This window comes from Bifidobacterium mizhiense (genome assembly GCF_020884755.1).
In the GTDB taxonomy this organism is placed as follows: Bacteria; Actinomycetota; Actinomycetes; order Actinomycetales; family Bifidobacteriaceae; genus Bombiscardovia; species Bombiscardovia mizhiensis.
Genome location: NZ_BPWE01000001.1, coordinates 57672 through 114941, shown reverse-complemented (window position 1 = coordinate 114941; position 57270 = coordinate 57672). Strand labels below are relative to the sequence as shown.

The following is a 57270-nucleotide window of genomic DNA, read 5'->3' as shown; positions in this document are numbered from 1 at the left end:
TGCGGCCGAGGGCGGGGCCCGCACCGAGTTGATCGACCTTTGTGCCGAGGGGTTCAATCCCGTCTTCGGCATGGAGGACAGGACCCATTACCTGGGCCAGGGACCCATGCCCGAGGATGTCCAGGCCATGCAGGAGCGCATCAAGGATGCGGACGTGCTGGCCCTGGTCTTCCCCATATATTGGTACAGCATGCCGGCCATCATGAAGGGCTTCATCGACCGGGTCATCTGCAGGGGCTTCGCCTATAACTCTGATGGAACACCTGGAGCCCTGGCCGGGCGCCGGGTGGAGCTGATCATGCTGACCGGCGGAGACAAGGAATGGTACCGGTCCAGTGGCATCGGTGAGGCCTTGGACAACCAGCTGGGCAGGCAGACCTTCCTCAAGTACTGCCAGGTCGCCCAGGTGGAGACCATCTATGTGGACAATCTGGATTCGGGCAACGATGAGCAGGAGGCGCGGGAGGCCGCCGACCGGCACCTGGTGGCCCTGGCCCTCAAGGGTCGTCGGCTGGCCGCAGGCACCGAGCCCGGTGCAGGCCAGGACGCTCAGTGACGCTCAGCATCGGGTTCGTCTTCGATGACACCCTGGATGTGTTTGACGGGGTCCAGCAGCACATTCTGACCCTGGGACGGGAGCTGGGCAGGCGGGGCCACAGGGTTCAGTATTTGGTCGGGCAGACCGCTCATCCGCCGGTTGACGGGGTTCACTCCCTGTCCCGCAACGTCATGGTCTCCTTCAACGGCAACAGGATGCGAATACCCCTGCCAGCGCCCAAGGCGCCCATCCGTCGGGTTCTGGAGGCCGGGCACTTCGACCTGCTGCACGTCCAGGCCCCCTACAGCCCCTTCCTGGCTGGACGGGTCATCCGCGCCGCGAACCCTTCAACGGCCCTGGTGGCCACCTATCACATCGCCCCCACGGGAAACCTGCAGCTGCTGGGCGGTCGGCTGCTGGGGATGATCAACCGCAGGACCCATAGGCGCATCGACAGGGTCATCGCGGTCTCGCCTGTGGCGGCCAGCTATGCCCGGCAGACTGCCGGTGTGCCCAGCAGGGTGGTGGCCAATCCTGTGGATGTGGATGCTCTGCGCCGGGCCCGTCAGGCCGCTGGCGACCAGGAGGTGGCGCGCCTGCACGGCCAGGGGCCGCATCTGGTCTTTCTGGGACGGTTCGTGGCCCGCAAGGGGGCGGGGATCCTGCTTTCAGCCCTCCAGGCAGGGGAGCGGGCCGGCATCCTGCCTGAAGACCTGCATGTGACCATGGCCGGCAAGGGCCCGCTGCTGGAGGACTGCCGTCGAAAGGCTGCAGCCCTGCGCACTCCGGTGGCTTTCCCCGGCTTCGTGGACGAGAAGGACAAGCCCGCCCTGCTGGCCTCATCCGATCTGACCGTCTTTCCCTCCACCGGGGGCGAGTCCTTCGGCATTGTCCTGCTGGAGGCCATCGCCTCGGGCACGGCTCCGGTGCTGGCCGGGGACAATCCCGGCTACCGGTCTACCCTGATGGGCGATGAGCGGGCTCTGGTGACCGTCGACTCGCCCAACACCCCCGAACTGCTGGCCCGGCGAATCGTCCAGGCTCTGGGGGACCCCTCCTGGAGGCGGAATGTGCGCCATGACCAGCTGGCGCTCTTGGACCGCTACGACGTGACCACGGTGGCTGATCAGGTGGAGGAGGTCTACCGGCAAGCCATTCAAGACCGCCGTCTCATGTAGGCTGGGTACATGTCATTCTTTGATTTCTTCGGTTCCATGTTCGACCCTGAGGGCGGTCCAGGCGGACCAGGCCGGCGTCGCAATGACGACGACCCGGTCATCCTGCATGTGCAGACCGATGGGGAGGGTCCCGGCCAAGGGGGCGGCAGCACGCCCCGTTTCCGCTTCGCCGGACCAGGTGACCCCCGGCTGACCTCCCGCAAGAAGGACAGTAACGGACCTTCCCGGGGCATGCGGATTCTGGCCGTGGTTGTCGCTGTCGTCCTGGTCGTCCTCCTGCTCCTGTTCGGGCTCAGCCGCTTCATCACCGATGTCATGTGGTTCTCTCAACTGGGAGCGGCACGGATTGTCTGGACCCAGCTGGGCATCAAGGTGGGCCTGTGGCTGGCCTACGCCCTGCTGCTGGCCGCGGTGACCCTGCTCTCGGCTTTCCTGGCCATCCGCAGCCGTCCCGATTCGCCCGACGGGTCCACCATCAGGGTCAGGGGCGATCTGATCGAGGTCGGCAAGGGGGTCTCTTCACGCAAGGCGCTCAAGGTGGCTGCGGTGGTCTCCCTGGTCGTCGGTGTTTTCTTCGGCTTCCAGTTCAACGCCGATTGGAAGCAGGTGCTCCTGCTCTTCAACGCCCAGTCCTTCGGGGTGCGCGATCCCCAGTTCGGCTTGGATAACGGATTCTATGTCTTCATTCTGCCCGGGCTGCGGCTGCTGGTCTCCTCCCTGCTGATGATGCTGCTGGCGGCCACGGTCTTCAGCCTGGTCACCAACTTCCTCATGGGCGGCATTCGCTTGACCATGCCCGTACAGGGCCGCGGCATTCTGGAGATGACCCGTGCCGCGCGCAGGCAGGTAGCCGTCTGGCTGGTCCTGTTCATGCTGGTCTGGGCCGGCGATACGGCCTTGGGCGTCTTCGGCAGGCTGACTGAGGAGGGCGATCGGATCACCGGCGCCTCCTACACCTCGGTCAAGGCGGCCATTCCCGTCACGCTGATTATGGCCGTGGTCATGGCCCTGCTGGGCATCATTCTGGCTGTCTGGATTCTGAGGTCGCCCACCCTGGAACCCGGCCGTGTCCATGCAGGATCGCTGGGGTCGGCCGTCAAGCAGTGGCGGGTTCCCGTCCTGGCTGTGGCCGTCACTATTGTGCTGTCCCTGCTGCTGACCGTCTTCTGGCCGGCGCTGGTCCAGCGCTTCCGGGTCAACCCCAACGCCCAGGAGATGGAGTCCGCCTACATCCAGCGCAACATCACCGCCACAGCGCAGGCCTATGGGCTGGACAGGCTGAAGACCGAGGCCTATGACGCCACCACCGAGGTCCAGTCGGGTGCCCTTTCCCGGGATGCGGAGACCACCGCGCAGATTCGTCTGCTGGATCCCCAGGTGGTTTCGCCCACCTTCCGGCAGCTGCAGCAGTCCAAGCAGTACTACACCTTCGAGGACACCCTGGCCGTCGACAAGTACGACATCGACGGGGTCAGCCAGGATACGGTCATCGGCGCTCGCGAGCTGGACCTGGAGGGCAACGACAACCGCAACTGGGTCAACGACCACACGGTCTTCACCCACGGCTACGGCATCGTGGCCGCCTACGGCAACAAGGTCACCCCTGACGGGCAGCCCGAATTCTTCGAGCAGGACATCCCCACCAAGGGCAAGCTGACCGACAGCCAGCACTACGAGCCGCGAATCTACTTCTCGCCCAACGCGCCCGAGTACTCCATCGTCGGCGCGCCCCAGGGCTCCTCAGGCTGGGAATTCGACTATCCCACCGGCTCCAAGGGAGCCACCAACACCTTCAAGGGCAACGGCGGCCCCTCGGTGGGCAACTTCCTGGCCCGGGTCCTCTACGCCATCCGATTTGGATCCGACCAGATCCTCTTCTCGGACCGCGTCACCCCCGACTCGCAGATCCTCTACAACCGCTCGCCCAAGGAGCGCGTGGCCCAGATCGCCCCCTATCTGACCCTGGACGGACGCGTCTATCCGGCTGTGGTTGATGGACGGGTCAAGTGGATCGTCGACGGCTACACCACCTCCGACGCCTACCCCTACTCCCAGAAGGTGGACCTGGGTCCCATCACCCAGGACACGACCACCCTGAGCTCGGAGGCCGTCAAGGGCCTGGGCTCCCAGAAGGCCAACTACATCCGCAATTCCGTCAAGGCCACGGTCGATGCCTATGACGGCTCGGTGGACCTGTATGCCTGGGATGCCAAGGATCCGGTGCTCAAGGCCTGGCAGAAGGTCTTCCCCGGCCAGTTCAAGCCGCTCTCGTCCATCTCGGGCGACCTGATGAGCCACATGCGCTACCCGGAGAGCCTGTTCAAGGTGCAGCGCCAGCTCCTGTCCCAGTACCACGTCAACTCGGCCAGCCAGTTCTTCTCCGGCGAGGACTTCTGGCAGACCCCCGTGGATCCGACCGGCACCAGCAAGGAGCAGAAGGCCGGGGTCAAGCAGCCTCCCTACTATCTGACCCTGCAGACGCCGGGGACCGACAAGCCCGCCTTCTCGCTCACCTCCACCTTCATCCCCGCAGGCACCTCCACCAGGGAGATCCTGACCGGGTTCCTGTCCGTGGATTCCGACGCCGGGTCGACCAAGGGGGTGATAGGCCCGGACTACGGGACAATCCGGCTGATGGAGCTGCCCAAGAATTCCAATGTGCCCGGCCCTGGGCAGGCCCAGAACAACTTCAACTCGGATGCTGCGGTCTCCACTGAGCTGAACCTGCTCCAGTCCGGGTCCACCAAGGTCAAACGTGGCAACCTGCTGACCCTGCCCATAGGCGGCGGTCTGATCTACATCCAGCCGGTCTACGTCCAGTCCAGCGGCGCCACTAGCTTCCCCCTGCTCAAGCGGGTTTTGGTGGCCTTTGGAGACAAGGTGTCGTCGTCGGCCACACTGGATGCGGCCCTTGACAAGACCTTCCAGGGCAATTCGGGCGCATCGGCCGGCGATGCCGACAACACCGGACGCACCAAATCTGATGCTGATCAGAGCGACCAATCCGGTAAGGCCCCGGACAAGACCGCCGGCTCCGGCGGGGCGTCGGCCACAGCAGGACAGGCCCTGAAACAGGCCTTGGACAAGGCCAACCAGGCCATGAGCGACGGCGATGCCGCCCTGAAGAAGGGCGACTTCAGCGCCTACGGCGAAGCGCAGAACCGTCTGCGCGAAGCCCTCAAGGAGGCCTCCGACCAGGAGGGCGGTAACAAGTGAGCGCCGCCCCGCGCATTCGGCTCTGCCGCCGCGGGGACCTGGAGGCGGTCACCGCCATCTACAACCAGGCCGTCATGGATGGCGGTTCCACTGCGGATACGGCCCCGGTCAGCCTGGACCAGCGCCTGGAATGGTTACTGGCCCATGATCCGGACCAGGGCCATCCGGTCCTGGTTCTGGAGCAGGAGGGCAAGGTGCTGGCTTTCGGCTCCCTGTCGGCCTACTACGACCGGCCCGGCTATCAGGAGACCTGCGAGCTGAGCTACTACGTGGATCGCGGCAGCCGTGGACGCGGCCTGGGCGCCCTGATGGTCCATTCCCTCCTGGAGCGCGCCCGGCAGGAGGGCATGCGTCTGGCCGTGGCCACCGTCTTCGATGACAATACGGCCTCCAAGGCCCTGCTGCATCGCTTCGGATTCAGCCGCTTCGGCCTCCTGCCCCAGGCCGCCTGGGACCGGTTCGTCCTGCATGACGTCTCCTACTGGAGCCTGTCCCTTGAGCGAAACGGGGTCGGGGAGCCTGTGTAGAATCTCACCGTCCCGTTTGAGAGCAGGAGGTATCACCTACATGGCATCCGATTTCTGGCTGATAGCCGGACTGGGCAACCCGGGTGACGAGTACAAGGGCACCAGGCACAACATGGGCTTCATGTGCGCCGATCTGCTGGCCGAACGCTGGTCGGTCAACCTGCGCGACCACAAGGGTCTGGCCCAGCTGGGCCGTGGCACCCTGGATCTTGACGGACGCCGCACACCCTTCTTCCTGGCCAAGCCGTTGACCTTCATGAACGACTCCGGCGATGCCCTGGCCTCCATCTGCTCTTACTACCACATACCGGTTGGCCGGGTCGTGGTCATCCATGACGACATGGATCTGGAATTCGGCCGGATCAAGGTCAAGGCCGGCGGGTCCTCGGGCGGGCACAACGGCATCCGTTCCATCGACCGCTCCCTGGGCAGCAACGCCTACGCCCGGGTCCGCATGGGCGTGGGGCATGCCCGGAGAGGTCCTGACGCCCACCGCCGCACTGTGGACTGGGTTCTGGGCACCTTTGTCGGCGATCAGCGCAAGCGTCTGCCCGAGTTTCTTGCCGACGGCGCGGATGCCGCAGAAACCGTGATCATCAAGGGCCTCAACCAGGCTCAGGAGCAGTTCAATGGTCGATGAGCAAACCCAGAAGACAGAGCCCCAGGAATCGCTGAACGGGTCCCTGCGTCCTCTTCTGGACGATCTGCAGGCGGATGTTGCCTTCAAGAGGTTGGTCCAAGGAGACTCCGAGCCTGCTGCCGACACCGACACCTCCCTCATGGTGCAGGCTCCCCAGGGGATTAGGCCAGCCCTGGCCGCAGCAGCAGCCGGACGTGCCCCAGTCGTTCTGGTGGTCCCCTCCGAGCGTGACGCCCAGGAGATGACCGGTGCCATCCGCTCTTGGTACGAGGGTGATCCTGGCGATGTGGCCCTGTTGCGCTCCTGGGAGACCCTGCCTCACGAGCGGCTCTCGCCCCGGGCAGACACCGTGGCCTCCCGGATGGCTGTCTTCAGGCGGCTGGCCCATCCGGTCCAGGACGACCCTGACTTCGGACCCATCCGCATCCTGGTCATGCCCGTGCGCTCCCTCTTGCAGCCGGTGGTCAAGGGTCTGCAGGATGTGGAGCCCCTGGTCTTTCTGCGCGGCCAGGAGCTGCCATTGGATCAGGCCGTCGAGGCTCTGGTCCGCAACGCCTACACCCGGGTGGACCTGGTTATGGAACGCGGGCAGTTCGCCGTCCGAGGCGGCATCCTGGATGTCTTCGTCCCTACCATGGCCCATCCGGTGCGCATCGAGTTCTTCGGCGACGAGGTGGATACCATCCGCAGCTTCCACGCCTCCGACCAGCGCACCTACGGCCCCGACCTGGATCGGATCTGGGCGCCGCCCTGCCGTGAGCTGCAGCTGACCGACCAGGTCCGTGCCCGTGCCCGCTCCCTGATCGGGAGCATCCCCAACGCTGACGACATGCTGGAGTCCATCGCCCAGGCCATTCCTGTGGAGGGCATGGAGTCCCTTCTGCCTGCTCTGGTCGACGACCTGGTGCCGGTGGGGTCCATGCTGCCCGAGGGCGCTCTTATTCTGCTGTCGGAGCCGCAGCTGCTGGCCCGCTCCGCCCAGGATCTGGTCAAGACCGCCAATGAGTTCCTAGCCGCCAGCTGGCATGTGGCCGCCTCCGGGCAGGGCTCGGGCGCACCCATCAGCTTCGACAGGGCCAGCTTCCTGGACTACGACGAGGTCATCTCATCCCTGGAGTACCGCAAGGGGGAGGTCTGGAAGCTGACCGATCTGTCGGTGGATCCGGACCGGGAGGGGGCCGAGCGTCTGGATGCCCTGGCCCCGGACCAGTACCGCGGCGACGAGGATCGGGCCGCCTCGGGCATCGCCTCCCTGCTGGAGCGCGGCGACCGGGTTGTGGTGACCGCTCCAGCCCAAGGCACGCTGAGCCGCCTGCGTCGGGCTGTGCAGACCACAGGAATCACCGGATTGGAGTACCACCGCTCCCTGGCTGTGGACGGCTTCGTGGACCAGTCCGCCCATCTGGCCCTGCTGACCGAGCGGGATCTGACCGGACGCACCAGCGTGGCCGCCGGAAGCAAGACCTCCAACCGTCGGCGTAAGGCCATCGACCTGGATGAGCTCAAGCCCGGCGACTACGTGGTCCACGATCAGCACGGCATCGGCCGCTTCCTGGGCATGCGCCAGCGCAGCGTGGGCGTAGGCCCCAGCAAGGGCAGCCGGGAGTATCTGGTCCTGGAGTATGCACCCTCCAAGCGCAACGCCCCGCCCGATAAGCTCTTCGTGCCGGCCGACCAGCTGGACCAGGTCAGCCGCTACATCGGCGCCGAGATCCCCAGACTCAACAAGCTGGGCGGATCCGACTGGTCGGCCACCAAGGCCAAGGCCCGCAAACACGTCCACAAGATCGCCCAGGGCCTGGTCAAGCTTTACTCGGCCCGGCAGCGGACCAAGGGCTTCGCCTTCAGCCCGGACACCCCCTGGCAGAAGGAGCTGGAGGATGCCTTCCCCTACCAGGAGACCCCCGACCAGCTGACCGCCATAGACGAGGTCAAGGCCGACATGGAGAAGCCGGTGCCCATGGACCGCCTAATCTGCGGGGATGTGGGCTTCGGCAAGACCGAAATAGCCATCCGTGCCGCCTTCAAGGCCGTTCAGGACGGTAAGCAGGTGGTGGTCCTGGTGCCCACAACCCTGCTGGTCCAGCAGCACTACCAGACTTTCACCGAGCGCTTCGAGGGCTTCCCGGTGGATGTGGCCGCCATGAGCCGCTTCCAGACTGCCAAGGAGAACCAAGCCACCATGGAGGGCCTGGCCAGCGGGGCTGTGGACGTGGTCATCGGCACCCACAAGCTGCTCAACCCGCGCATCCGCTTCAAGGATCTGGGTCTGATGATCGTGGACGAGGAGCAGCGCTTCGGCGTGGAGGCCAAGGAGACCCTCAAGGCCATGCGGACCAATGTGGACGTCCTGTCCCTGTCGGCCACACCCATTCCGCGCACCCTGGAGATGGCGGTGACCGGCATCCGGGAGATGTCCACTCTGGCCACGCCCCCCGAGGACCGGCTGCCGGTGCTGACCTATGTGGGCGCCTATGAGGATGCCCAGGTGACTGCGGCCATCCGCCGCGAGCTCCTGCGTGGGGGCCAGATCTTCTACATCCACAACCGGGTTGAGGACATCGGCAAGATCTCGGCCAAGGTGCAGACCCTGGTCCCCGAGGCCAAGGTGGGCGTGGCCCACGGCAAGATGGGGGAGAAGCAGCTGGACGGGGTCATCCGCGACTTCTGGCATCGGGACATCGATGTGCTGGTCTGCACGACCATTGTCGAGACCGGCCTGGATATACCCAACGCCAACACACTGATCGTGGACCGGGCCGACCGCTTCGGACTCTCCCAGCTCCACCAGCTGCGTGGCCGGGTGGGACGCGGTCGGGAGCGCGCCTATGCCTACTTCCTCTACGACCCCAGCAAGCCCATGACCCAGACCGCCCACGACCGGCTGGCCACCATCGCCCAGAACACGGCCCTGGGGTCCGGCTACGACGTGGCCATGAAGGACCTGGAGCTGCGCGGCACCGGCAATCTGCTGGGTGACGAGCAGTCCGGCCATATCGAGGGCGTCGGTTTCGATCTCTACGTGCGCATGGTCTCCGAGGCGGTGGAGGAGTACAAGGAGCCTGGACGGACCGAGCCGGTCACCGTCAGCATCGACCTGCCCCTGGAAGCCTCCATTCCAGTGGACTACATCGATTCGGACAAGCTGCGTCTGGAGGCCTACCGCAAGCTGGCCTCGGCCCGCAACGAGCAGGATCTGCGCGATCTGCACGAGGAGCTGACCGACCGCTACGGTCGTCCGCCGGCCCAGTTCGATACCCTCTTTGCTGTAGCCAGGCTGCGGGCCAAGGCTCGCTCCCTGGGCATTGCGGAGATCGCCTCCCAGGGCTCCAGGGTGCGGATCAGGCCCGTGACCATGCCCGACTCCCTGCAGGCCAGGATCGCAAGAATATACAAGGGCAGCCAGTACCGCCCGGTGACGCAGACCCTGCTGATTCCGGCACCCTTCGCCGGCTCCCTGGGCTCTGGTCCCATGGATTCGGCGGCCATGACCGCCTGGGTGGACACCCTGCTGGACGACCTGGCCTGGGGGCTGCCCAAGTCCTCCGACGATGGCACGCCAACGGGTACCGCGCCCGTCCAACAAAACTAGTATCCTGTAAGAGACATCACAACAACTTATTGAAGGAGCAGTTGTGGCAGCAATTGAAAGCGTGTTCGCGCGCGAAATTCTTGATTCCCGTGGCAACCCGACCGTCGAGGTCGTTCTGCAGACCGAGGACGGCGCCGAGGGGCGTGGTCTGGTTCCCTCCGGTGCCTCCACCGGCGAGGCCGAGGCCTGGGAACGTAGGGATGGCGACAAGAAGCGCTATCAGGGCAAGGGTGTGCTGGATGCCGTCAAGGCGGTCAATGAGACCATCGCTCCCAACGTCATCGGTATGGACGCCACCGATCAGCGCGCTCTGGACGAGACCATGATTGATCTGGACGGCACCCCCAACAAGGGCAAGCTGGGCGCCAACGCCATTCTGGGTGTCTCCCTGGCCGCGCTCTATGCGGCTGCTGAGTCCGCCGAACTGCCTCTCTACCGTTACCTGGGTGGCACCAACGGCCACATTCTGCCTGTGCCCAACATGAACATCATGAACGGCGGCGCCCACGCTGACTTCGCCACCGACATCCAGGAGTACATGATCTCCCCCTACGGCTTCGACTCCTACCGGGAGGCCCTGCGCGCCGGCGTCGAGGTCTACCACACCCTCAAGGGCATCCTGAAGAAGGACGGCCACGAGACCGGCTTGGGCGACGAGGGCGGCTTTGCCCCCAAGATGAAGTCCAATGAGGACTCCCTGAAGTACATCGTCGACGCCATTGAAGCTGCCGGCTACGAGCCCGGCAAGCAGATCGGCCTCTGCCTGGACGTGGCCTCCTCGGAGTTCTACAACAAGGACACCGACAAGTACCACTTCGACGGCGAGGACCGTGACGCCGACTACATGCTGGACTACTACCAGGGTCTGGTCGAGCGCTACCCGCTGGTCTCCATCGAGGATCCCTTCGCTGAGGAAGACTGGGGCGCCTGGCAGAAGATCACCGCCGCCATGGGCGACCGCCTGCAGTTCGTGGGCGACGACCTGCTGGTGACCAACCCCAAGAGGCTGCAGAAGGGCATCGACCTGAAGGCTGCCAACTCCCTGCTGGTCAAGCTCAACCAGATCGGCACCGTGACCGAGACCCTGGACGCCATCGAGCTGGCCACCGCCAACGGGTTCACCTCCATGGTTTCCCACCGTTCCGGCGAGACCTCCGACACCACCATCGCCGACCTGGCCGTGGCCAAGAACACTCGCCAGATCAAGACCGGTGCCCCGGCCCGTGGCGAGCGCATCGCCAAGTACAACCGGCTGCTGGAGATCGAGGAGGAGCTGGGCTCCACCGCTGAGTACGCCGGCTACAGCGCCTTCAAGGCCTGCAAGAAGTACACCAAGTAAGGCCTTGCCAGTCAGGTCTTGGCCTCTGCAGGTTTTGACCCGACTGTGAAGTCTTTCACCCGTGGCGGTCCGCGTCGGCTGCCGCGGGTATTTTTATGGGTATGGCCAAGAACAAACGTGACGGCGGCGACCGGCGGACAAGCAGGCGGTCGTCGGGACCCATCACCTTCTTTGTGGCGGTCATCATCGTGGCCCTGGGGCTGATCCAGCTGGTCTCCACCTTCCACGCCTATGCCATCAATCTTTCCGAGCTCAACGGCCTGCGCAACCAGCAGGCACAGTTGGTCGAGCACAAGCGTGACCTGGAGAACCAGATCCGACGCTGGGACGACAAGGCCTATGTGACCGCGCAGGCCCGGGATCGGCTGGGATTCGTCTTCCCCGATGAGGAGGCCATCCGGGTTCTGCATCCGGAGGCGGTCACGGGCAACAAGGACAAGGATCAGGCCGGCAGCAAGGGGGTTCGGGCTCCCAGGAAGAACTCCCTGCCCTGGTATCAGGAGATGGCCTACTCCTTTGCCAAGGCCGACCAGGATCCGGCTGCCAATGGGAGCAAGGGAGCGTCCGGTCCGACCGGCTCTGCCAGTCCGTCCGGTTCAAGTAGTCCAGGTGGCTCTGATAGCCCCTCCCCATCCGAGGGCGGGGGAGCGCAGTGAACTTCGAAGGCACGATTTCGTCGCGCCAATGGTTAATGAACTTAGCAGCAGGGAACAATTAGGAAAGATGAGGACAGCGTGATCAAGGCCCAGGGAAGGCCCCAGGCAGCAGTGGAATCTCAAGCCGCAGACAAGACCCGGGTCGAGTCTACAGTCTCCAGCCTGGTTACTGACCGGGACCTGGCGGCGATAAGAGATCGAGTCCAGGAGCTTCTGGCAACTCCGGCCACACCGGATCAGGTAGCCGTCGTGAACAGGCAGCTGGGCCGGTATCCACGGGGCATGGTGGCTGTGGGCGCCCGTTGTGTCTGCGGCAATCCGCTGGCTGTGGTCACTCGGCCCCAGCTGGAGGATGGCACGCCCTTTCCGACCACCTGCTATCTGACCAGTCCCGAGGCCGTCAAGGCTGTCTCGCGGCTGGAGGCCGACGGCATCATGGCCGATTGGAATACCGAGCTCGGTGCCGATCCGGACCTGGCCAACGCCTATTGCAGGGCCCACGAGCTCTATCTGGCCTTCCGCTCTGCCCTGGCCCAGCGGCTGGGCGACGACGAGGGTCACATTGCCGGAATCTCGGCCGGCGGCATGCCCAGGCGGGTCAAGTGTCTGCATGCTCTGACCGCCCAGTCCCTGGTGATGGGACCCGGGGTCAATCCTCTGGGTGACCGGGTCCTGGATCTGGTAGGCCAGGTATTCGACCCACAGGTCTGCAGGTGCGCCCAGCCTTGGACTGAGACATCAGGGCAAGCGAACCAGCAGGAAAACCAATGAAGGGGGCTTCCATGGATCAGGTAACGGTGGCGGGCGTGGACTGCGGCACCAACTCCATACGTCTGCTGATAGCCCAAGTGGACCAGCAGGGGTTGCATCCGGTGGCTCCCAGGTTGATGCGGGTCATCCGGTTGGGGGAGGGCGTGGACCGCAACCACCGCTTTTCCGACCAAGCTCTGGAGCGCGCCTTTGAGGCCTGCCGGCTCTTCTCCCAGCAGCTGCAGGAGCACCCGGTGGATGGCCTGCGCTTTGTGGCCACTTCGGCCACCAGGGATGCCGACAACCGCGAAAGCTTTGAGGAGGGGGTGCGCTCCATCCTGGGGGTCACGCCTGAGGTCATCAGCGGCTCCCAGGAGGCCTCGCTGAGTTTTCTGGGCGCGGTCAGCGTGCTGGAGCAGCGGGGCAGCGACGATATGCCTCCCGCACCCTACCTGGTGGTCGACCTGGGTGGCGGCTCCACCGAGCTGGTCCTGGGCGGGGACGGAAAGAGCCTGCCTGTGGACCAGGTCAGGGCTTCTTACTCCATGAACATCGGCTCTGTGCGGATGACCGAGCGCCATCTGCTGGATGATCCGCCCACCCAGGAACAGGTTGACCAGGCGCTTGAGGATGTTGACGGCTGGATCGACCGGGCCTTCGATCAGGTGCCTGTAGCAGGGGTAGGCAGTCTGATCGGAGTCTCCGGCACGGTCACCACCATGAGCGCCCTGGCCCTGGGATGCCAGGTCTACGATCGCCAAGCCGTCGATGGCCAGTCCATATCTGTTGAAGCGGCCCGTCGGGTTGACGACCGGGTGCTGCACATGAGCCGGCAGGAACGTCGGGAGCTCAAGGCCATCCATCCCGGGCGCGTGGATGTGATCGGCGGTGGCGCCTTGATTTGGAGCCGTCTGCTTGAGCGACTGGGCCAGGCCAGCCCGAGTGCCTTGGCTTCGGGAACCTATGTGGCCAGCGAGCACGGCCTCCTGGATGGCCTGGTCCTGGACTACGGCAGGACCCTCCTGCGCGAATGATATACTAAGGCGTTATGGGTTAAGGCCCCGGTGGCGAAATGGTATACGCATCGGACTTAAAATCCGCCGCCTTCACCGGCTTGTGGGTTCGATTCCCACCCGGGGCACCACGGCCTCATCGGCTTGGACGGCAGTGTCGCAACTTGTCACCCGGCCGACGAACCGATACTCTGGTACGCAAGAAAACCAAAGGAGTTGTCATGAGTGACCAATCCATGCCCGAGGTGAACGCCGAATTCGGCGCCACGCCGACCATAACCTTCCATGGTCCGGCACCCACCGGGCTGCGCGCCGTGGAGCTGGTCGAGGGGGACGGGCCTGTCGTCCGCAAGGGCGATACTGTCACCGTCAACTATCACGGTGTCGTCTGGGGTTCGGATCAGGTCTTCGACTCCAGCTTCCAGCGCCATCAGCCGGCCAGCTTCGGCATTGGCGTGGGGCAGGTCATTCGCGGCTGGGACCAGACGGTGCCCGGCCACAACGTGGGGTCCAGGTTGGTGGTCTCCATCCCGCCGGAGTATGGATATGGTCGTCAGGGGATGCCCCAGGCGGGCATCGGCGGCGACGATACCCTGGTCTTCGTGATCGACATCATTTCGACACGGTAGACAAGGGTCTCCAGGCGCCGGTGAGGGCCGGCGCCTTTTTCATACCCTTGACTTTGCAGTTCAGGTCGGGCCACGAGACAAGCGCATCAAACAAGGAGGAATCACATGGCTGAGGAAAAGACGATTCTGCTGACACAGGCCGCTTACGACAAGCTGAAGGAGGAGCTTGACCACCGTCAGGGCGAGTACCGCGACGAGATTACCGAACGCATCGCGGCGGCTCGGGCCGAGGGTGATCTGAGCGAGAACGGCGGCTATCAGGCCGCCCGCGAGGAGCAGGGCAAGAACGAGGGGCGGATCAATGAGCTGATCGTCAAGCTTCGCAACGCCAAGATCCTCAAGGCCCCCAAGGCGGGCACGGTGGGCAACGGCTCCCTGGTGACCCTGACCATGGCAGGCAACGAAATGGTCTATGTGCTGGGCTCCAGGGATCTGACCGTGGCCACCGACTACGACGTCATCAGCCCCGAGTCGCCCATCGGTGCGGCTCTCATGGGTGCCAAGAAGGGCCAGACCGTGACCTACAAGGCCCCCAATGGCAAGGACATCTCGGTCACCGTCAAGGATGCCCAGCCCCTCAAGTAGCGGGACGACCCCTCACCGTCCCAGTCCGGCCTGAATGAAGCCGCTCCCCGCCATAGTCGGCAGGGGGCGGCTTCGTCTATGAGCGACCGCCCTGTGAATGACTTCCTGACTCTTAAGGCAGGCCGAATGTTTTTATTGAAAAGGCGATGAGACCAGCGAGCTGCTCAGCGTAGGTTGCAGACCACCAGGTAGATGGCCACGATGTGGCAGGCGTAGCCGATGACCGTGCCGCAGTGGAAGATTTCATGGAAGCCGAAGACGCGTGGCCAGGGGTCCGGCCGGCGCAGGCCGTAGACAATCGCCCCTAGGATGTAGGCCAGGCCGCCGGCCACGATCAGCCAAACTACCGGTGGGCCGGCCATGGGGGAGTCCCAGAAGAGCTTCAGGAAGCCCACACCTGAGACACCGAAGACTACGTAGACCAGGGTGTAGAGCCAGCGGGGGGCCTCGATCCAGAAGACGTGGACGATCATGGCCACCAGGCTGGCCCCCCACATGCCCAGGATGATGATCCGCCGCCAGAAGGGGTCCAGTGCGAAGGAAATGGGTGTGTAGGTGCCGGCGATGAGCAGGAAGATGTTGACGTGGTCCAGGCGGCGCAGCACGTCAGTGGTCCCCGGGGTCCAGTCGCCCAGATGATAGAGGGCGGAGTTGCCGAAGAGGGCCAGCGAGGCCACCATGAAGACCGCACAGGCCAGCTTGAGCCCAGTGCCGTGGGCCAGGCAGATCAGCACAATGCCGGCGGCCAGGGCCAGGGGGGCGGCCACGGCGTGGATCCAGCCGCGCAGGAGGGGCTTGGGACGGCCGTGGACATCCAGTCGGACCTTGCGCTCGATCTCCATGTCGGGGATGCCCTCGATCCGCGAGGCCTTGATCTCGGCCTTGGTGATGATCCGGGCCGCCTTGGCCTTGGCCTTGGCACGCACCGCGTCAGCCTTGGCCTGCAGATGGGCCTCATGGGCCACCTCGGCATCCCGGCGCAGGTAGGTCAGCTCCTGACGGCGTTGCTGACGGCGGCGTTCGAGATCGGGATCGACCTCCTGATCCTCGGACGGTCTGACGTCCTCGCTGGTCCTGGTTGCCATGACCCTCCCTTGGCCCCTTGACTGGTCCGGACCTGTCGGGTTCGGTCGCCGGGGTAAAACATCCGTGAACCACCCTACCCTAGACCTGTGTATGGGACGTGCTGCCATCATCGCCCTTGGCATGACCTGCCTGTCTGCTTGCGCAGGCCCTTTGTATGATGGAGGGCATGGCTGATTTTTCCGAGATTCTGGCATCCTGCGACGACTGCAACGAGGAGGACCGCGAGTGGCTCCACCACCTGGTGGCCGACTGGCAGGTCATCGCCGATCTGAGCTTTGCGGACCTGCTGCTCTTGCTGCGCACCGGCGAGGGGGAGTTCACCGTGGCCGAGCAGTGCCGGCCCTCCACGGTCATGTCCCTGCGCACCGAAGACGTGGTGGGGGAGCACTTCCCGGCTGATCGCCGCGAAGAGCTGGAGGCGGCCATGCAGTCCAAGGGGGTGCTGCGATCCAACAAGCTGCGCACCATCGGCCGCGCCACGGTCTGCGACGTCTATGCTCCTATCAGGCACCAGGGCAGGACCCTGGGTCTGGTGGTTCGCGAAACCAACATGGCCACCCGCGAGTCCAACGGTCGGTACGAGAGCGAGAGCATCAACGCGGGCAAGGAGCTCTTCGAGATGATCACCCGCGGAGAGTTCCCCTACGCGGATTCGGTGCTCAACCAGCGGCACAACGCCAGGGTGGCCGACGGTTTCTTTGTGCTGACGTCAAGTGGCGTGGTGCGTTACGCCTCGCCCAACGCCATCAGCTGCTTCCGCAGGCTGGGCTCAGTCGAGACCATGATCGGCCAGTACCTGAGCGAGATCGGCACCTCCCTGCTCAAGGAGAACGATCCGGTGCCCGACTCCCTGCCGCTGGTCCTGACAGGCAAGGCGGCCGTGGACTCTGAGCTGGACGCCAACGGGTCGGCTGTCTCCATGCGCTCCCTGCCCCTCTATGGCAAGCAGGGCAGGATTGGCGCCATCGTGCTCTGTCGGGATGTGACCGAACTGCGCCGCCGGGAGAAGGAGCTGCAGACCAAGGATGCCACCATCTCCGAGATCCACCACCGGGTCAAGAACAACCTCCAGGCCGTGTCGGCTCTGCTGAGGCTGCAGGCCAGGCGCACCAAGTCCGACGAGGTCCGTAAGGAGCTGGAGGAGGCCCAGCGACGCGTCCAGACCATCGCAGTGGTTCATGAGGGTCTCAGCCAGACCGCCGACGAGATTGTGGACTTCGACAAGGTGATCGCCAACCTGCTGAAGATGAGCGTGGATCTGGCCACCACCAGCGACCAGCACATCACCATCTCCTACGTGGGCAAGTTCGGGATGATGCCCGCCCAGGATGCCACACCCCTGTCCCTGGTGCTGACTGAACTGGTCAACAACGCGGTCGAGCACGGCTTCGAGGGCCGTGACGAGGGGCATATCACCATATCGGTGGGCCGGGGCGGCAACAATCTCAATGTGGTGGTCGAGGATGACGGTAACGGCTACAGCACCGAGTCGGATCAGGGCCAGGCTCGTTCCACCGGATCCGGTCTGGGCACGCAGATCATCAACACCTTCGTCACCAACGACTTCGGCGGTACGGTCAAGTGGGAGCCCCGCCGGGATGGCGGCACCCGGGTGGTCATCAACATCAAGCTGCGCGTGGCCCAGGACGTGTGACGCCAGGTACCTTTGAGAAAAAGAGAGGGGCGACGGCATCAAGCCGTCGTCCCTCTTCTGTTTTGCGCAATCGGGAAGGTGTCAGGACTGCATCTGCATGGCCTGGGACCTACGCGCACGCATGGCCCTGCGCTTCAGAGCCCTGCGTTCGTCCTCGCTCAGTCCGCCCCAGACACCGTAATCCTGGTTGGTGTCCAGCGCGCACTTCAGACAGGCGTCAATGACCTTGCAGGTCCTGCAGACAGCCTTGGCCTCCTCGATCTGCTGATAGGCTGCACCGGTGTTGCCGACGGGGAAGAACAGCTCAGGATCCTTGTCACGGCAAGCAGCCTTGGCGCGCCAATCAAACGCATTACTCATCTACCTAAGCCTCCAAGAAGTTTTTATCGATGCTTTTATCACTACCCTATGCAAGATAAGCACGATGAGTGACTTTTTTCAAGGGTTCATTTGTTTTACGGCTAAAGAGAACACCTGTAGCGGAATGGCGAGACCCGCTTCCAGAACCAGACACCGTCCGGGAATGGCGCTGGCCCGGGTGGGGAGGGTGGCCAGCTGATCGGCGGGGATGCCAGCTGCCAGATCGGCCCCCCGTTCGCCGCAGGGGAACACCAGACGACGGCTGAAACGCTCTGGTCTGCGCAGGGCGCTGGCCGTCTCCACGGCCAGGATCACGGTGGTTCCCTCCTGGCCTAGAGCCTCCTGCAGAAGAGGGGCCAGGGGATCCCGACAAAGCGGATCCAGCAGATCCTGGGCATCGTCAAGAATCCAGACCAATGCATGGCTGCCATCCCGACGGCCTTGAGGCGGTGACGGCACTGGGCCGGGAAAGTCCCGGCTGCTGTAACCATGACCTGTTCGACGCGTGATGCGCAGGTCGAAGCTGGGCTCAGGTCGGGCCCCTGGCTTCATCAGGGTGAGCAGGGAACGAGCCAGCAGCGCCAGCAGGGTGCTTTTGCCCCGTCCTCGAGGTCCGATCAGGGCCGTATGACTGTTGAGCGGCAGGCGATAGAGATGCAGCAGAACCCCGTCGTCCATGTGTCCCAGAGGTATCTGAGGCCATCCCGATTGCCAGAGGACCTGTCCGCAAGCAGGATCATGCTCTGGCAGGGGAGGGGAGAAAAGGGGTGCCGGCGGTCGGCTGCCGCAAAAGCGGCTGGCCTTGACGATCTGTCCCACCAGGGCCTGCGGATCAGCTGCTGGGCAGGTGCGGAAGGCCTGGGGACCCCGGCCCTGCTCCAGGAAGCCCAGACCTGGGCAGGCAGGGTCGATCGCCGTAGCACAGGAGGATCCCAGCAGCTCTCTGGACTGCAGGGGATCCCGCACCCGCAGACAGATGCCCAGGTTCATGTTGGCACGCATCTGGGCGCTGACCTGCCCCATGGTCTGCTGGGTGCAGGCCACCAGGTTCATACCCAGGGATCTGCCCTGAGAGGCCAGAGAGGTCAGCCTGTCCAGGTAGTCAGGCAGAAGTTGGCGCAGGGCCTGGAACTCGTCAATGATCACCACCAGCCGTGCCGGTGGATCGGCCATACGGGCAGTGTCCTCAACCCCCGCTCTGGCGACCAGGCGCTGGCGGCGCTCCAATTCCCGTTGAAGGCCGTTCAGCGCGCGTACAGCCCGGTCCAGATCCAGATTGGTCACGCAGCCCACGGTGTGCGGCAGTCGGGCCAACAGGCCAAAGCCGGCACCACCCTTGAAGTCCAGCAGGACCAGATTGAGCCGGTCTGGCGGCTGACTGGCGGCCAGGGCCAGACACCAGGTCTGCAGAAAGACTGATTTGCCCGAACCTGTGGTGCCTGCCACCAGGGCGTGGGGTCCGTCGTGGGGCAGATCGATGACCAGCGGACCATGATCAGGCCGGATACCGATGAACGCCGGTGCCGACCTTCCTGATGCGGCAAGCCATGCGTGGACGATGCCCTGCCAGGGCAGGCCTTGTGATCCCGAACGCCCTGACCCCAAGAGCCGGGACTCTAGCTGAGGGCCGGGGTTAGAGGCCAGTTGAGCCAGGTCCTGCAAGGTCTCGTTCTCTGTAGTCGTCGAGAGGGATGCACGGTCCGATACTGTGCCGTACTTCAATTGTGCGCCTGCCGGTGGAGTGGACGATGATCGGCGTTGCATTCGCAGCAGGCTCAGAAGCACCATGGCCAGGGTGCCAGTCAAGCTGGGCAGCAAGAGGAGGAGCAACATCCAGCGGCCCTGGCCTACTACGTACCAGATCATGCCCGCCTGGGCCAGGGCCGGAGCCGTCTGTGCAACCAGGGTCAGAATGACCTGGGCGCTTCCCCTTTTGGCCTTCTTCTCTTTGGAGTCGGCAGAGCGCCAATCGCCGTCTGCACCCCCGCTCGGGTCTGTCGACATGGTTGCTGATGAATTGGCCTTGGTCATGCCCTCAGCATGAGCTGCCCGAGGCAGGAGCGCTAGAGCAGGCCTGGCATGTGGTCGAATGTGGACGGGATTGGTGGTGTGTGCAAAGCGGGCGCTACATTCCGCCGACCGTTCCAGCGGCATGGCTGCCCTGGGCCAGTTGGTTGAACAGGTCGGTGTTGCGGGCTTGATCCAGCAGAACGGTGGAACCGATGCCTCCGCCCGGATAGTAGTCGGGATCTGTCCAGTAGACGCTTCCGGTGACCCCATTGCTGCTGCTGGCACTGCGGAAGGCCAAGACCATGCGCACGAGGTCTATGGGGTTGGCCCGCTCATCCACCACCAGGGCATCCAGACCTGCAGAAAGGACCTTGCCGGCCCTCGACGGGTTGAGTATGACCGAGGGCTGCAGGGCCTTGGCGCTGATGGCCGAGATGGCCTGACGCTGGCGTTCGGCACGCCCAAAGTCTCCCTTGGGATCCGAGTAGCGCATGCGGGTGAAGGCCAGGGCCATGCCGCCGTCGGCCTGATGGCATCCGCGAGACCAGACCATGCCGGAGTTGGGGTCGTTGACGTCTGCGTCATAGCAAAGCCTGACGCCGCCCAGGGCGTCGACCACCTTGCTGAGGCCTCCGAAACGGATCAGGGCCACATGATCGACCTTATGACCGGTGATGTCCTCGACCTGGCCGGTCAGGGCCCGGTAGCCCGATGTGTAGGCCACGGCGTTGATCTTCATGTAATCCCCGTCCTGCTTGACCAGGGAGTCGCGGGGGACCGAAATCAGGGAGGCGGCTCCGTGGCGGGGCTTGGTCAGCACCAGGATGGTGTCGGTGCGGAAGCCGGTGATGCTGGCATCCTGTCCGGCACCCGGAGAACCGTCGCGCTGGTCCGATCCCAGCAGGAGCCAGGTAGTGGCCTCTGAGCCAGGGGTATCGGTCAGCATTTTGTCGCGTGTGAGCTTGCCGTTGACCCAGAACCATCCTCCACCTGCCAGTACAACCAGTGCCAGCAGCAGGACCAGCAGCAGAATGATTACGAACTTGCGCACTGGGTGTTTACGGACGAGGGCAGTGCCGTTCCGCATGTTTCGGTTGTTGCTGTTGCCCCAGTCGTTTTTAACAGGTGCCGCCGCAGCCGCCGGCCTGGGTGTGGTTTTCGAGGAGCCACTGGTGCGTCTGGCTTTCTGATGCTCAGTCCCGGAGGAGGGGGAGAAGCTGGGAGGCGTCTGGCTACGGCTGTGTCTGGCCTCGGTGCCTGGAGATCCGGGGTCGGCCGCCGGACGGTGATGCCCGGAGGGCATGAAGCTAGGAGGCTCCTGTCCTTGTCCGCCTTGGTCTGATCCAGTCCGCATACCCTTAACCTCCGTAGCTTTGCCGACTAGGTAAGCAATAGCATGTCAGAACGACTCGGGGGAGCTTAATCGTCTATTTCCGTGCCGGAACCGCACAGACCGTAGCAAACAGGTAGCGGTCCGCCATGCCGATGTACTGTCCGGTGTTCGCATCCCTGATGGTCCCGTCGTCCGGATCGACAGTTCCGCCCGTGTTGGGATCGATCAGGGTCTTGTCGGGCATGGTGATCAGTCCGGTACGGGGATCGGGCTTGGGAAGAGCGGCGGCGGATGCAGAGGAGGATTGGGCGCCGCCCCCTGTGTCAGAGCCGTTGCCAGCCGTCTGAGCGGCACTCTGTGAGTTTTGGGCGCTCTGGGCATCCTGACCATTGCTGGCCTGGTTGCCTGACGAGGAAGCTGACTCTGCGTCCTCATTGGCCTGGGTCAAGGGCTTGCCCTCTCGCAGCAGATGCCAGATGGTTTCGGCCTCGTCCGTCCATACCACCCGGTTGTTGTCCTGGGACCATTCCTCGACAGGTATGGTCCGGGCGTAGATATGTGTGGTGTCTATGTGCTTGAGCGAGTTGCCCAGGCCCAGCAGGGTCTGGAAGTTGCCCAACCCCTCGCTCAGCTGCAGGGTGGACATGGAAGTGGTGGCCAGACGGTAGGCCTTGGGCAGGTCGGAATAGATGTCGACGGTCTTGGCCTCGTTAACCAGGCTCTTGATCAGATACTGCTGGCGGGTGGTGCGCATGATGTCCGACCCATCGGCGGCGGTTCCGTGGCGCATGCGAGCGTACTCGGTGGCCTGGGTGCCGTCCAGATGCTGCAGGCCACGCTTCAGGTTGATGCCGGTATAGCCATCCCAGGTGTCCTTGGGGATGCACACGTCAACCCCGCCCAGGGCGTCGATGATGGACTTGAGGCCGTTGAAGTCAGCCACCACAAACTGCTGAATGTCCAAGCCGGTCAGGGAACGGACCGCTGCCAGGGAGCAGCTGGCGGCCGAATTGGCATCGCCGCCCTGGCTGTAGCCCTCGGCGAAGATGGAGTTGAACATGACCTGGCGGCGGGCCGGGATGGTATCCCCCTTGCTGGTGGTGCAGGCCGGGGCGTTTACGATGGAGTCCCTGGGAATGGAGACCACATTCACATAGGAGCGGTCGGCGGCGATCTGGACCACCATGGCCGTGTCCGACTGGTGGTTCTCCTCCAGGCCGTCGCCGCTGCCGCCCACCTCGGAGTTGCCCTTGCCGTCCCGGGTGTCCTGTCCCAGCACCAGGACGTTCAAAGTCTTCCCCTTGTAGATGTCTTCCGGGGCTTTGTGGGCTTGAGTCAGGCTGACGGGCTCGAGCACGTGCATGTGACCGTTGATGTCGGTCCAGAAGGCCGCCACCGTCGAGGCCAGGAAGCAAAGAACGAAGGTAAGGGCCAGGCAGATGCCCGTGCGCAGACGGTGGCTGCTGCGAAACCCGTCGCTGTGCTGGGGCTTGCCGTTCCTGCCCGCCTTGATGTTGGGCAGACCCATCTTTCTGGTTGGGGACGTCAATGGTATGCCTTCCTCATCGGCTGTCGCTGTAGGGCTCATTCCGGCGGGAAGAACCGGGATGGCGGTGACGCGTGCTTGAACCAGTCATAGTATAGTCTGACCCCCATCCGCAGCTCCTCTTCGGGCGATATGGCTCCCTGCACGTGTTGCTCAGTTGCGCTGGCAGATATTTAGGGGTTGACAGAAGACCCCTGCAGCAGCTGTAATAAAAGTGTGTAAACACACTAGGGACTGGGGGGTCGCTATGAGTGGATTTGTTGACACTCGCTATAGCAGTACAACTAAAAACAGGCTGACGCCGCTGATGCAGTGGTTCGAAGTCAACGTCGGACCATCCTGGCGAAGCGAGGCGCTCTGTGCGCAGACCGACCCGGAAGCATTCTTCCCGGGCAAGGGGGGCTCCACCCAGGAGGCCAAACGGGTCTGCGCCGACTGCACCGTCCGCAAGCAGTGCCTGGACTGGGCGGTCGAGCATGACGAGCGCTTCGGCATCTGGGGTGGCATGAGTGAACGGGAGCGCCGCCGTTACAAGAAGAGGATGCGCGCGCAGCGTCAGGTCTGAATCGCCGCAGGTGCCCAAGCGAGGCATCCGGTGACCTGGTTTGCGTAGACTGGAACGCATGAGTTTCGTCGCGCCTCAAGCCCAGGATGTCCGGCAGGTCCTTTCTTCAGTCATGAACGAATGTTCGCCCGCCGCCAGCCCTCATGTGGAGGATGCCGTGGCGGCGGTGATCACGGTCGAGCATGATCTGACCTATTTGCCGGACACCCTGCGTGCCCTCTTGCGACAGAGCCTCTTGCCACGGGTCCTGGTTATCGCGGACTGTTCGGGGTCCACCACAGAGCCGCTCTATGCGCAGTTTCCGGTGGATGGTCCCGCGCGGGTGGAAGTGCAGGTGGTCCGCGCGCGAGGTGCCTCCTCCTTCGGCGATGCCTTGGACAAGGCGCTTGGCTACGCCCGTCTGCCTGGTCGGATTCGCGCTCTTTGGCTTCTGCACGACGACTGCCGTCCACTGGATAATCATTGCCTGGACGAGCTGGTGGACACCTGGCACAGCAATCCCACTGCCTCCCTGCTGGGTGCCAAGCAGTATGACTGGCAGGGCCAGGGACTCCATGACGTGGGTCGGTATGCCTATCATCACCGAACGGTGAGTCTGGTGGTGGACAGTGAACCCGACCAGCAGCAATATGACGCGCGTCAGGATGTCTTCGCGGTGAGCCTGGCTGGCGCCCTGGTGCCCATGCAGACCATGAAGGACTTGGGCGGACCAGGCGCCTGGGCTGGCACCTTTGGCCAGGCCGACGATCTCTGCCGTCGTATCTGCCTGTCAGGGGGGCGGGTGGTAATCGTACCCGACGCCCGGGTGGCCCATGCCGGCGCCCGTATGAGCGGGTTGCGTGATCGGAATGGGCGGGCGGTGCAGCCCGACCACCCCTTGGATGCCTCCATGGGTCCTATACTGGCCCGGGAACGCTACCTGCTGACTGATTTTGCCCTGCCCTGGTGGCCGCTGGTCTGGCTCTGGCGGGTTCTGGCGGCATTGTGGTTCATGGCGGTTGATCTTATGGGCAAACGGCCCTACAGGGCCCTCTGCCGGCTGTGCGCGCCTTGGCGGATTCTGGCTAACCCTGCATCCTTGTTCACGATGCGTCGCCGTCTGACCTCCGCCTGCCATGGTGGTCCCCGCCGGTTGGACATTCTTCAGGCCAACGGTCAGCAGATCAGGCAGTGGCGGCAGCGCAGGCAGGCCTTCCACGACCAGCAGGAACATCCCATGCTCAGCCACCTGGCCCTGGCTCACCTGCGCCAGCAGTTCCTGCGTCGCCTGGCTTGGGCTTCAGGGATGACCATAGCGGTCTTGGCGGCCCTGGTGGCCACCCACTGGCCACTCTGTCGTGCCATCTTCTCAGGAGGGGCCATCCACGCACCCTCCCTACCATCGTCCGGAGCCGACTGGTCCCAGCTGCTGACGGCGGCCACCACCTCCTGGTCCTGGGCCGGGGGAGTGGGGCAGCCCGCAGTTCCTGCCCCCTTCCTCCTGGTGCTCCTGCCCTTCGCTCTGCTGACCGGCGGTCACGTAGCCCAAGCCATGGCCCTGATGCTCCTGGCGGAGACGGGACTGGCCGCGCTGTCTTTCTGGGCTCTGGCCGGCGTGGTCACCAGGTCCAATCCCATCCGGGTCCTGCTGGGATTGCTCTGGGCTTGTCTGGCATTCGCACTGGGCATCGTGGATGGCCTGCAGCTGCCCATGCTGACGGTCATGGCCTTCATGCCTGCCGCCTTCGCCTTTGTTTTCAAGGCCGTGGGGCTGTATCAGACCGAGGCTCCCGTGCGCCCCAAGGCTTCGGTGCAGCAGGCGGCTCTGGCCTCTATTTGTTTTTTGCCGGTCCTGGCTGCCGAACCTCAGCTCATGCTGGCCATGATCCCGCTCTTCATCATGGCGATCTGCCTGGTACCCTCCCATCGGGTCATGCTGCTTCTGATGCCCCTGCCCTCGGCGCTGGCCCTGGCACCCACCCTGGTCAATTCCTTGCACCATGCCAATCAAGGACTTTTCAGGCAGCTGTTCGCAGATCTTATGATCCCCTCGACGGGCTTGACCGGTCAACCCAGAACCGGGAGCCTGGGGCAACTGCTGGCCCGCCTGCTGGGCTTGGATCTTTCGGCCCTGTGGCCCGTCAGGTGGCGACCTGAGCTCTGGCGTCCGGCTACGCTGGCCTGCTGTCTGCTGGTGGTGGCCCTGCTGGCCTTCATCGCCTTGGTTGTGCCTCGGGCGCTCAAAACTGCCAGGATTCTTTGGAGTACGGTTCTGCTGGGCCTGATCCTGGCGCTGATCTCCCAGGCGGTCTGCACCGGCTTGGACGAGACCGGTCCAGTGGCCGGTTCGGTCCTGCCTGGGGTGATGCTTGCCTTCATGGGGCTGCTGGCCTGTCTGGGCCTCCTGGCTGGCAGGGCCGTCCGTCCCTTCTCGCCGCTTGCTCCTGGGTACGATCAGGTTCCAGAGGGCGATGCTGATCGTCCGCCCCTGCCTCCTGCGCAGTCCTCTTCAACCTCTGCAGCTGCGGTTGATGGCGGGGGACGGATTGTCAGACTCTTGCTGGGCCTGGTCCTGACCCTGGTCACGGCAGGCGTGGCGGCGGCTGGTCTGGCGGCGCCAGTCGGAGGACCCCTGTCTGCTGATGACCGGCAGCTCCCGGCAGTGGCGGTGGACTACCTGAACAAGGATCCATCCCATCGGGTGCTGGTGCTGACCTCGCCCTCCCATGGCAGCGTGGCCTACACGGGTCTGCACACCTCACGAGGGGATCTGATCGATGCCTCGCCTGCCCTGCGTGCCCAGAGGGTGAACGGCGTGCAGATGGCCGGTCAGGATGTCCTCTCGCGTTCGGCGGCGGCTCTGATGGCCAACGCCGACTCCAAGGCTGTAGCGGCTGTATCCGGTATGGGCTTCGGGGGAATCTATGTGCCCGCCGACCGTTCCGGAGCAGCCGGCATGGGATCCACGCCCAACGATGATCTGGTATCCAACATCACCGCCAGCGATGGCGCCCAGCAGGTGGCGACCAATGCCCAGGGAACCTATTTCCGTTTGAGCTCGCAATCCGGCAGGGATGTGGGAGTCAACATGACTGGGGCCCATCAAGCGGCGGCCAGCACCTGGAGGAGGATCTGGCTCTGGACCCTGGGCCTGGTCTTGCTGGGATACTGCTTGGTGGCCCTGCCGCGGCCGGGCAACTTTGGAGGGGAGCAACTATGAGTGTACGAAGCAAGGGATCCCTGGTGGCTGCTCTGGTCACGGCGCCTCTGGTGGCGGTTTTGATCGCTGCTCTCTTGGTATGGACGCCCCCGGCCTCCTTGGCTGATGGGGCCCAGGGCTCGGCAGTCGTTGCCACCCGGGTCAGCCAACGTGAGGTAGCGTCCTACTGCCCGGCTCGAATGACGGTAGCGGATGAGGACAAGGTCGGCGATGACCAGTTCAAAGCCTCGGAGGGCGATCTGAGCGCCCGTGTCACAGCCGCCGCCTTTGGTTCTATCGGCAGTGCCAGCCTGACCCCGCTTGGCGATGGGCGACGCACTACGATGACTGATCCCGATCTCTTGGATGGGCAGAAGACCATGGCCGCCTCGCTCGATCCAGGTGCTTCGGCTACGGCTTTCGATTCCCGGATGCTCAAGTCCCAGCCGGGCACGGGGGCTGCCGTCGGTATGGTCTCCTGGGCCACCAAGGGCGATCTGCGAGGGGTCCAGGCGCTGGCCTGCCCTCGGGCCGTCATGGATGCCGACTTCCTGTTGCCCGCCACCGGTCGAGGTTCCACACAGCGGCTGGTGGCCTACAACCCGTCATCCAAGGCTACGGTGATCAGTCTGGAGATCCAGGGTTCGCATTCCTCCGGCAACCTGTCCTTGGAGACTGGGAACACCATGACTGTGGCGCCTGGCGGCCATGCTTCATACGACCTGTCTGCGGCGGCTCCCGGACAGCAGGCCATCTACGTCCGGGCTCGCAGCTCCCAGGCGCCAGTGGCCATGTCGGTTTCGGTCAATGTCATGGCTGGACTGGATCCGCGCGGGTCGGATCAGGTAACGGCCTTGGCGGCGCCCGGCCGTGATCTGGTTATTCCCGGCCTGCGCGGGGCAGACCAGGCCACCCTGCTTCTGCAGGGTTCCAAGGCCACCGCGGCGGAGCTGTCCTGGATGGATGAAGAAGGTCGGGAATCCTTGCGGCGGGTGGATTTGCAGGGTTCCAGAGCCACTGCGGTGGACTTGGGCGACGTGCCTGACGGCAAGCTGGCTCTGCAGGTGCATGCCGACCAGCCTGTCCGAGCAGTCCTGCAGGTGACCAGTCGGGGCAGCCAGGATCAGTCGCAGTCCGACCTGGCTCTGATTCCTGCGGGTACTGCTGCCGCCTCTTCGGCCCTGACCATATCCCAGCCCGCTCAGGCCGCGCTGACCCTGGTCAACCCATCGACGGATCCGATCAAGGCCGAACTGGTTGGATTCGACGAGAAGGGCAAGAAATTGGATGAGCGCTCGCTGACCGTTGATCCGGGTCGGGCCCATGAGCTTTCAGCCCGCGACCTGGGTGACCAGGTGGCCGCCGTACGGCTGAACGAGGATTCCGGGCACGGTTCCTCCCGGCTGATCTGGAATGCCCGTCTGAGCGTGGACGCGGTCAACCAGGCTGGCCTGGCCGGTCTGGCCGTCATGGCTCCTGACGGGCTCATGCCTGCCACCACGCTGATCCACTCCGGTCCAGACTCCACTGTCCTGCCCTGAACGTCGGCTGTCAGCGTCCCCACATGGGGTCGATTTCCTCCGGGTCCCGCCCGTAAAGGTCTGCCAACTGCAGGACCAGTTCGTCGCGGATAATCAACTCCAGCTCGGTGCGGTCCCGGGTTTTGCTCTGGATGGGCAGCCGGTAAAGGACGATTCTGGCAGGGATGCCGCGGCCTGCCGGGAAACTGCGTGAGAAGAGGTCCGCCCTGTCCTCCCAGGGGGTGGGGTCGGAGGGCGGCACGTCCTCGACTGCGAATTGGACGGGCTTGACCAGCTGGGGCCAGCCGGCTCCCAGACGCCGGATCTGTGCCGCGGTCAGGTCGTCGAAGATCCCGCATCTGGTGCGATAGCGGGGCAGACGGGTGCCGAAGGTAGGCCGACGAATCCCCCGGCCATGACTGTCCCGGTAGACGCTGCGGGACCAAGGCGGCTGATCGTTGATCATGACACTCACCATAGCCCCTCAACTCAGTGACAGTTTCGATTCAGGGTGTCTTGTAGCATAGAGCGATGATCGACAAGCGGATGGGAGCAATCATGGCGGAGGACGGTGCGATGAACGTGGCCTGGTGGGGCAGCCAAGACATAGGGTCCATCTGCGCACAGGCACGAGTGCTGGCCTTCGATCTGGACAATACTCTGGCGCTGTCCAAGACCCGTATGGACCAGACCATGGCCGTTCATTTCGCCGCCCTGACCCGGCTTCGGCCCGTGGCCATCGTCTCTGGCGGGCGGTTCAGCCAGTTCCGCGACCAGGTGCTGGATGCTCTGCCCGACGATACCCGTTTCGACCAGCTGCATCTGATGCCCACCAGCGGCACCCGCTACTACCGCTGGCAGGATGGAAGCTGGAAGTGCGTCTATGCCCACGACCTGAGCGCCCAGGACCGGCAGGCCGCCGAGGCCAGCCTGGAACGCAGGGCCAAGCAGCTGGGCGACTGGGAGGAGCAGGTCTGGGGGCCGCGCATCGAGGATCGCGGCAGCCAGATAACCTTCTCCGCTCTGGGTCAGCAGGCCCCTGTCCAAGCCAAGGAGGCCTGGGATCCGGACAACAGCCGCAAGGATGCCCTGGCCCGGGCCGTGGCCGCCGATCTGCCCAACCTGCAGGTGCGTTCCGGCGGCTCCACCAGCGTGGACATCTCGGCCAAGGGTATTGACAAGGCCTACGCCGTGACCTCCCTGTCTAGGATACTGGGTGTGGATGTCGGCGATATCGCCTTCGTGGGTGACCGGATGGATCCTGACGGCAACGACTATCCGGCGGCCCTGGCGGGGGCCATGGCTCTGCGTGTGCATGATCCTGCCGATGCCCTGGCCCTGATTCAGGCCATGGAGGCTGATCTGGCCTGAATCTGCTGAACCTGTCCGCAGACAATCCTGTGAACGGATAGCCTGTTCATGCACATGGCCCTGATCTGCTTGTCTATCCTCTTTGTTCGAGGGTTGGCTGGGTCATATGCACAATCCTTTATCGGCATCCAGCCGGCTCCGGCAGGCCGCTTGTGCTGTCGCCTCGGCCATGGCGGGCTCGGCCTTGGACCTGTTGGCTCCTCGAGCCTGCGCCGGCTGTGATCGCCCGGATCTGCTGCTCTGTCCCAGCTGCAGATCCCTGCTCTTCCGGCCCCTGTCGGTGCCCGCGCCCGCCTATGCCCTGGGTCTGGCGCTGGCCTGCGCTCCATATCGTGGACCTGTCAGGCGGATCATTCTGTCCTGGAAGGACCATGACAACCGGCCCTTGGACAGGCCACTGGGCCAAGTCATGGCCGATCTGGCTCCAGCCCTGTCCAGGCTGATCGATCCTCTGCTTCGGCCCAAGTCTGCCAGGGCCATTCTGGTGGTTCCTGCCCCCTCTTCCCGCGCCTCCCTGCGAAGGCGGGGGAGGGTTCATCTGGAGCCGATCCTCCTGTCTCTGGTCCAGGCCCTGCAACGGCAGGGTCTGGCTGCCCAGGTGGAACCGGCCCTGATCATGAACTCCGTGAGAACCAAGTCTGTCCAAGCGGGCGGCCGTCGGAACCGTTCGCGTCGGCTGGCAGGCCGGATTGCGGTTGCGGATCCCTCACGACTGGCCGGTCATCCTGTCCTGGTGGTGGACGACATCATCACCACCGGATCCACCATCCGTCAGTGTGCTCGAGCCCTGGAGACTGCAGGTGCCCTGCCGCTGGCTGCCCTGGCTCTGGCGGCCGTTCCTCCAGGCCATGAGGATCTCTAGCGGGCCTGGGCCACGGCCATCTCGTCCCAGCGGGTGGTGGCCCGGGGGGAGAGCATGCCCCGGTTCATGGCCCAGTCGGCCCCCGTATCCTCGTCGCCCCGGCCCTGGCCGCGGATGCCTCCGTAGCCCACGCCCACGCGGAAAGGGCCGAAACGACGGGTGGCATCCTCCAGGACGTCCCCCAGACCATGGGTGTCCCGGGCTGCGTCCAGGCCTTCCAAGGTGTGGAAGTGGTCGGCGTCGGTCAGGTCCAGCAGAACCACTCCGGCCCGGATCCAGCGGGCGTGCGGATCCACTCGGCCCTTGAGCGCCCGGCTGGCTGCGCCGGCGATGACCAGCGGGTCGTCGCTGGGATCCTCCAGGACGACGGTCCGGCCAGCTGAGCAGAACTGCTGGGGCGCATAGGGGCTGGTGGAGCAGAAGACCCGCACTCTGCCACATAAGCCGTGCTGTCGACGCAGGCGGCGGCAGGCCTTCTGGGCGTAGATGCTCAAGGCCTGGGCCAGGGTGGCGTAGCCCTCAATGGGGTGAGAGAACATGCGCGAGCACAGAATCTGATCGGTGCGCACGCCCCTGGCGGCATCCGCCTCGGGTTCGATGCAGGGTCGTCCCCTCAATTCCAGTACGGTGCGCTGCAGCATGACGGAGAACCGATGCCGGATCAGGGAGGGATCGGCATCGCGCAGATCCAGGGCGGTGGTGATGCCCATGCCCATGAGTCTGCCGGTCAGCCGTCGGCCCACTCCCCAGACCTGGTCGACGGGCACGGATGCCAGAGCCTGGTCGCCATACTGGGACTCCACCTGGCTCCAGAGGGTGATTCCCTCGGTCGAGGGATGGTCCTTGGCCCAGTGGTTGGCCACCTTGGCCAGGGTTTTGGTAGGCGCCACGCCCACGCTGACGGGGATGCCGGTGCACCGCAGGACCGCGGCGCGCAGCTCCCGGCAGATCTGGACGGTGCGCTTGTCGTTCCAGATGCTGTCCATGAAGCACTCGTCGATGGAGTAGATCTCCTGGTTGGGCAGGAAATGGGCCATGATGGCCATCATGCGCCTTGAGAGACTGGCGTAGAGCTCATAATTGGAGCTGCGGGCCACCACCCCGTCCTGCAGAGCCCTGTCGCGAATGGTGAACCAAGGTGTGCCATTGGTGATGCCCAAGGCCTTGGCCGGGCGGTTGCGGGCCACTACGCAGCCGTCGTTGTTGGACAGCACAACCACCGGGCGGTCGGCCAGGGAGGGGTCAAAGACGGCCTCACATGAAGCGAAGAAAGAGTTGGCATCAGCCAGGACTACCTGGCCTGTCAGAGCGGTCCCGGATGCCGGCTGGGCCGGTCTCTGCGCACTCATGCCGACCCCCAGCCCGTGGAAGGATAGGCGGGCTTCCGGCCCTGGCTTCCCGTGTGCCTGCGACCGTGCGGGGTATGCCCGGGATAGGTGACCTGGGGCAGGGGAGAGCCGCTCCGAGGTTCGCCCTTGGTGTCCACCCGCTGCCAGTGATAGTTGCCTATGACTACCCCCCAGATGACCAGTTCCTCGCCCTCCTGGGGCAGGAAGTCGGGGTAGGCGGGGTTCTCGGCCCGCAACATGGTCCGTCCCTTGTACCTGGCCAGCCGCTTGACCAGCAGCTCGTCGTCCAGGATGGCGATGACGATGTCCCCCTCGCGCGGCTCCAGGGACCGGTCGACCACCAACAGGTCTCCATCGAAGATGCCGGCTCCGGTCATGGAATCGCCGGCCACATGGATGATGAAGGTGGCATCGGGGTGGACGATGACGTTCTGATCGAAGCTGAAGTCGCCGCTGAAGTAGTCCTGGGCCACGGAGGGGAAGCCAGCGTGGACGGCCTCCAAGGCCTGGGGGACAGGACTGGGGTGCCCTCGGAAGGGACTCAGGGCATCGACCCGGCACTCCGGCAGGGAAGCAGGGGCCGCCTCCGGCGACCCATGGATGGTAGCGACCATGGCACACCTCGAACTCGATGGCATTCGAACAAATGTTCGATTTCATTATGAGCCGAAGTGCGCCTCCCCGTCAATGCGGCGCGTCGGACCCGTCAGAGTGGTCTCCGTCCCCCTCGTCCTCATCGGGGTCGCGGTGATATCTGGGCAGGGTGATCTCGAAGTCGGCTCCGCGCGGGTCGTCCACCACCTGCACCTGGCCTCCATGCAACTGGGCTGCCCAGCGGGCGATGGACAGCCCCAGCCCGGTGCCGCCCGACTCCGTGCCCGGGCCGGCCTTGCCCTTGACGAAGCGCCGGAAGATGTCGGTGCGGGCCTCGGGGGGTATCTGCGAGCCGAAGTTGACCACGTTGGTGACAATGGTCTCCTGCTGCCGGTCCTCGTGGGCCTGGATCAGCACCGTGGTGCCGTCGGCCGAGTGCTTCAGGGCGTTGCTGATGACGTTGGTGAAAAGCTGACGCAGCCGGTCCTGGTCGCCCTCCATCCTCAGGCCCTTCTCCAGATCCACCTGGATGTCGTGGGCGTGCCCGGCGTCGGCTATGGCCAGGGGCTGGAGGGTCTCGTCAATGAAGTCCCCGAAGTCGAAGTCCTCGATCTGCAGGCTGGCAGCCCCGGCCTCCATCCTCGACAGATCCAGCAGGAAGGCGATCAGGTCGGACAGGCGATGGGTCTGCTCCAGGATCCCCTCCAGGTTGGCTGGCGTGGGCTCGGTCACCCCGTCCGCCATGTTCTCCACCATGGCCTGCAGGGCCGAGACGGGGGTGCGCAGCTCGTGGCTGACATTGGCCACCATGTCCCGGCGCATCTGGTCGGCGTGCTGGAGTTCCTCGGCCATCTCGTTGAAGGACTGGGCCAGGAGCCCCACCTCGTCGTGGCTGGTTGTGGTGGCGTGGACCCGGACCGTATAGTCCCCGTCGGCCATGGCCTCGGCCGCATCCCGCATCTGCCGCAGGGGAGCGGTGAGCCCTCGGGAAAAGAAGTAGGTGATCCCCAGGGCCACCACCAGGGTCAGCGGCATGGCGATCCAGCCGCTCCAGCCCATCTTCAGCAGGAACCAGGCCATGACGAAGGCGATGGCTGTGGAGATGATGATCAGGACGCTCAGCTCCACCTTCAATGAGGCGAAGGATCCAATGGGCCGTTCGCGATCCACACGCGCACTTAGACCGGGCCCCTTGCGCCGGCTTTTGCCGTCCTTGCTCATGGCGTGCATCCGCGGCTGCTACCGCTGGTCCTGTTCCTGATCCTCGGGCGGTTCGAAGGCGTAGCCCACGCCATGCACGGTGCGAATCATCTGCGAGCCCAGCTTGTGCCGCAGGGCCTTGACGTGGGAGTCCACCGTCCTGGTGCCCGAGGCATCCACCCAGTCCCAGACCTCCTCCAGCAGCTTCTCGCGGGTGAGCACGGACTTGGGCCGACGGGCCAGCGTGGCCAGCAGGTCGAATTCGGTGGGGGTCAGGTGGATCTGCTTCCCGCGCAGGGTCACGATGCGCTGGGCCGGGTCGATGACCAGGGATCCGAAGTCCAACACCTTCTCGTTCTCGGAGTTCTTGGCGATGACCTTGGCCCGCTCCACCCGGCGCAGGAGGGCCTTGCAGCGGGCGATCAGCTCGCGCATGGAGAAGGGCTTGGTCATGTAGTCGTCGGCTCCGGCGCCCAGTCCGGTCACCTTGTCGGCCTCGTCGTCCCGGGCGGTCAGAATCAGCACCGGCACCGGCCGCTCGGCCACGATCCGCTTGGTGGCCTCCAGTCCGTCCATGACGGGCAGCATGATGTCCATGATGACCAGGTCGGGCTTGATCTGGGAGGCGGCCTGCACGGCGCTGGCACCGTCCGAGGCCACCCGGGCCGTCCACCCTTCGGCGGTGATGCGCTGGGCTATGGCAGTGGCCAGGGTGGGTTCATCCTCAACCACCAGGATGGTGCTGGGTGTAGTGTAGCGGCTTGTGTTTCTGATCATGCCTACCTCTGTTTTCGATCACTGATCCGCAAAACGATGCTCGTCATGCGGGGTGGAGCCTTGTCGGCATTCGTTCCACCACCGTCGTTTCTTCCAGAATAGTCTTCAGAGCCTCCAGGGGAAGTGTGCTCGCGGAGAATCGCGTCGTCCCCAGGCGCCCGTCAGCAAGTCCATACGCAATGGCATTATTATATGGTATTTTCTCGACTCGTTCTGGAGGGCATATGGGTTACAAGGTCGGTGACATGGTCGTCTATCCGCGTCATGGGGCCGCCAGGGTGGACGCCATCACCGAACGGACCGTCAAGGGCGTCACCCGCAAGTACCTGCAGCTGTCTGTGCTCTCCTCGGACGGACTGGTCATCAACGTCCCCGTGGAGAACGCGGCCAAGGTGGGCGTCAGAGACATCGTCGACGCCAAGGCGGTGGCCAAGGTCTTCGAGATCCTGCGCACCCCGGTGGTCGAGGAGAAGGAGATGAACTGGTCCCGTCGCTACAAGCTGAACGTGGAGAAGATCGCCACCGGCGAGGTCAACAAGATCGCCGAGGTGGTGCGCGACCTCTCCCAGCGCGACGTGGACGAGCACGGGCTGTCGGCGGGCGAGAAGCGGATGCTGATCAAGGCCCGCAAGATCCTGACCTCCGAGATCGCCCTGTCCGAGAAGCTGGACGAGGACGAGGCCCAGCGCCTGCTGGACGTCAACCTGGGTTATGCGGAGCCCATGCCCGGTGACGACAAGCACCATACCAAGTCCCCCAAGGAGCCGGCCTCCAAGACCCTGGCACGGGTGGCCCAGGAGGCTGCCAAGACCAAGGGCAAGGGGAAGACCAAGGCCAAGCGCTGAGTCCGGATTCGGTCATGGGCCATCCAAACATTGGACTGGGCTTTGACGCCCATCGCTTCGACCCGACCGGTGAGCGTCCCCTCTGGTTGGCCTGCCTGTCCTGGGATGACGGAACCCCCGGCCTGCTGGGCGATTCTGACGGCGATGCAGCCGCCCATGCCCTGATCGATGCCATCCTGTCAGCCGCCGACCTGGGCGATATCGGCACCTTGTTCGGCCTGGGATCACAGGCTCTTGGAGCGGGCATGCACGGCGCGGCCATGCTGGAGAAGACCATGGACTGTCTACATGGGCACGGTCGCAGGCTGCTCAACGCCTCCCTGGTCATCGTCGGCCAGCGCCCCAGAATCTCCTCCCGTCGTCACCTGGCCCAGCAGGCCATGAGTCAGGCTGTCGGGGCTCCGGTTAAACTGACCGCCACCACCACTGATGGCATGGGCTTTACCGGCCACGATGAGGGCATCGCCGTCATGGCCACCGCCCTGGTGGACTGAACGGCATCAGGCGCGCAGAGCCGCCCATCCCTTGGCCAGAGCCCAGAAGAAGGTGGACAGGGTCACGATGACGAAGCTGGGAGGGGCCGGCACCATGGCCGAGATCACCAGGCCTCCCCAGATGGAAGCCAGGCAGATCAATCCTGACAGAAGCATGGCCCGTAGGGGAGAGGCCACCAGGATGTTGGCCGTGGCCGCCGGGGTGACGACCAGGGCGAAGATGAGCAGGGTCCCCACTGCAGGTACGGCGATGGTGATGACGCCGGCCATGATGGCCATGAAAGTCAGGTTCATCAGCCCGATGGGCACGCCGCGGGCCTGGGCCACCTGCTCATCCAGGGAACTGAAGAGCAGGGGCCGGTAGATCAGGGCCAGCAGGATCAGCAGGATTACATCAAAGACTATGAAGCCGACGACCTGGCCTCGGGTGATGGTCAGGATGGATCCGAAGAGGATGGCCTGCATCTGCTGGGAGGCCGAGCTGGACATCCTGGCGAAGAAGAGTCCCAGACCGGTGGCGAAGGCCAGGACCGTACCCGTGGCGATCTCCCTTTGGGAGGCCCGTTTGCCCAGGGCTCCGATGACCAGCGCCCCGCCCAGGGCGAATAGGCCCATGCCGGCAGAGACCGGCAGCCCCAGCAGGACGGCCCCTGTGGCACCGGGCAGACCGATGTGGGCCAGGGCGTGGGCGGCGAAGGTGGAGTGTCTGGCAATGGTGAAGTAGCCCATGGCTCCGGCAGCCACGGCGATGCACAGGCCGGCCACCATGGCGTTGCGCATGAAGGGGGCGGCGAGGATCTCGGTCCAATGGGGGTCGAAGACTGGTGTGGTCATGAGTTCCTTTCCCGGTCCGTCCCGTGCAGGCGGGCCACCTGGCTGGGTTGATAGCGATTGTGAACGGGTCCGATCGGCTCGTCCATGTCGGGGGCCACGAACATGTCCCCCTGAGGAGTAGTGACCACCTCCACCTTGGTGCCGTAGAGGTGGGTGAGCAGGTCCGAATCCAGCACGTCGTCCATGCGGGCGTAATGAGGGTGCCCGTCCAGCAGGTAGACCGCCCCGGTCAGCACAGGCAGCAGCATGTTCAGGTCGTGGGCCACCACCTGGATGGACATGCCCAGACGGCTGTTGAGTTGTGCCAGCAGGTGGACGGTGGCGCGCTGCCCGGCCAGATCCAGATTGGCCAGGGGCTCGTCCAGCATGAGCAGATCAGGATCGCAGACCAGGGCCTGGGCGATGGCCACCCGCTGTCGCAGGCCGCCGGAGAGCTGGGACAGGCGCAGGTGGGCCCTGTCATCCACACCGACGAAGCGCATGGCCGCTCTGGCGCGCTCGCGGTCCTGCCGGGTGACGGGGTGAATGCCGAACCGGGTGCCGGTCAGCCCCAGCAAGACGGATTGTTCAGCCGTAAGGTTGGAGTCGATATCCGAGGTGTAGCTCTGTGGTACGTATCCAATGCGGTCGTTGGCCTGGCCGGCCGGCTGCCCCAGGACCCGCAGACTGCCGGCGTCCAGGGGGAGCAGGCCCAGCTCGGCCTGCATCATGCTGGTCTTGCCCGTGCCGTTGGTGCCCACGATGGCGGTCACTGTTCCCGAGGGAATGGTGAAGGTCCCCTCTGACCAGATCAGCCGCCCGGAACGGCGGATGGCGGCATGGTCGAAGACGATGCAGGCCTGCGTGGATGTTCTATCCGTGTCCGTATCCATGACTTCCTTTCCTGCACGGGCTTAAAAGGGTGAACCTGCTCTTATTGAGCATGATTCTCATTATCGCTGGGGAGAGGACAGCGCGCAACTTCAACAGTCGAGTCCTCCCAGACCGGCCATTGGACGCTGGTTCCGTTCGGGGAGGAATCTGCGCTAATCTGGCCCAGACGAATTCGACAAGGGTTTGTGCCCTCTTGGATGATGGAGATGTGTTGACTGCAGTAAAACTGGACGGGAAGGCGGCGGCTGCGGAACTCAAGGAGGATCTACGCGCTCGGGTGGCTAGGCTGACGGCCATGGGACGCACGCCCGGCCTGGGGACCATCCTGGTGGGGGACGATCCGGGTTCGGTTAAATATGTGGAGGGCAAGCACCGGGACTGCAGCCAGGTGGGCATCAGGTCGATCAGGGTTGATCTGCCCGCCGATGCCGGCGAGAAGCGGATTCTTGCTGCCGTGGATCAGCTCAACCAGGATCCTGACTGCACCGGCTACATCGTCCAGCTGCCCCTGCCTGATGGCGTGGATCCTACTGAGATCATCGATCGCATCGATCCGGCCAAGGACGCCGACGGCATGCATCCCTACAGCCTGGGCCAGCTGGTTCTGCATACCGACGGCCAGGTGCGGACCCCCCTGCCCTGCACCCCGCGCGGGATTCTGTACTTGCTGGACCATTACGGGATTGACCTGGCTGGCAAGGATGTCTGTGTGCTGGGCCGGGGATTGACCGTGGGACGCACCATCGGGCTGCTCCTGACCAACCGCGGGGTGGATGCCACCGTGACCCTCTGTCATACCCGCACCAGGGACGTTGACGCCCATCTGCGCAGGGCTGACGTGATCATTTCGGCCGTGGGCCGAGCTGGGCTGGTTGGCCCGGACCAGGTCCGCCAGGGTGCCGTTCTGGTGGATGTTGGCGTCTCCCGGATCTGGGATCAGCAGGAGGGACGCTGGCGGATCAAGGGCGACATCGACCCGGCCGCCAGGCAGTCCGCAACCGCTTATACGCCCAATCCCGGCGGCGTGGGTCCCATGACGCGGGCCATGCTTCTGGTCAATGTGGTCGAATCCGCCGAGCGGGCCGCCGGAATCCCTGTCTGCGACACGCCCGAGGTCTCCCGGCGACAATGACCGCGGTGTCTCCTATCATGGAGAATGTTCGCGCCTGCCGGCGGGAACGCATAACTCAATACGGAAAAATATCCACCAACTATACAAGAAACAATTTAATTAATGGCAGAGAACAAGAAGGAAGTCCCCCAGGTCGCGGTCAATGACATCGGGTCCGAGGAAGACTTCATCAAGGCAGTCGATTCCACCATCAAGAACTTCGACGATGGGGATCTGGTCGAGGGGACGGTCGTTAAGATCGACCATGACGAGGTTCTGCTGGACATCGGCTACAAGACCGAGGGCGTGATTCCCTCCCGCGAGCTTTCCATCAAGAAGGATGTCGATCCCGACGATGTGGTCCAGGTCGGTGACACCATCGAGGCTCTGGTCGTCACCAAGGAGGACAAGGAAGGCCGCCTGATCCTGTCCAAGAAGCGTGCCCAGTACGAGCGCGCCTGGGGCGACATCGAGAAGATCAAGGATGCTGACGGCGTCGTTGAGGGCACCGTCATCGAGGCCGTCAAGGGCGGACTCATCGTCGACATCGGCCTGCGTGGCTTCCTGCCCGCATCCCTGGTCGAGATGCGCCGCGTGCGCGACCTGTCTCCCTACATCGGGCAGAAGATCAAGGCCAAGATTCTGGAGCTGGACAAGAACCGCAACAATGTGGTCCTCTCCCGCCGCCAGTACCTGGAGGAGACCCAGTCCGAGGTGCGCGAGACCTTCATGGCCCAGCTCAAGAAGGGCCAGATCCGCGAGGGTACGGTCAGCTCCATCGTCAACTTCGGCGCCTTCGTCGACCTGGGCGGTGTGGACGGCCTGATCCACGTTTCCGAGCTTTCCTGGAAGCACATCGATCACCCCAGCGAGGTCGTCAAGGTGGGCGACAAGGTCACCGTCGAGGTGCTGGATGTCGATATGGACCGCGAGCGCATCTCGCTGTCCCTCAAGGCCACCCAGGAAGACCCCTGGCAGCGCTTCGCCCGGACCCACGTGCCCGGACAGATCGTCAAGGGCAAGGTCACCAAGATCGTGCAGTTCGGTGTCTTCGTCTCCGTCGAGGACGGCATCGAGGGCCTGGTCCACATCTCCGAGCTGGCCAACCGCCACGTGGAGAACCCCGAGACCGTGGTCAAGCAGGGCGAGGAGATCTTCGTCAAGGTCATCGACGTCGACCTGGATCGCCGCCGCATCTCCCTGTCGCTCAAGCAGGCCGACGACTCCGTCGATCCGACCTCCGAGGACTTCGATCCGGCTATCTACGGCATGCCCGCCGAGTACGACGAGGACGGCAACTACAAGTACCCCGAGGGCTTCGACCCCGAGAGCAACGAGTGGATCGCCGGCTACGAGAAGCAGCGGGAGGAGTGGGAGTCCCAGTATGCGGCCGCCCACGACCTCTGGGAGCAGCACAAGGCCTTCGTGGCCAAGGAGCTGGAGAACGCCGAGGCTTCGGCCGCCGAGGACAGCCGGTCCTCCCAGGCGCCCGCCTCCGGTTCGCGCTCTCGTCGTCAGAACTCCGAGGAGACCACCAACTACAGCTCGGAGTCCAGCTCCGAGGGCACCTTGGCCTCCGACGACCAGCTGGCCGCCCTGCGCGAGCAGCTGCTCAAGGAAAAGAAGTGAGCATTAAGCGGTGAATGGAGGGGTCCGGCCTCGGTCGGGCCCCTCCATTTGTATCTGCTGCCATAAGATCCATAGGGTGTATGCGGGAGGTCGGGATGATACGTGTGGGATTGACCGGCGGAATAGCGGCCGGCAAGAGCACGGTGGCGGCTCGGCTGGCTCAGGACGGGGCCAAGGTCATCGATTACGACCAGCTCTCCCACGAGGTCATCGCTCCGGGCGGATTCGGCGTGGGGCCGGTTTTGGAGCGTTTCGGCTCAGACTGCGGGGACGGCCGGGGGGGAGTGGACAGATCAGCCCTGGCGGCACGGGTCTTCGGCGGGCCGACGGCCGATCGTGATCGTAGGGACCTGGATGACATCATCCATCCGCTGGTCTATGACCTGGCCGCCAAGGCCGAGCAGCCTTGGCTGGAGAGTTCCGAGGTGGTGGTCCATGAGGTGCCCCTGCTGACCGAGGTAGGCTCAGCCATTCCTTTTCATTTCGACAAGGTCCTGTTGGTGGAGACCCCAAGCCAGGTGAGGATTGCGCGTATGGCGAATCAACGGCATATGACCAAAAGCCAGGCTGTTGAACGCATCGGTTCCCAGACCAGCAGCAGTTCGCGACGCGCCCAGGCCGATCTGTTGGTGGACGGGTCCCAGCCTATCGAACAAATGTTCGAGTCTGTTGATAGAATATACGAAGAGCTAAAGACTTTGGCCCAGGGGTCCTCGCACAGCGACTGAGGAGCCTTGGGCGAATGACGCATCCTGGAAGGGAGTTTCATGGGGTTCAACATTGAGCGGACCGACAAGCCCTTCGTGGTCAAGTCTCCCTATAAGCCCTCCGGCGACCAGCCAGAGGCCATCGAGGAACTGGCTACCCGGATCGAGAATGGCGAGAACGATGTGGTGCTCATGGGCGCCACCGGCACCGGCAAGACCGCGACCACGGCCTGGCTGATCGAGCGCCTGCAGCGGCCCACCCTGATTCTGGAACCCAACAAGACCCTGGCCGCCCAGCTCTGCGCCGAGTTCCGCGAGCTCATGCCCGACAATGCGGTCTCGTACTTCGTCTCCTACTACGACTACTACCAGCCTGAGGCCTACATTCCTCAAACAGATACCTACATCGAGAAGGACTCCAACATCAACGACGACGTGGAGCGGCTCCGGCACGCTGCCACAGCCAATCTGCTGACCAGGCGCGACTGCGTGGTGGTGGCCACCGTCTCCTGCATCTACGGCTTGGGCACGCCTGAGGAGTATGCCGGGCGTATGCTCTTCCTGCATGAGGGGGACCGGATCAATCGGGACGACCTGTTGCGCAAGTTCGTGGACATGCAGTACAAGCGCAACGACATCGCCTTCACCCGAGGCACCTTCCGGGTGCGCGGCGACACGGTTGAGATCATCCCCGTCTATGAGGAGCTGGCCGTCCGCATCGAATTCTTCGGCGACGAGATCGACCGCATCTCCACCCTGCACCCGCTGACCGGGGACGAGATAGCCCACGAGACCTCCGTGCACATCTTCCCTGCCTCCCACTATGTGGCCGGTCCCGAACGGATGGAGCGCGCCCTGAAGACCATCAAAGAGGAGCTGGACTGGCGTGTGGGCCAGCTGCGCAAGCAGGGCAAGGAGCTGGAGGCCCAGAGGCTGACCATGCGTACTACCTACGACCTGGAGATGCTCACCCAGATCGGCACCTGCTCGGGAGTGGAGAACTACTCCCGCCACTTCGACGGCCGCGAACCGGGTTCCCCGCCCCACACCCTGCTGGACTTCTTCCCCGACGACTTCCTGCTGGTCATCGACGAATCCCACGTGACCGTTCCCCAGATCGGAGCCATGTACGAGGGGGATGCCAGCCGCAAGCGGACCCTGGTCGAACACGGTTTCCGCCTGCCCTCGGCCATGGACAACCGTCCGCTCAAGTGGCCGGAGTTCCTGGACAAGGTGGGCCAGACCGTCTACCTTTCAGCAACACCGGGCGACTATGAGATGGGCCTGTCCGACGGGGTGGTGGAGCAGGTCATCCGGCCCACTGGCCTGCTGGATCCCGAGGTGGAGGTAAGGCCTGTCAAGGGCCAGGTGGACGACCTCCTGGATGAGATCAAGACACGGGTGGATCGCCACGAGCGGGTTCTGGTGACCACGCTGACCAAGAAGATGGCCGAGGATCTGACCGACTACCTGCTGGAGCGCGACATCAAAGTCGAGTACCTGCACTCTGATGTGGACACCCTGCGGCGCGTGGAGCTCCTGCGGGAGCTGCGCGAGGGCAAGATCGACGTCATCGTAGGTATCAACCTCCTGCGCGAGGGACTGGACCTGCCCGAGGTCTCCCTGGTGGCCATTCTGGATGCGGACAAGGAGGGCTTCCTGCGTTCCTACCGGTCCCTGATACAGACCATCGGCCGCGCAGCTAGGAACGTGTCCGGCAAGGTCATCATGTATGCCGATGAGGTCACTGACTCCATGGACAAGGCCATCAGCGAGACCAACCGTCGCCGGGCCAAGCAGATCGCCTACAACAAGGAGCACGGCGTGGACCCCAAGCCGCTGATCAAGAAGATCAGCGACGTCAACGACATGCTGGCCAAGGAGGATGTGGACACCCAGACCCTGCTGGCGGGCGGCTACCGCAACGCCAACAAGGCTGGCAACTCCCACCTGGGCGTGCCCCTTTATGACAAGGAGGAGGCTGACAAGCGGCATCAGGAGATCCTCCAGGCCGGTCTGCCGGCTCAGGACCTTGCCGACCTGATCCGTCAGCTGAGCGACCAGATGCACACGGCTGCACAACAGCTGCAGTTCGAGCTTGCAGCCCGTCTGCGCGACGAAATCAAGGATCTGAAGAAAGAGCTGCGGCAGATGACCGAGGCTAAAAAGTAAGTAGGCCAAAAGTAGGTTTGGCCTGTGATGCGGAGGCAAGGGCATCTCAGGCCCAACCTGCAGACCGCTGCCTGCGAGAATGCTCTGACAGACAGACGGGGGCGATGAGCACGTCATATCTTGCCGCTAAAATCAGGTGATATGTCCGAGACACCTCTGCCGTTCATGGTTGTGAGCCTGGTTGTGCTGGCCGTCTTCTTCGTGGTCGATCTTCTGGTGATCGGGCGTCGGCCGCACGTCCCCTCGACCGGCGAATGCGTGAGGCACATCGGTTTCTTCGTGGTTATGGCCCTGATTTTTGGTGCGTTGATCTGGAAGGTGGCCGGTTCCAAGCCGGCAATCGAGTTCTACTCAGGCTGGTTGACCGAGTACTCGCTCAGCATCGACAACCTCTTCGTCTTCGTCATCATCATGGGCAATTTCGCCGTGCCCCTGCGGCTTCAGCGCTATGTGCTCAGCGTCGGCATCACCATCGCTCTGCTGCTGCGCGGCGTCTTCATCCTGGCAGGGACGGCGCTGATCACCCGCTTCACCTGGGTCTTCTTCATTTTCGGCTTCTTCCTGCTCTACACCGCCTGGAACATGGTCTCCAGCAGAGGCAAGCAGGAGGAGTACCACGAGAACGGGCTGATCAGGGTCCTGCGCCGGGTCATTCCCATCACCAGCCACTACGACGGTGAGCACTTGCGGACCACCTTCGAGGGCAAGCGCTACTTCACGCCCATGCTGGTGGTCTTCCTGGCCATCGGCACCACTGATGTCATGTTCGCCTTTGACTCCATTCCGGCCATCTTCGGACTGACCAAGGATCCCTTCATCGTCTTCACCTCCAATGTCTTCGCCCTGCTGGGCCTTCAGCAGCTCTACTTCCTGCTGGGATCCCTGCTGGACAAGCTGGAGTATCTGCCCCTGGGGCTGGCTGTGGTCCTGGCCTTCATCGGGGTCAAGCTGATCATGGAGGCTCTGCACGGCAACACGCTGCCCTTCATCAATGGCGGGCAGCCCCTGGAAGCCGTGCCGGACATACCGACCTGGGCGTCCCTGCTGGTCATTGTCCTGGCCGTAGGCATCGCCGCTCTGGCTTCGATACTCAAAAGTCGTCGTCAGTCCCTTGAAACAGCCTCTCAGAGAGAAAAGTGATAAGCAATCCCTTGAACCACAAGGGATGTTAGCGCTAACGGGAAATAGTGGTTCCCATCAGGCTGAGTCTGTACAATAGAACGGTAAACAGGAAAAAGAACAGGCAGGTAGCATATGCGCAAAGCCAAGATCGTCGACACCATCGGGCCGGCTTCGGAGTCTCTGGAGAACATCACCAAGCTGGTCAAGGCCGGCATGGATGTAGCCAGACTCAACCGGTCACACGGCACCCCCGAAGATCACCTCAAGGTTTACAACAACGTCCGTCAGGCCGGCAAGGAGACTGGACGAAATGTGGCGGCCCTGGTCGATCTGCAGGGTCCCAAGATTCGTTGTGGCTGGTTCAAGAAGAACGAGCAGGGCGAAGACAAGGTCAACCTCAAGGAGGGTCAGGAGTTCATCATCACCACCGACGATGTCGAGGGTGACGAGCACATGACCTCCACCACCTTCAAGGGTCTGCCCGGGGACTGCCACCCCGGCGATCCCATCCTGATCGACGACGGCAAGGTCCGCCTGGAGGTCACCAAGGTCGAGGGCAACCAGGTCTACACCAAGGTGGTCGTGGCCGGTCCTGTCTCCTCCCACAAGGGTATCAACCTGCCTGGCGTGGCTGTGAGTCTGCCGGCGCTGACCCCCAAGGACGAGGAGGACCTGCGTTGGGGCATCCGCACCGGCGCTGACATTATCGCCATGTCCTTCGTCCGTTTCGCCACCGACATCGACCGTGCCCACGAGATCATGGACGAGGAGGGTCGCCGCATCCCCATCGTGGCCAAGATTGAGAAGCCCCAGGCTGTTGAGAACCTGGAGGAGATCGTCAAGGCCTTCGACGGCATCATGGTGGCCCGCGGTGATATGGCTGTGGAGATGCCCTTCGAGCAGGTCCCCCTGGTGACCAAACGCTGCATCGAGCTGGCCCGTCAGTACGCCAAGCCAGTCATCGTCGCCACTGAGGTCCTGGGCTCCATGGTCCATTCGCCCATCCCCAGCCGCGCCGAGGCCTCCGACTGCGCCAACGCCGTTCTTGACGGTGCCGATGCCACCATGACCTCCAATGAGACCGCCGTGGGCGAATACCCCGACACCACGGTCTCCACCATGGCCCGGATCTCCGACTACGCCACTACCCACGGCTTCGACCGCATCCCGGCCATGCACAACCTGGACATGTCCAACTCGGGTGCCGTCTCTTCCGCCGCTGTGGATCTGGCCGACAAGATCAATGCCAAGGCCATCGTGGCCTTCACCCAGACGGGCAACACCGTGCACCGGATCTCTCGCGAGCGTCCGGCTGCCCCCATCTATGCACTGACCACCAATGAGCACACCTATCATTGGCTGGCCTTGAGCTGGGGTACCGAGGCGTTCCTCTGCGGGCAGGACTATCATGACTTCACTCGCGCAGACCTGATGAACTTCGTGGACTCCACCCTGAAGAAGCAGGGCAAGGTCTCCGACGGCGACTGCCTGGTGGTGCTCAGCTGCGCCCAGGGCGAGCATGAGCCAGGTAACACCGACTGCATCTACGTCCACACCGTGGGCTCCAACGAGTGATGCTCTGATCTGCCATCTGACTGTCGATTGAGTCAGTCAGGTGGATCCTCAGATTTCCAAGATGCTGATGAAGCAGTGAACCGGTGGTCTTTCCCCTTTATCAATGCAGGGGAAGAGGCCACCGGTTCTTTGTGTGAGGGGTTTCTGCGTCAGTGCAGGTCAGACAGTCCGATTTTGGCCCGCAGGATGGCGATGGTGGTTTTGGCGTCCAGTATGGTTCCTGCAATCACCATGTCATAGGCCTCATCCACGGTGAAGAGTCGCACATTCTGGTGGGGGGTCTCTGGTGCCAGGCTGGCCGGCTGGACCGGGGTCAGGCCTTCAGCATAGAAGAGCGTGGTGTGCTGGGTGGAGAAGCTGGGGGTGTTGATGAACCTCGCGAATTGGTTAAAGGAGGCAGCCTTGTATCCGGCCTCCTCGCGCAACCGCCTGGTGGCCACATCGATGGGGGCTTCCTTGTCATTGAGCGGATGCCCGGCCGGCAGCTCAAGGGTCCAACGGTGGGTGGGCAGACGGTACTGCTCGACCAGGGGTATCCGTCCGTCGTCGGTGATGGCCAGGACGGCGATGGTGTCTCCATGCTTCTCGCTGACGATGCTGCGATCGAAGGTCTGATTGTCGCTGGATTCAAAGGTGACCCTGTCGACGCTGAAGTAGTGGCTGTCCATAATCTGCTTGCGGGCCTTCTCCTGGACGGGGGAGGTGCGCCAAGGATCGAACCGTCGATAGATCTGAGTGGTCATCATGCTCTCCTTCGACTGCTGATGTGCCTGAATACATAACTGTCTTCATTCTAAGGCAGAATCAACACGAATAACCTTGCGTCGTCGCCAAAGTATGGTAGATTCTCTGTGGTGATGAAAAGCCCCCGTATCCCAATTGGTAGAGGAAACGGCCTCAAAATCCGTGCAGTGTGAGTTCGAGTCTCACCGGGGGCACGATAAAGCGAACCCCATCCGTCTCTCATCGGTTTTCGCTGAAGCGCGGATGGACTTTCAGGAAACGAGGTTGAAAGTGGCTTCAGAGAGTAAGAACCGCAGCGATTCCCCCGAAGGGCGGACCGTGGTTGTGGCGGAGGACGAGGCTTTGATCAGGCTCGATACCGTCGAAGCTCTCGAGGATGCCGGCTATGACGTGGTCGGTCAGGCGGCCAGCGGCCAGGAGGCCATTGATCTGACCCGCGAGCTGAGGCCCGATGTAGTCGTGATGGACGTGAAGATGCCCGGCACAGACGGCATTACCGCTGCCACTGAGATCGGCAAGGAGAACCTGGCCCCAGTGGTTATGCTGACGGCTTTCTCCCAGCAAAGCCTGGTCGAGAAGGCGGCTGATGCTGGAGCCATGGCCTACGTGGTCAAGCCCTTCGCTCCGGAAAAGCTGCTGCCGGCCCTTGAGGTGGCTATCTCCCGCTTTGACCAGATCAACGCCCTGAAGGACGAGGTCACCGACATGAAGGCCCGTTTCGAAGCTCGCAAGCGGGTGGATCGGGCCAAGGGTCTGCTCATGGAGAGCATGGGCATGACCGAGTCCGAGGCCTTCCGCTGGATCCAGAAGACCTCCATGGACCGCAGGCTGACCATGCAGGAGGTGGCCGACGTGGTCATCAACAACGTGGCCAACCAGAACGACCGTTAGCCCTCCTATGGAAGACCAGACGAAGAAGCAGGACAAGGACGGCCGCACCCTGCTGGTCGTCGATGGACATTCGCTGGCCTTCCGGGCCTTCTATGCCCTTCCCGTCGAGAGTTTCACCACTTCGACAGGGCAGCCAACCAACGCGGTATGGGGCTTTGCCACCATGCTGGCGGATGTTATGGCCAAGGAGAAGCCCACCCACATGGGTGTGGCCTTTGATGTCAAGGGCGGCACCTTCCGCAATGCCATGCTGCCCCAGTACAAGGGCACTCGTGAGGCCGCCCCCAAGGAACTGCTGAGCCAGTTGCCGCTGATCCAGGACCTGCTCAAGGGACTGGGCATCACCTATATTGAAAAGCCCGGCTATGAAGGCGATGACATCATCGGCACGCTGGCCACCATGGGGGAGCAGGCCGGATTCAAGACCCTGGTCCTGTCGGGCGACAGGGACGCTTTCCAGCTGGTGGACGACGACATCACCGTGCTTTACCCCGGCCACCATTTCAAGAACCTCAAGCACATGACCCCCCAGGCCATCATGGATCGCTACAAGGTGACCCCGGAGCAGTATCCCGATCTGGCCGCCATGCGCGGGGAGGGGGCCGACAACATCCCCGGCGTGCCGGGTGTGGGCGACGGTTATGCCGCCAAGTGGATCAACAAGTACGGATCGCTGGATTCCATTCTGGAGCACGCCGACGAGATCGGTGGCAAAAAGGGCCAGGCCCTGGCGGAGAACGCCGACCAGGTGCGGCTCAACCGGAAGGTCAACGCCCTGGTGCGCGACTTGGACCTGGGTGTGAAGGTGGAGGATCTGCGTTTCGGCACCATCCACACGGATCAGGTTCTGCCCATCTTCGAGCAATTGCAGTTCGGCCCCCAGACCCGCAAAAAGATTCTGCGTGGATTCAACACGGTTGCCGATTACGATTACTCTTCAGCCTCGGCACTGGTCGATGTCAGCAACAAACAGGAGGAGTTCGTCCAGCCCGAGCGCGATAAGGCGGAGTCCGCCGACCAGCTGCGAGATTGGTGCGAGAAGCATCTGCCGGACAAGGCCCTTTGCCAGCGTTCGGCGGACCATGTCAAGGCCATGGCCGATTCCTTGGACAAAATCAAGGACATCGGCGACTCCGACCAGAATGCCATGCGCTGCAGCGAGGCCATGAAGGAGCACTGGGTTCTGCACGCCATCGGCTGGGCCAAGCATGGCGACTATGGCCTGGAGGAGCTGGCCATTCTCTCCATGGACGGGCACGGCCTGGTCCTCATGGCAGAAGACATAGACGAAGATATGCGTGGGGCCATCCAGGAGATGATCGACCAGCGGATCGGCACCTGCGTGGTCCATGGCTACAAGGAGCACCTGCACCTCTTGGAGAGCCAGGGGTTGCACATGCCTCTGCCCCTGTTCGACACCAAGCTGGCAGGCTACCTGGCTGAACCTGATTTTCACGCAGACAACCTGGAGCAGGCCGTTGCCCATTTCCTGGCCATTCCCGTGGAGGAGGAGCCTGAGGCCACCCAGGGGGCCCTGGCTCTGGACGGGCGAGAGGACGAGGACGAACGCCGACGGGGAACCCGGATTCTTCGCCAAGCGCAGTACGTCATGATGGTTTCCGAGCGTCTGCAGGAGTTGATGGACGAGCGTCACCAGTACGGCCTGCTGCGTACCATAGAGTTGCCCACCTCCGCAGTCCTGGCGCAGATGGAGACCGAGGGCGCCAAGGTGGACGATGCCCGCCTGAAGGAGATGCACGACCGGTTCGCCGCCGAGGCCCGCCAGGCCCAGGAAATCGCCTGGGATAGGGCCGGCAGCCGTGTCAACCTGCAGAGCCCCAAGCAGCTGAGCAAGGTGCTCTTCGACGACATGGGCCTGGTGCCCACCCACAGGACCAAGACCGGCTCCTATTCGACCAACGTCTCGGTCCTGCAGGACCTCTACATCAAGTCGGTCAACAACGAGCGTGCCAACGACTTTCTGGGGGCCCTGCTCAAGCACAGGGAGACCAACAAGCTCAAGCAGATCGTGCAGACCCTGCGCGAGGCGGTCAATCCCCGGGATGGACGGCTGCACACCACCTACGAGCAGACTGTGGCCGCCACTGGACGCCTGAGCTCGGTGGATCCCAACCTACAGAACATCCCCAACCGGGATGCCCGGGGCCGCGAGATCCGTTCGGCCTTCGTGCCAGGCAACGGATACGAGGCCTTGCTCTCTTCGGATTACTCTCAGGTGGAGCTGCGGATCATGGCCCACCTTTCCGGGGATCAGGCCCTGATTGACGCCTTCAAGTCTGGCGCGGACTTCCACCGGTATGTGGCCAGCCTGGTCTATGACATCCCCATGGAGGAGGTCACCGGAGACCAGCGCTCCCACGTGAAGGCCATGAGCTATGGGCTGGCCTATGGACTGAGCACCTATGGCCTGGCCCAGCAGCTTAAGATCAGCCCGGCTGCGGCTGACGTGCTGCGTGCCAAGTACTTCGCCACCTTTGGCAAGGTTCATGAGTACCTGGAGTCCCTAGTGGCCGATGCCCGGGAGAAGGGTTACACCGAGACCATGTTCGGGCGGCGACGCTACTTCCCTGGGTTGCGCTCCAAGCGCCGTCCCACCCGCGAGGCCTCCGAGAGGGCCGCCCTGAATGCGCCCATCCAGGGGTCGGCTGCCGACATCATGAAGATCGCCATGATCAAGGCCAGCCGTGCCTTGTCCGATCAGGGGCTGAAGAGTCGCATCTCCTTGCAGATCCACGATGAATTGCTGGTGGAGATCGCTCCCGGCGAGACCGATAAGGCCACCAAACTGGTCAAGGATTCCATGGAACATGCCGTTGAATTGGCCGTGCCCCTGGATGTATCCACCGGCATCGGCCAGGACTGGGAGCTGGCTGCTCACTGACCTGACGTGGGTGGCCTAGGACTAGCCCAGTAGGATCCGAGGAGGGATCGTCATGCCTGATGAACAGGATGAGGTTCAGAGGCCTTCGGTGCCCCTGGGCCAGGTGGTGGATCTGCTGGAGGGGCTCTACCCTCTGGACTATGCGGAGGACTGGGATCATCCGGGTTTGGTGGCAGGGGATCCGTCCTGGCCAGTCAGACGGATCTGGTGCGCTGTGGACCCTCGGCCTGATGTGGTTCAGGAGGCTCTGGACCACAAGGCCGACCTGCTGATCACTCACCATCCGCTTTTCTTCAGATCGGTCCACCAGGTTTCCGGTCTGGACTTCCGCGGGGATATGATAACCAGACTGATCGAGGGCCACTGCGGGCTCTGGGTGGGGCATACCAACGCTGATGCTGCTTACCGTGGTGTGGCCCAAGCCGCTGCCGATGCTCTTGATCTGCAGGAGGCACAACCGCTGTCTCCTCAATCGGTCTCAAACCGCGATCTGCACGCCGATCAGGGGATCCAGGTAGGCCTGGGTCGTTGGGGACGGCTTCCCAAGCCCATGCCATTTGAGGATTTGGTCCATACCGTGGCGGGCCTTTTGCCAAAGACGGCTCTGAGTGTTCAGGCGGTTGGTCCGTCCCTGGCCATGGTCTCCACTGTCGCCCTGCTGCCCGGCTCGGGTGACTCCGAGTTCGACCTGGTTCGGTCTACGGGGGCCGATGTCTACATCACCAGCGATTTGCGCCATCACCCTGCCACGGATGCCTACCAACAGGCCCTCTATGAGGCCCGGATGGCCGGTCGGCCCAGTCAGCCCAGACCTATGCTGATCAACACACCGCATTCGGCAATTGAGAGCCTCTGGTTCCGCTATGCCAAGGGAGACATTGCCAGGGCCCTGGAGACGGCTACCGGTGTTCGCCCGCAGGTGGAGGTCTCATCCATCGTTACCGATCCCTGGACCATGGTGGTGCGTTGACGGCTGAGGGTTGATGGTTGAGGAGGACTGATTTCATGAGCGATGAAGCACAGGATCTGCAGGCACGATTGGCCGCCAGACTGGATGGCCGCGATGGTCAGGGACCCAAGGGTATCGATATGATCCGCGCTCCCGAGCTGATGGATGACAGGGAGGTTTTTCGCGGCCCGATATTCGTTATCGACCAGCAGCAGGTGGTCATGTTCAGGCGTGACGGTTCCAAGGAAACCATCGATCGGCAGCTCATCCGTCACGACCCCTGCGTGGTCATGCTGGTACACGACTGCGCTGCCGATGCCTATCTGCTGACCCGCGAGTACCGGGTGGGTGCCCAGGCCTATGTCTTTGGCCTGCCGGCCGGCTTCATCGACCCGGGGGAGAGCCCCGCCAAGGCCGTCCTGCGCGAGCTGCGTGAGGAAACCGGTCTGGTGCCCGGGCCAGAGGGTGCGCCGGGCTCAGAAAGCCACCTGGATCCGGAGGATGGTTGGATCGATGCCGCTCCCGATGTCTACTCCTCCCTGGGTATGAGCGACGAGCTTGGCCACATCGTGGTCCTGCATCTGCGTCGCTGGCATCAGGGATCCACCGACTTCGACCCGGGCGAGCATGTCCAGTCGGCCTGGGTCTCCTGGCAGGAGCTTTGTGCAGCGGGAGTAGCCGATGCCAAGGCAGTGGTGGCCATTCAGCATGAAGCCATCCGTCGCCTGCAGAAGGATTAAGGTTCAGGCATCAAGGCCTGTGATTGGACGAGCAGAACATACCGGTGGTATGATAAGTTCTTGTCAGGAAAGATGGTCATGTCAGAATGATCAGGCATTGTTGCGCTGACAGGGAGAGGAGCACTGCATGGGCACACCGAAGGATCCCGAAGGACATCGCAATCAGATCCTCGATGTAGCCCAACGGCTCTTCCTGGAAAAGGGTTACGACGGAACCAGCATCCAGGACATCGTCGATGGCCTGGGTGGCATGACCAAGGGAGCGGTCTACTACCATTTCCCATCCAAGACGGCTATTTTCCACGCGGTCACCGAGCGTATGGCCTCGTCCTCATCCCAGGGAGACTGGCTGGGGGACTGGCCTGGCGAGACCGGGTTGGAGAAGCTGCGCAACGAGCTGATTGCCTCCCTGTCGGCATACTCGCGTCTCGATGTCACCTTCTCCGCCAGAACCCTGCTGAAGAGCCCCCGCATGGTGGGACAGATGTACCTGAAATCCATGGACAGGATTGTGGACGTGATCACTCCTTATGTCCGTGAAGGTGTGGAAGACGGCTCCATCGCCCCATGCAATCCTGAGGATCTGGCCCAGGTGCTCTACATCCTGCTCAACATGTGGATAGGGATTCGATTCTCGACCATGACCCGGGACCAGGTGGTCTCCAAGTTCACCCTGTTGGCGGATATGCTCGAGGGAATAGGGGCGCCGGTCATTGATGATCGGGTTATTCGCGCGGCCGTGCATTTGCACGCACATCTGAAGAGCAATCCTTTGACTGCCACCAGCGGGGAGTCCACACAAGAGGAATCTGACAAGAATCAGGATCAAGGGATCTCTTAGAGCCGATAGATTTCTTAAGGCCAAGAGGGCTCCGGCTACTAGCAAGATTCGGGCACTCAACGAGTGATGGTTTTTGTTTCCAACAAACATACCAATGGTATTTTTGAAGGGAGTTTTATGCAGGTGCTGGAGGCGGACGGTATTGTCCAAGTATTTGAAGGCAGGGAGGTGCTGTCCGGACTGGATTTGACCCTGGGGCAGGGCGAGATTCTGGGCTTGCTGGGTGCCAACGGGGCTGGCAAGTCCACGCTGTTGAAGATCCTGACCGGAATGCAGAGGCCTGTCGGCGGTCGGATCCGCTTTCTGGGGAGGCCTCTGAGCGAAGACTACCCGGGCAATCTGGCCAGGATGGGAGCGTCCATCAACGAGCCGGTCTTTTATGAGTCCCTCAGCGCTAGGGAGAATCTTGAGATTGATCTGACCTACCTGGCATTGGCAAACCGGGAGCATAGGGATGACGAGCCCACTGGAATCATTCAACTCTTGGAGAAGGTCGGATTGGCCGCCGATTCAACCACGCCTGTCGGCAGATATTCCATGGGCATGAGGCAGAGGTTGGCCCTGGCCAGGTGCATGGGCCATCATCCTGACCTTTACCTATTGGACGAGCCACTCAACGGACTGGACCCTGTGGCAATCGGACAGCTGCGAAACAGTCTGCGAAGTCTGGCAGCCCAGGGGAGTGCGATTCTCCTTTCCAGCCACATTCTCTCCGAGGTGCTGCGCACAGCCGACCGCGTCATGGTCGTGGCGGACGGCAGAGTCAGCCTGCGGGCCATCGTGCCGGAACTGCTCAATCAGGGCCAGGAGGCCGCCGAGCGAACCCTGATCAAGGCTATGGAAGGCTGATATGAAGACGCTGTTGAAATTGGAACTGAAAAAGACAAGGCTTTGGCCCTGCATCTTCGGAGGACTGGCGGTAGTAGCCGCAGCCTTGGCCTTGGGAGGCATGTTCCTGGCCATTGGCCACACGAGCGGACGGTCTGATCCTAGGCTGTCCAGTCTGGTCTTCGTGCTGCAGATGGCCATGGTCATCCTTCTGGTGGGCTTCTCCCTGGTGGCCATTGCCCTCTGCAACCTGGTCTTCATTGAGCCCTATACGGGGAGGAGCCTGGCGCTCACCCTCTCATGTCCGATATCGCGAGGTCGAATCCTGCTGGCCAAGCTGGTTTTCGTCGGCCTCTTTACGGCGCTCTCCTACTTGGTTGGGACGGCTATCACTCTGACTGTCATCTTGCTGATCGACCGTCTTGTAGGTTCGCTTGGAACGGGCTCGCCAGGCAGTCTGCTCGGACAGGTTCTCCTCATGCTGGTTACTAGCCTTGCCGGACTGGTGGGGTTGGTTGGCATCGCCCTTTCTATAGGCTTCTGGAAGCGCTCGCTGCCCGTCATGTTCGCAGTCCTGCTCCTGCTGGACGCTGTAGTGGGCAACCTGCTCTCCCTATCCCCACTACTGTCTGCTCTGCTGCTTCTGATCATCTTTCTGGCCTCCCTGCCGGCCTGGTGGTTGCTTCATCGGACCCTCATGAAGATCGAACTGCCCTGATCGACGGCTGACCATGCAGGAGCTTCTGAAGAACAAGCCTTTCGTGACTATGGTTCTGGCCAGTCTGTTGAATACGGTCGGAGGCGAGCTCTTCAACATCGTCTTCATCGTCTATGCCCAGACCATGCCCTTTGCCGGACTGGCCGTCTCCATAGCCTCAATGGCCTGGGTGGCTCCAGCCCTGACGGCCATCCTGACCGGATACCTGGCCGACAGGACCGTGCACAAGACACGGATGCAAGTCACAATCAAGTCGGTTCAGGTGTGTATCTATCTGGTTATGGCCATACTGATAGGCAGGTCCAAGAGCCTGCCCGTCTTCCTGCTGCTGGTGGCCATGGACATGGCATCTTCCATGCTCGAGGGGTATGCAGGCAGTCTGTGGATGCCTGTCCTCAAACATCTGGTTCAGCCGGGCCAGCTTCACCAGGCTACTTCGATCACCTCTGCTACCTCCAGCGTTGCGGCTGTCATCAGTGCAGGTGGAGGCGCAGTGTTGATTGCCCTCCTGGGCAACAGATTCGCTATATTTGCGCTGATCAACGCCCTTACCTTCCTCCTGGCGGGGATTCTCGTTGCTGTTGGCTATAGGGAATTCGTCAGGACGGAGGTCTCAGTCAATGGCTCACCTGTGGGCGAGCATGTGGGACTAGCATCCAGCCTCCATGTGACCTTGGGGGAGTTCCGCCACTCCGCCTTTCTGGTTCTGATGGTGGGTTTCGGATGCATGGTCAACCTTCTGGGGACGGCCCTGCAACCCCTGCTCAATCTAGGGCTGATCTCTATGCCCGAAGTCTGGTGGGGAAGCTACGGCACGACCATAGCCTCCGTCAACGGCATCTCCTCTCTGGGACTCATTCTCGGCGCACTCCTTGCCGCGGATCCTCTCAGGCGGTTGCCTATGGCCCACCTGCTGACCGGCGTCATGGCCGCAGCTGCCGTAGTAGGGGTCAATCTGGTCTGGCTGCGCATTCCTGCCCTACTGTTCTTTCCTCTTCTGGCCATGAACTATCTTCTGGGCAAGATCAACCCTCGGTTCATGACCATGCTCATCAGCACGGTGGCCGAGGACCACTTGGCCGCAACTATGGGAGTGGTGCAGACTGTCATGATGATCGGGGCGCCTCTGGGGCAGATGGTCTTTCTGACGCTGGGTAATCTGGTCGGCATCCCCATCACCATGTCTATTTATGCGAGCCTGACGGGCCTTCTTGCTCTGGCGATTTTCCTTACTGGATTACTGGGCATGAATGCCAAGGATCCGACTCCCGAAATGGGACGAAAGCGAAAGTCGGGCTAGCCGGATTTGAACCGGCGACATCCTGCACCCAAAGCAGGCGCGCTACCAAGCTGCGCTATAGCCCGGCGCCCATCGGTATCACCGTATGGGCACAATGTATCAATATAGCACAGGGTCGGGTCCCGGCTGATCCCGCGAGGGTGAGCAGGGAGCGCGAACAGCTCTGCGCCTGTGGTTACCATGGTGACCATGACAGTGGAAGAGACATGGGCGGCGCCGTTGGCGGATGGTCCCTTGGATGCAACGGTGACCATACCGGGGAGCAAGTCCCTCTCGAACAGGTATCTGATTCTGGCGGCCCTGGGAAGTCGTCCGGTCAGGCTGACAGGTTTGCTCAGATCGCGTGATACGGACCTGATGATCGGGGCCCTGAAGGCCCTCGGCGTGGACTGTCGGGTTGATCCGGACGACCCTACGAATGTAATGGTCATTCCACCGTCAGGCGGACGTTTCCGTGGCGGTGCCCGGGTAGACTGCGGACTGGCTGGAACCGTTATGCGCTTCGTGCCGGGCCTGGCCATGCTGGCTGATGGCCCCACGCACTTCGATGGAGACCAGCAGGCCTATCGGCGCCCTATGAGACCCCTCTTGGACGGCCTGACCCAGCTGGGAGCCAAGATCGAGTACCTGGGCCAGGAGGGCTTCCTGCCCTTTGTGCTCACACCCCCGGATCGCCTGGTGGGCAGGGAGGTGACTATAGACTCCTCGGCATCCTCCCAGTTCATTTCCGGCCTCCTGCTGCTGGCTGCCAGGGCTGATGGCACTATGACCATCGTCCACTCTGGTCAGCATCTGCCCAGTCTTCCGCACATCGCCATGACCGTTGACGACCTGCGTCAGGCCGGAGTCCAGGTTCAGGCCAATCCCGATCTCTGCAGGTGGAGCGTTGAAGGCAGGGGATCTGCTGGGACGCAGCTGCCCGATCGGGTCCAGGTGGAGCCCGACCTGTCGAATGCAGCCCCCTTCCTTGGAGCAGCCCTGATAGGAGGCGGGCAAGTCAGTGTGCCCAACTGGCCAGAACGGACCACACAGCCAGGTGGCTTGCTGCCCGAGTATCTGAAAACCATGGGCGCGAAGGTAGACATGGTTCCTGATGGGCAGGGTGGCGCCACCTGCCGGGTGACCGGGGGGGAAGCCATTCATGGACTCGGCGACTTCGACCTGTCCCCAGCAGGGGAGATCGTTCCCTCTATTGCGGCCATCCTGGTCTTTGCCGATGGACCCAGCCGACTGCACGGCATTGGCCACCTGCGTGGTCATGAGACCAACCGGCTGAAAGCACTGGCCACCGAAATCAGCAGAATAGGCGGCCAGGCCCGTGAGCTGGACGATGGCCTGGCCATCGAGCCCGTGCCTGTGCACAGTATGCACGGGGCCGTCATGGAGACCTATGCCGATCATCGCATGGCCACCTTTGCCGCCATGATCGGGCTCAGAGTACCTGGTATTCGGGTGCGAAATATCGGCACCACTGCCAAGACCATGCCCGACTTCCCGGGTATGTGGAAGCGAATGCTGGCAGGCGAGGGCCAAGGCTGAACCATAGCGATTCGAGCGAAAGGAGCCGTGTTATGAGCATCGAGGTTGATAGACAGACCTGGCAGGAGGATCTGGACCTGGCCATCGCCATGGCTGACCAGGCGGATCAGGTCACCGTGGGCTACTTCAAGTCGCCGGATCTTAAGGTGGAACGCAAGGCGGACAATACTCCGGTTACCCAGGCCGACAAAGAGGCGGAGGCAGTGATTCGTCGCGTTCTGGCCCAGGCAAGGCCGAACGATACCATCTATGCCGAGGAGCTGGGAAAGCAGGAGTCCAACGGCAGGCGGTGGATCATTGATCCCATTGACGGGACAAAGAACTATGTGCGCGGAGTACCCGTCTGGGCGACCCTGATCGGCTTGGAGGTAGACCATCAGATGGTGGT

49 protein-coding genes and 3 tRNA genes (2 of these 52 running past the window's edge) are annotated in these 57270 nt (G+C 63.2%); 38 read left to right on the top strand and 14 right to left on the bottom strand.

All coding sequences use genetic code 11. The features are described 5' to 3' along the window. From LPC22_RS00505 to LPC22_RS00445, 13 genes are all read left to right on the top strand, one after another. Window positions 1-556 carry the 3' portion of an NAD(P)H-dependent oxidoreductase gene (locus tag LPC22_RS00505; RefSeq protein WP_229131625.1) on the top strand. It extends 77 nt beyond the left edge of the window, so the window shows 556 of its 633 coding nt (coding positions 78-633); its start codon lies off the left edge, out of view; the stop codon is at window positions 554-556. Beyond that, window positions 553-1716, top strand: coding sequence for a glycosyltransferase family 4 protein (locus LPC22_RS00500; RefSeq protein WP_229131624.1), 1164 nt, complete (start codon window positions 553-555; stop codon window positions 1714-1716). Before LPC22_RS00505 ends, LPC22_RS00500 begins: the two co-directional genes overlap by 4 nt. A 9-nt stretch (window positions 1717-1725) precedes the next feature. Beyond that, window positions 1726-4932: a UPF0182 family membrane protein gene (locus LPC22_RS00495; RefSeq protein WP_229131623.1), complete on the top strand. Its 3207-nt coding sequence runs from the start codon at window positions 1726-1728 to the stop codon at window positions 4930-4932. Further along, window positions 4929-5459, top strand: coding sequence for a GNAT family N-acetyltransferase (locus tag LPC22_RS00490; protein ID WP_229131622.1), 531 nt, complete (start codon window positions 4929-4931; stop codon window positions 5457-5459). Before LPC22_RS00495 ends, LPC22_RS00490 begins: the two co-directional genes overlap by 4 nt. A gap of 40 nt (window positions 5460-5499) precedes the next feature. After that, on the top strand, window positions 5500-6099 hold the full coding sequence (gene pth, locus LPC22_RS00485) for an aminoacyl-tRNA hydrolase (protein WP_229131621.1): 600 nt from the start codon (window positions 5500-5502) through the stop codon (window positions 6097-6099). Beyond that, a complete protein-coding gene (mfd, locus tag LPC22_RS00480) occupies window positions 6089-9691 on the top strand; it encodes a transcription-repair coupling factor (RefSeq protein ID WP_229131620.1) in 3603 nt (1200 codons plus the stop codon). Before pth ends, mfd begins: the two co-directional genes overlap by 11 nt. Before the next feature lie 43 nt (window positions 9692-9734). Beyond that, entirely contained in the window at window positions 9735-11030 is a 1296-nt protein-coding gene (gene eno, locus LPC22_RS00475; protein ID WP_024627326.1) for a phosphopyruvate hydratase, read from the top strand. A 95-nt stretch (window positions 11031-11125) separates the two neighbouring features. Further along, complete coding sequence (locus tag LPC22_RS00470; protein ID WP_229131619.1) at window positions 11126-11686, top strand: FtsB family cell division protein; 561 nt, start codon at window positions 11126-11128, stop codon at window positions 11684-11686. Window positions 11687-11848: 162 nt separating this feature from the next. Further along, window positions 11849-12457, top strand: coding sequence for a DUF501 domain-containing protein (locus tag LPC22_RS00465; protein WP_373312873.1), 609 nt, complete (start codon window positions 11849-11851; stop codon window positions 12455-12457). Between the two features lie 11 nt (window positions 12458-12468). Then, the gene (locus LPC22_RS00460) at window positions 12469-13470 is read left to right on the top strand and encodes a Ppx/GppA phosphatase family protein (protein WP_229131618.1); all 1002 of its coding nucleotides are present in this window, start codon (window positions 12469-12471) and stop codon (window positions 13468-13470) included. A 24-nt stretch (window positions 13471-13494) separates the two neighbouring features. After that, window positions 13495-13580: transfer RNA gene (locus LPC22_RS00455), tRNA-Leu, on the top strand. A 90-nt stretch (window positions 13581-13670) separates the two neighbouring features. Continuing rightward, the gene (locus tag LPC22_RS00450) at window positions 13671-14078 is read left to right on the top strand and encodes an FKBP-type peptidyl-prolyl cis-trans isomerase (RefSeq protein WP_229131617.1); all 408 of its coding nucleotides are present in this window, start codon (window positions 13671-13673) and stop codon (window positions 14076-14078) included. A gap of 105 nt (window positions 14079-14183) precedes the next feature. After that, window positions 14184-14663, top strand: coding sequence for a GreA/GreB family elongation factor (locus LPC22_RS00445; protein WP_024627331.1), 480 nt, complete (start codon window positions 14184-14186; stop codon window positions 14661-14663). 164 nt (window positions 14664-14827) lie between these two features. Here the strand turns inward: LPC22_RS00445 and trhA are convergent, their stop codons facing one another. Beyond that, entirely contained in the window at window positions 14828-15748 is a 921-nt protein-coding gene (gene trhA, locus LPC22_RS00440; protein WP_229131616.1) for a PAQR family membrane homeostasis protein TrhA, read from the bottom strand. Between the two features lie 167 nt (window positions 15749-15915). Here trhA and LPC22_RS00435 point away from each other — a divergent pair, with 167 nt between their 5' ends. Beyond that, window positions 15916-17403, top strand: coding sequence for a sensor histidine kinase (locus LPC22_RS00435; protein WP_101432791.1), 1488 nt, complete (start codon window positions 15916-15918; stop codon window positions 17401-17403). A gap of 81 nt (window positions 17404-17484) precedes the next feature. Here the strand turns inward: LPC22_RS00435 and LPC22_RS00430 are convergent, their stop codons facing one another. The 4 genes from LPC22_RS00430 to LPC22_RS00415 all read right to left on the bottom strand — a co-directional run bounded on the left by LPC22_RS00430 (window position 17485) and on the right by LPC22_RS00415 (window position 22655). Further along, window positions 17485-17763, bottom strand: a complete 279-nt coding sequence (locus tag LPC22_RS00430; protein WP_015021978.1) for a WhiB family transcriptional regulator — start codon at window positions 17761-17763, stop codon at window positions 17485-17487. Between the two features lie 78 nt (window positions 17764-17841). Next, window positions 17842-19794, bottom strand: a complete 1953-nt coding sequence (locus LPC22_RS00425) for an FtsK/SpoIIIE domain-containing protein (protein ID WP_229131615.1) — start codon at window positions 19792-19794, stop codon at window positions 17842-17844. A gap of 94 nt (window positions 19795-19888) precedes the next feature. Beyond that, complete coding sequence (locus tag LPC22_RS00420; RefSeq protein ID WP_229131614.1) at window positions 19889-21127, bottom strand: LCP family protein; 1239 nt, start codon at window positions 21125-21127, stop codon at window positions 19889-19891. A 73-nt stretch (window positions 21128-21200) separates the two neighbouring features. After that, entirely contained in the window at window positions 21201-22655 is a 1455-nt protein-coding gene (locus LPC22_RS00415) for an LCP family protein (RefSeq protein ID WP_229131613.1), read from the bottom strand. Between the two features lie 304 nt (window positions 22656-22959). Here LPC22_RS00415 and LPC22_RS00410 point away from each other — a divergent pair, with 304 nt between their 5' ends. Genes LPC22_RS00410 through LPC22_RS00400 form a run of 3 tightly spaced genes read left to right on the top strand, consistent with a single transcriptional unit; the run spans window position 22960 to window position 27936 of the window. After that, the gene (locus tag LPC22_RS00410; RefSeq protein WP_029676165.1) at window positions 22960-23217 is read left to right on the top strand and encodes a WhiB family transcriptional regulator; all 258 of its coding nucleotides are present in this window, start codon (window positions 22960-22962) and stop codon (window positions 23215-23217) included. Window positions 23218-23275: 58 nt separating this feature from the next. Continuing rightward, the gene (locus LPC22_RS00405; RefSeq protein ID WP_229131612.1) at window positions 23276-26416 is read left to right on the top strand and encodes a glycosyltransferase; all 3141 of its coding nucleotides are present in this window, start codon (window positions 23276-23278) and stop codon (window positions 26414-26416) included. Next, on the top strand, window positions 26413-27936 hold the full coding sequence (locus LPC22_RS00400; RefSeq protein WP_229131611.1) for a DUF5719 family protein: 1524 nt from the start codon (window positions 26413-26415) through the stop codon (window positions 27934-27936). Before LPC22_RS00405 ends, LPC22_RS00400 begins: the two co-directional genes overlap by 4 nt. A gap of 10 nt (window positions 27937-27946) precedes the next feature. On the opposite strand, the gene LPC22_RS00395 is transcribed toward LPC22_RS00400, so the two are convergent. After that, on the bottom strand, window positions 27947-28381 hold the full coding sequence (locus LPC22_RS00395; RefSeq protein WP_024627339.1) for a metallopeptidase family protein: 435 nt from the start codon (window positions 28379-28381) through the stop codon (window positions 27947-27949). Between the two features lie 110 nt (window positions 28382-28491). Here LPC22_RS00395 and LPC22_RS00390 point away from each other — a divergent pair, with 110 nt between their 5' ends. Then, window positions 28492-29286 carry an HAD-IIB family hydrolase gene (locus tag LPC22_RS00390; protein WP_373312872.1) on the top strand — a complete coding sequence of 265 codons (795 nt, stop codon included), beginning with the start codon at window positions 28492-28494 and terminating at the stop codon, window positions 29284-29286. Between the two features lie 106 nt (window positions 29287-29392). Then, window positions 29393-30148: a ComF family protein gene (locus LPC22_RS00385; RefSeq protein ID WP_229131610.1), complete on the top strand. Its 756-nt coding sequence runs from the start codon at window positions 29393-29395 to the stop codon at window positions 30146-30148. On the opposite strand, the gene LPC22_RS00380 is transcribed toward LPC22_RS00385, so the two are convergent. The 4 genes from LPC22_RS00380 to LPC22_RS00365 all read right to left on the bottom strand — a co-directional run bounded on the left by LPC22_RS00380 (window position 30145) and on the right by LPC22_RS00365 (window position 34068). Beyond that, window positions 30145-31497, bottom strand: a complete 1353-nt coding sequence (locus tag LPC22_RS00380) for a Y-family DNA polymerase (RefSeq protein WP_024627342.1) — start codon at window positions 31495-31497, stop codon at window positions 30145-30147. The two genes, LPC22_RS00385 and LPC22_RS00380, sit on opposite strands and share 4 nt — an antisense overlap. Then, window positions 31494-32111: a LexA family protein gene (locus tag LPC22_RS00375; protein ID WP_229131609.1), complete on the bottom strand. Its 618-nt coding sequence runs from the start codon at window positions 32109-32111 to the stop codon at window positions 31494-31496. Before LPC22_RS00375 ends, LPC22_RS00380 begins: the two co-directional genes overlap by 4 nt. A 70-nt stretch (window positions 32112-32181) precedes the next feature. Further along, a complete protein-coding gene (locus tag LPC22_RS00370; protein WP_081709267.1) occupies window positions 32182-33321 on the bottom strand; it encodes a sensor histidine kinase in 1140 nt (379 codons plus the stop codon). A 9-nt stretch (window positions 33322-33330) separates the two neighbouring features. Continuing rightward, a complete protein-coding gene (locus tag LPC22_RS00365) occupies window positions 33331-34068 on the bottom strand; it encodes a response regulator transcription factor (RefSeq protein WP_024627345.1) in 738 nt (245 codons plus the stop codon). 224 nt (window positions 34069-34292) lie between these two features. On the opposite strand from LPC22_RS00365, the gene LPC22_RS00360 reads away from it, so the two are divergent. Next, on the top strand, window positions 34293-34913 hold the full coding sequence (locus LPC22_RS00360; protein ID WP_024627346.1) for a CarD family transcriptional regulator: 621 nt from the start codon (window positions 34293-34295) through the stop codon (window positions 34911-34913). 14 nt (window positions 34914-34927) lie between these two features. Then, window positions 34928-35407 (top strand): 2-C-methyl-D-erythritol 2,4-cyclodiphosphate synthase, encoded by a 480-nt coding sequence (locus LPC22_RS00355; protein ID WP_121914770.1) that lies wholly within the window; start codon window positions 34928-34930, stop codon window positions 35405-35407. Between the two features lie 6 nt (window positions 35408-35413). Here LPC22_RS00355 and LPC22_RS00350 read toward each other — a convergent pair whose 3' ends face one another. After that, entirely contained in the window at window positions 35414-36241 is an 828-nt protein-coding gene (locus tag LPC22_RS00350; RefSeq protein WP_121914769.1) for a metal ABC transporter permease, read from the bottom strand. Continuing rightward, on the bottom strand, window positions 36238-37113 hold the full coding sequence (locus LPC22_RS00345; RefSeq protein ID WP_229131608.1) for an ABC transporter ATP-binding protein: 876 nt from the start codon (window positions 37111-37113) through the stop codon (window positions 36238-36240). Before LPC22_RS00345 ends, LPC22_RS00350 begins: the two co-directional genes overlap by 4 nt. A 212-nt stretch (window positions 37114-37325) precedes the next feature. Here LPC22_RS00345 and LPC22_RS00340 point away from each other — a divergent pair, with 212 nt between their 5' ends. The 6 genes from LPC22_RS00340 (at window position 37326) to pyk (ending at window position 45430) form a co-directional block, all read left to right on the top strand. After that, window positions 37326-38246 (top strand): bifunctional methylenetetrahydrofolate dehydrogenase/methenyltetrahydrofolate cyclohydrolase, encoded by a 921-nt coding sequence (locus tag LPC22_RS00340; protein WP_229131607.1) that lies wholly within the window; start codon window positions 37326-37328, stop codon window positions 38244-38246. A gap of 102 nt (window positions 38247-38348) precedes the next feature. Continuing rightward, window positions 38349-39854, top strand: coding sequence for a 30S ribosomal protein S1 (gene rpsA, locus LPC22_RS00335; protein ID WP_024627351.1), 1506 nt, complete (start codon window positions 38349-38351; stop codon window positions 39852-39854). An 80-nt stretch (window positions 39855-39934) separates the two neighbouring features. Next, the gene (gene coaE, locus LPC22_RS00330) at window positions 39935-40582 is read left to right on the top strand and encodes a dephospho-CoA kinase (RefSeq protein WP_229131606.1); all 648 of its coding nucleotides are present in this window, start codon (window positions 39935-39937) and stop codon (window positions 40580-40582) included. 39 nt (window positions 40583-40621) lie between these two features. Beyond that, a complete protein-coding gene (gene uvrB, locus LPC22_RS00325) occupies window positions 40622-42733 on the top strand; it encodes an excinuclease ABC subunit UvrB (RefSeq protein WP_024627353.1) in 2112 nt (703 codons plus the stop codon). 141 nt (window positions 42734-42874) lie between these two features. After that, window positions 42875-43873 carry a TerC family protein gene (locus tag LPC22_RS00320; protein ID WP_229131605.1) on the top strand — a complete coding sequence of 333 codons (999 nt, stop codon included), beginning with the start codon at window positions 42875-42877 and terminating at the stop codon, window positions 43871-43873. A gap of 114 nt (window positions 43874-43987) precedes the next feature. Then, the gene (pyk, locus tag LPC22_RS00315; protein ID WP_229131604.1) at window positions 43988-45430 is read left to right on the top strand and encodes a pyruvate kinase; all 1443 of its coding nucleotides are present in this window, start codon (window positions 43988-43990) and stop codon (window positions 45428-45430) included. A 149-nt stretch (window positions 45431-45579) separates the two neighbouring features. On the opposite strand, the gene LPC22_RS00310 is transcribed toward pyk, so the two are convergent. Beyond that, entirely contained in the window at window positions 45580-46173 is a 594-nt protein-coding gene (locus LPC22_RS00310; protein ID WP_024627356.1) for an NUDIX domain-containing protein, read from the bottom strand. 121 nt (window positions 46174-46294) lie between these two features. Between LPC22_RS00310 and LPC22_RS00305 the strand changes: the two genes are divergently transcribed. The 9 genes from LPC22_RS00305 (at window position 46295) to LPC22_RS00265 (ending at window position 55343) form a co-directional block, all read left to right on the top strand. Then, a tRNA-Leu gene (locus LPC22_RS00305) sits at window positions 46295-46368 on the top strand. 49 nt (window positions 46369-46417) lie between these two features. Then, window positions 46418-47065, top strand: coding sequence for an ANTAR domain-containing response regulator (locus LPC22_RS00300; protein ID WP_015021953.1), 648 nt, complete (start codon window positions 46418-46420; stop codon window positions 47063-47065). Between the two features lie 7 nt (window positions 47066-47072). Next, window positions 47073-49967, top strand: a complete 2895-nt coding sequence (gene polA / locus LPC22_RS00295; protein WP_229131603.1) for a DNA polymerase I — start codon at window positions 47073-47075, stop codon at window positions 49965-49967. A 52-nt stretch (window positions 49968-50019) separates the two neighbouring features. After that, window positions 50020-50937: a Nif3-like dinuclear metal center hexameric protein gene (locus LPC22_RS00290; protein ID WP_229131602.1), complete on the top strand. Its 918-nt coding sequence runs from the start codon at window positions 50020-50022 to the stop codon at window positions 50935-50937. A 35-nt stretch (window positions 50938-50972) separates the two neighbouring features. Then, window positions 50973-51656, top strand: a complete 684-nt coding sequence (locus LPC22_RS00285) for an NUDIX hydrolase (RefSeq protein WP_229131601.1) — start codon at window positions 50973-50975, stop codon at window positions 51654-51656. 127 nt (window positions 51657-51783) lie between these two features. Next, window positions 51784-52497: a TetR/AcrR family transcriptional regulator gene (locus tag LPC22_RS00280; protein WP_229131600.1), complete on the top strand. Its 714-nt coding sequence runs from the start codon at window positions 51784-51786 to the stop codon at window positions 52495-52497. 117 nt (window positions 52498-52614) lie between these two features. Then, the gene (locus LPC22_RS00275; protein WP_229131599.1) at window positions 52615-53346 is read left to right on the top strand and encodes an ABC transporter ATP-binding protein; all 732 of its coding nucleotides are present in this window, start codon (window positions 52615-52617) and stop codon (window positions 53344-53346) included. A 1-nt stretch (window position 53347) separates the two neighbouring features. Next, window positions 53348-54043 carry an ABC transporter permease gene (locus LPC22_RS00270; RefSeq protein ID WP_229131598.1) on the top strand — a complete coding sequence of 232 codons (696 nt, stop codon included), beginning with the start codon at window positions 53348-53350 and terminating at the stop codon, window positions 54041-54043. Between the two features lie 13 nt (window positions 54044-54056). Further along, the gene (locus LPC22_RS00265; RefSeq protein ID WP_229131597.1) at window positions 54057-55343 is read left to right on the top strand and encodes an MFS transporter; all 1287 of its coding nucleotides are present in this window, start codon (window positions 54057-54059) and stop codon (window positions 55341-55343) included. Here the strand turns inward: LPC22_RS00265 and LPC22_RS00260 are convergent. Next, a tRNA-Pro gene (locus LPC22_RS00260) sits at window positions 55335-55408 on the bottom strand. The genes LPC22_RS00265 and LPC22_RS00260 overlap by 9 nt on opposite strands. Window positions 55409-55526: 118 nt before the next feature. Between LPC22_RS00260 and aroA the strand changes: the two genes are divergently transcribed. Together aroA and hisN are read left to right on the top strand one after the other, a co-directional pair. Further along, on the top strand, window positions 55527-56882 hold the full coding sequence (gene aroA, locus LPC22_RS00255; RefSeq protein ID WP_373312871.1) for a 3-phosphoshikimate 1-carboxyvinyltransferase: 1356 nt from the start codon (window positions 55527-55529) through the stop codon (window positions 56880-56882). A gap of 32 nt (window positions 56883-56914) precedes the next feature. Further along, window positions 56915-57270, top strand: partial view of a histidinol-phosphatase gene (hisN, locus tag LPC22_RS00250; RefSeq protein WP_229131595.1) — the 5' end (the start) only. 445 nt of this gene lie beyond the right edge of the window; only the first 356 of its 801 coding nucleotides appear in the window; the start codon lies at window positions 56915-56917; its stop codon lies beyond the right edge, outside the window.

Excerpts from the sequence above, each read along its gene's own strand:
- LPC22_RS00425 (WP_229131615.1), bottom strand. The coding sequence starts at position 19,794 with ATGACCAAGGCCAATTCATCAGCAACCATGTCGACAGACCCGAGCGGG.
- LPC22_RS00275 (WP_229131599.1), top strand. The coding sequence starts at position 52,615 with ATGCAGGTGCTGGAGGCGGACGGTATTGTCCAAGTATTTGAAGGCAGG.
- polA (WP_229131603.1), top strand. The coding sequence starts at position 47,073 with ATGGAAGACCAGACGAAGAAGCAGGACAAGGACGGCCGCACCCTGCTG.
- LPC22_RS00300 (WP_015021953.1), top strand. The coding sequence starts at position 46,418 with ATGGACTTTCAGGAAACGAGGTTGAAAGTGGCTTCAGAGAGTAAGAAC.
- LPC22_RS00420 (WP_229131614.1), bottom strand. The coding sequence starts at position 21,127 with ATGCGGACTGGATCAGACCAAGGCGGACAAGGACAGGAGCCTCCTAGC.
- LPC22_RS00265 (WP_229131597.1), top strand. The coding sequence starts at position 54,057 with ATGCAGGAGCTTCTGAAGAACAAGCCTTTCGTGACTATGGTTCTGGCC.
- LPC22_RS00345 (WP_229131608.1), bottom strand. The coding sequence starts at position 37,113 with ATGGATACGGACACGGATAGAACATCCACGCAGGCCTGCATCGTCTTC.
- LPC22_RS00470 (WP_229131619.1), top strand. The coding sequence starts at position 11,126 with ATGGGTATGGCCAAGAACAAACGTGACGGCGGCGACCGGCGGACAAGC.
- LPC22_RS00495 (WP_229131623.1), top strand. The coding sequence starts at position 1,726 with ATGTCATTCTTTGATTTCTTCGGTTCCATGTTCGACCCTGAGGGCGGT.
- uvrB (WP_024627353.1), top strand. The coding sequence starts at position 40,622 with ATGGGGTTCAACATTGAGCGGACCGACAAGCCCTTCGTGGTCAAGTCT.
- LPC22_RS00290 (WP_229131602.1), top strand. The coding sequence starts at position 50,020 with ATGCCTGATGAACAGGATGAGGTTCAGAGGCCTTCGGTGCCCCTGGGC.
- LPC22_RS00310 (WP_024627356.1), bottom strand. The coding sequence starts at position 46,173 with ATGACCACTCAGATCTATCGACGGTTCGATCCTTGGCGCACCTCCCCC.
- pyk (WP_229131604.1), top strand. The coding sequence starts at position 43,988 with ATGCGCAAAGCCAAGATCGTCGACACCATCGGGCCGGCTTCGGAGTCT.
- LPC22_RS00285 (WP_229131601.1), top strand. The coding sequence starts at position 50,973 with ATGAGCGATGAAGCACAGGATCTGCAGGCACGATTGGCCGCCAGACTG.
- LPC22_RS00390 (WP_373312872.1), top strand. The coding sequence starts at position 28,492 with ATGAACGTGGCCTGGTGGGGCAGCCAAGACATAGGGTCCATCTGCGCA.
- LPC22_RS00435 (WP_101432791.1), top strand. The coding sequence starts at position 15,916 with ATGGCTGATTTTTCCGAGATTCTGGCATCCTGCGACGACTGCAACGAG.
- pth (WP_229131621.1), top strand. The coding sequence starts at position 5,500 with ATGGCATCCGATTTCTGGCTGATAGCCGGACTGGGCAACCCGGGTGAC.
- LPC22_RS00430 (WP_015021978.1), bottom strand. The coding sequence starts at position 17,763 with ATGAGTAATGCGTTTGATTGGCGCGCCAAGGCTGCTTGCCGTGACAAG.
- trhA (WP_229131616.1), bottom strand. The coding sequence starts at position 15,748 with ATGGCAACCAGGACCAGCGAGGACGTCAGACCGTCCGAGGATCAGGAG.
- LPC22_RS00395 (WP_024627339.1), bottom strand. The coding sequence starts at position 28,381 with ATGATCAACGATCAGCCGCCTTGGTCCCGCAGCGTCTACCGGGACAGT.
- LPC22_RS00360 (WP_024627346.1), top strand. The coding sequence starts at position 34,293 with ATGGGTTACAAGGTCGGTGACATGGTCGTCTATCCGCGTCATGGGGCC.
- LPC22_RS00270 (WP_229131598.1), top strand. The coding sequence starts at position 53,348 with ATGAAGACGCTGTTGAAATTGGAACTGAAAAAGACAAGGCTTTGGCCC.
- LPC22_RS00380 (WP_024627342.1), bottom strand. The coding sequence starts at position 31,497 with ATGAGTGCGCAGAGACCGGCCCAGCCGGCATCCGGGACCGCTCTGACA.
- LPC22_RS00460 (WP_229131618.1), top strand. The coding sequence starts at position 12,469 with ATGGATCAGGTAACGGTGGCGGGCGTGGACTGCGGCACCAACTCCATA.
- mfd (WP_229131620.1), top strand. The coding sequence starts at position 6,089 with ATGGTCGATGAGCAAACCCAGAAGACAGAGCCCCAGGAATCGCTGAAC.
- LPC22_RS00405 (WP_229131612.1), top strand. The coding sequence starts at position 23,276 with ATGAGTTTCGTCGCGCCTCAAGCCCAGGATGTCCGGCAGGTCCTTTCT.
- LPC22_RS00385 (WP_229131610.1), top strand. The coding sequence starts at position 29,393 with ATGCACAATCCTTTATCGGCATCCAGCCGGCTCCGGCAGGCCGCTTGT.
- LPC22_RS00365 (WP_024627345.1), bottom strand. The coding sequence starts at position 34,068 with ATGATCAGAAACACAAGCCGCTACACTACACCCAGCACCATCCTGGTG.
- rpsA (WP_024627351.1), top strand. The coding sequence starts at position 38,349 with ATGGCAGAGAACAAGAAGGAAGTCCCCCAGGTCGCGGTCAATGACATC.
- LPC22_RS00450 (WP_229131617.1), top strand. The coding sequence starts at position 13,671 with ATGAGTGACCAATCCATGCCCGAGGTGAACGCCGAATTCGGCGCCACG.
- LPC22_RS00445 (WP_024627331.1), top strand. The coding sequence starts at position 14,184 with ATGGCTGAGGAAAAGACGATTCTGCTGACACAGGCCGCTTACGACAAG.
- LPC22_RS00320 (WP_229131605.1), top strand. The coding sequence starts at position 42,875 with ATGTCCGAGACACCTCTGCCGTTCATGGTTGTGAGCCTGGTTGTGCTG.
- LPC22_RS00370 (WP_081709267.1), bottom strand. The coding sequence starts at position 33,321 with ATGCACGCCATGAGCAAGGACGGCAAAAGCCGGCGCAAGGGGCCCGGT.
- LPC22_RS00375 (WP_229131609.1), bottom strand. The coding sequence starts at position 32,111 with ATGGTCGCTACCATCCATGGGTCGCCGGAGGCGGCCCCTGCTTCCCTG.
- LPC22_RS00350 (WP_121914769.1), bottom strand. The coding sequence starts at position 36,241 with ATGACCACACCAGTCTTCGACCCCCATTGGACCGAGATCCTCGCCGCC.
- coaE (WP_229131606.1), top strand. The coding sequence starts at position 39,935 with ATGCGGGAGGTCGGGATGATACGTGTGGGATTGACCGGCGGAATAGCG.
- LPC22_RS00280 (WP_229131600.1), top strand. The coding sequence starts at position 51,784 with ATGGGCACACCGAAGGATCCCGAAGGACATCGCAATCAGATCCTCGAT.
- LPC22_RS00410 (WP_029676165.1), top strand. The coding sequence starts at position 22,960 with ATGCAGTGGTTCGAAGTCAACGTCGGACCATCCTGGCGAAGCGAGGCG.
- LPC22_RS00355 (WP_121914770.1), top strand. The coding sequence starts at position 34,928 with ATGGGCCATCCAAACATTGGACTGGGCTTTGACGCCCATCGCTTCGAC.
- LPC22_RS00400 (WP_229131611.1), top strand. The coding sequence starts at position 26,413 with ATGAGTGTACGAAGCAAGGGATCCCTGGTGGCTGCTCTGGTCACGGCG.